This is a genomic window from Streptomyces sp. EDA2-14 (genome assembly GCF_054963755.1).
This window is the reverse complement of sequence record NZ_JBUEGE010000022.1, coordinates 1-57,448: the sequence shown is the minus strand read 5'-3', so window position 1 is coordinate 57,448 and position 57,448 is coordinate 1. Positions and strand designations below refer to the sequence as shown.

Below are 57,448 nucleotides of genomic sequence, written 5' to 3'. Positions count from 1 at the left end.
GCCGACAAGCCGACCGGTGTCGGCCAGGGCGCCGGTGCGATCGTCTCCGTGGCCATCGGCATCGTCGGCCTCAGCGGCGGCTGGCTCGGCACCATCGCCTCGGCCCGCCAGCAGCTCATCGGCCAGCTCAACACCGCGCAGAGCGCGGGCATCGCCAAGCAGATCACCGCGATGTACGGCAACGCCTGGCACTCCGCCGCCCTCGTCGGCGGCCTCTTCTCGCTCGTCGCCCTGGTGGTCGCGGCGGGCGTCCTGGCCAGGCCCGCGTTCGGCGCGCCGGGCAAGCCGCAGGCGCCGTGGATCAAGTCGACCGCGTGGGCGGGGCTCGTCATCGGCGTCATCGGGCTGCTGCTCGCCGTCGCCAAGTACACCGACCTCATCCTCGGCATGCCCAGCACCAGCAGCTGAAGGCGGCACCTACGCACGGGCGGCCCGGCCGCCTAAGGCACCCCGTGGGCCGCGCCTAAGGAGGCGCGGCCCACGAACATGCGGCACTCTCCCGATGTGCCGCACCCCCCTGGGAGACGAGAGTCGAGGCATCGCGGAAACGGCGACCGCCTCCGCGAAAGCCACAGCGATCGTCACCAGGGGGACGACATGTTCGAGTACGAACTCCACCGGATCCGCTCCGCCGAACTCATCGAGGAAGCCGAACGGTTCCGCCTCGCACGCTCCGCCCGCAAGGAGGCCAAGGCCCACCGTGCGGAGCGCCGGGGCCACCAAGAAAACAGCCAGGACGCCGAGAGGCCGGTGAGTACCGGTCCGAACCGCCGGCGCCGCGCCCCGCGCACGGCGTGAACGCGCCCGCCCCGGCCGGCCGCGCGGAAATCGCGGCGCCGCTGTCAGACCCGTGTGCGATCCTCAGCGATGTGGAGACCAGGTCCGTCAGCCCGGTGTTCGTCGGTCGCGCCGATGAACTGGGCGTACTGAACAAGGCCCTTGAGCGGGCCGAGGCCGCCGAGCCGCAGGCGCTGCTGCTCGGCGGCGAGGCCGGTGTGGGCAAGACGCGGCTCATCGAGGAGTTCGGCGCCCTGGCCCGCGCGCGGGGCGCCGTCGTCGTCACCGGAGGCTGCGTCGAGATCGGCGCCGACGGACTGCCGTTCGCGCCGTTCTCCACCGCCCTGCGCGCCCTGCGCCGCGCGCTGCCCGACGAGGTGGACGCGGCGGCAGCGGGCCGCGAGGGCGAACTGGCGCGTGTGCTCCCCGAGTTGAGCGACCACGAGGGCGGCGGTTTCGGCGGGAGGGGCGACGAGAGCGCCATGGCCCGCCTCTTCGAGCTCACCGTCCGCCTCCTGGAGCGCGTCGCCGCCGCGCACACCGTCGTCGTCATCCTCGAAGACCTGCACTGGGCGGACGCCTCCACCCGCCACCTGCTCACCTACCTCTTCCGTACGCTGCGCAGCGGCCGCCTCGCCGTCATCGCCAGCTACCGCGCGGACGACGTGCACCGCCGCCACCCGCTGCGCCCCCTGCTGGCCGAGCTCGACCGACTGCGCACCGTCACCCGCGTCGACCTCGGCCGCCTCAGCCGCGACGAGGTGGCCCGCCAGGTCGCCGGGATCCTCGCCGAGGAGCCCGACCCCGCCGTGGTGGACGACATCTTCCGCCGCTCCGAGGGCAACGCGTTCTTCGTCGAGGAACTGGCCGTGGCCGCCACCGAGGGCTGTGCCACGGGCCTGACCGACTCGCTGCGCGACGTCCTCCTCGTCCGCGTCGAATCGCTGCCCGAGTCCGCGCAGCGCGTCGCCCGGATCTGCGCGGAGGGCGGCTCCACGGTCGAGTACCCGCTGCTCGCCGCCGTCGCAGGACTCGGCGAGGACGAGCTGATCGAGGCCCTGCGCGCGGCCGTCGGGGCGAACATCCTGCTCGCCACGCCGGACGGCGACGGCTACCGCTTCCGCCACTCCCTGGTCCGCGAGGCCGTCAGCGACGACCTGCTGCCCGGCGAGCGCTCCCGCCTCAACCGCCGCTACGCCGAGGCCCTGGAGGCCGACCCGGCGCTCGTGCCCGCCGACGCGCGCGTGACGCGCCTCGCCAGCTACTGGTACTCCGCCCACGACGCGGCCAAGGCCCTGCCCGCCGTCCTCGACGCCTCCGTGCAGGCCCGCCGCCGGCACGCCTTCTCCGAGCAACTGCGCCTGCTGGAGCGGGCCATGGAGCTGTGGGACCCGGCACCCGCGGAGGTCCGCGAGCAGCTGCGCCGGCAGGACTACGCCGAGGCGTACCCGGCGGGCTGCGACGACGGCGGGGACCCCGCGAAGGACCGGCTCGGCTACATCGACCTGCTGGCCGAGGCCGCCTTCGCCGGACGGGTCAGCGGGGAGCGCGAGACCGGCCTGAAATACGGCAAGCGGGCCACCCGCATCCTTGAGGAGGCCGCCGAGCGCGGTGAAGCCGACCCCCTGCGCGCGGCCTGGTTCTGGACCGAGCGCGCCCGCATCATGCCGAACATCGGCCGCGGCGACGGCTGGGACGAGATCGCCACCGCGCAGGAGCTGGTCCGCGGCCTGCCCCCGTCCGAGGTGCACGCCGACGTCCTGGTGTTCGTGGCGTCCTGGGGGATGCTGCGCAGCCCCGGCCCCGAGACCCTGGCCGCCGCCGAGCGGGCCGCCGAGTACGCGCGCATGGTCGGCGCCGAGGACACCGAACTGCGCGGCCGCATGGTGCTCGGCACACTCCTGGTCGACGCGGGCGAGGTGGAGCAGGGGCTCTCCGAGCTGTACGAGGTGCGCGAGCGCGCCACCGAGCCGGGCCTCGTCGCCCGCATCGCCGCGGCGCACACGAACCTGCCCTCCGCCCTGGAGGGCGTCGGCCGCTCGGCCGAGTCCGTGCGCCTCAGCGAGGACGCCGTCGAGCTGTGCCGCCGCTACGGCATGCGGGACAGCAAGGGCTGGATCCGCGCCAATCTGGCCGAGTCGATGATCTCCCTCGGCCGCTGGGACGAAGCGGTCGCCGTCGCGGACCGCACCCGCCGCTTCGGCCTGAGCGGCCGGCCACGCGGTTCGTGCAGCACGCACCTGGCGACCGTCGCCCTGCACCGCGGCACCCTCCAGGAAGCGGCCGAACTCCTGGCGGCCGCCCACGAACACTTCGGCACCCACGACCCGCAGCCCCAGTACGCCCTGCCCCTCACCCATCTCGCCCTCGCGCTCGCCGCCGCGCAGGGCCGCATCGCCGACGCCCGCTCCACGCTCGCCGCGCTCGTCGCCACCGGGCTGCCGCCGGTCATGCACCGCTACCTGTGGCCCCTGCTGAGCACCGCGGCGGCCGCCGAGGCCGACGCCCGCGGACTGCCCGCCGCCGAGGCCGGGCGCGCCGAGGCGGTCGAGCGGATCCGGGACGCCGCGAAGCGCCAGTCCGCCACCGTGCCCGTCTGGCAGGCCCACGAGCGCTGGGTGCGCGCCGATCTCCTGCGCGCGGAGGGCCGCGACACCCCCGACGACTGGTCCGCCGTGGTCACCGCGTTCGAACCCCTCGACCGCCCCTTCGACCTGGCCCGCGTCCGCCTCCGCCTCGCCGAGTCCCTGGTCGCGCGGGGCGTGGCGGACGACCGGGAGCGCGCCACCGAGCTGCTGAGGCTCACCGACGCCGTCGCCGAGCACCTGGGCGCGCGCCCGCTCGCCGAGTCCGTGGCCCTGCTGGCCCGGCGCGCGCGGATCAGCCTGACCCATGACCCGGCGGCCCACGAGGTGCCGCGTCAGGGCGGCCCGGCCGACCCCGCGGAGGAGTTCGGCCTCACCGGTCGCGAGCGGGACGTGCTGCGCCTCGTCGCGGCGGGGCGCAGCAACCGGCAGATAGCCGAGGAGCTGTTCATCTCGCCGAAGACCGCCAGCGTCCACGTCTCCAACATCCTGGCGAAGCTGGGCGTCGCCGGACGCGGCGAGGCGGCGGCCCTGGCCCACCGCCTGCACCTCTTCCCGGCGGGGAGGGCTCCCGTACGCTGAGGGCGAGGGCCCGGTCGGACCCGCCACTGGGAGGCGCCGTGTTCAACATGTTCGAGGAACTGTTCGCGCCCGGCCGCAAGCACACCAACGACGAGCGCAAGCGCCTGGAGCTGACCCGCGTCGACATGAACGACGGGGATCCGGGCCGCGGCCCGATAGACCTCACGTCGGGCAAGGTCGTCGTCCGCCCGCCGCAGCCCGCGGACGCGGAAACCTCGCAGGCGGAGCCGGACGACGAGGTCAGCTGACCTTCAGCTCCAGGATCCGGTCGTCCCCCTTCTCCGGCGTCCCGCGCGTGTCCGTCTCGCTCGTCATCAGCCACAGCTTGTCGTCGTCCGCCGCCACCACGGTGCGCAGCCGCCCGTACTTCCCCTCCAGGAACGCCTGCGGCTCATGGGCCGCCTTCGTACCGTCCAGGGGAATCCGCCAGAGCCGCTCGCCGCGCAGCCCGGCCATCCAGATCGAGCCCTTCGCGTACGCGATCCCGCTGGGCGAGGCGTCCGCCGTGTGCCACTGGGCGATCGGGTCGTGGTACTTCTTGTCGCCGCTCTCGCCCTCGGCGTCGGGCCAGCCGTAGTTGTCGCCCGCCACGATCCGGTTCAGCTCGTCCCAGGTGTCCTGGCCGAACTCCGAGGCCCACAGCCGCTTGTCCCCGTCCCAGGCAAGACCCTGCACATTGCGGTGCCCGTACGAGTACACGGGGGAGTCCCCGAACGGATTGCCGGGCGCCGGCTCGCCCTCCGCGGTCAGCCGCAGGATCTTGCCGCCCGTCGACTTCTTGTCCTGCGCCAGCGGCTTGTCGTACGTCTCGCCGGTGCCCACGTACAGCAGCTTGTCCGGGCCGAACGCGATCCGCCCGCCGTTGTGGTTCGTGCCCTTGGGGATGCCCCGGAACACGGTGTCGGGAGCGCCCAGCTGCTCGCCGGACGGCTTCTTCTCGTCGTAGATCATCCGCGCGATGCGGTTGTCCGACTCCGTCGTGAAGTACGCGTAGACCATGTGGTCGGAGGCGTACGAGGGGGAGAGCGCGAGGCCCAGGAGCCCGCCCTCGCCCTCGGGCGCGACGCCGGGCACCTCGCCGAGCACGGTCTTCTTCCCCGTCTTCGTGTCGACCCGGGTGATCGTCCCCTCGTCGCGGGACGAGACGAGCAGGTCGCCCTCGGGCAGCTCGGCAAGCCCCCACGGCGACTTCAGGCCGTCCGTGACGGTCCGCTCGACGCTCACCGAACCCTTCGCCGGGGGCACGTCCCCCGCGGTGGTCGAGGAGCCCTTCGACCCGCTCGCGCTCGGCGCGGACGTCTCGTCCCTGCCCGGCGGGGAGTCGTCACCGGACGAGCATCCCGCCGTGAGCAGGAGCGCGGCACAGGCGGCGAGGGCCAACGCGGGCCGCACAGCTGGACGTTGCACGATCAGAATCCCTTCGACACGAAGCTCTGCCGTTCACACACCGCTCTCCTCTTGAAACACCGTTCACGCCGCTCAGGTTCCCGGACCGGCGCACTCGTTCGGGTCGATCCGACCGGACGGGCCCACCCGGCCGCTCAGTCCCAGGACCCCTGCGCCGCCGGAAGCGCCGCGATCTCCGCCAAGTCCTCCGCGGTGAGCCGCAGTTCGGCGGAGGCCGCGTTCTCCAGCACCCAGCGCTCCTGCTTGGTGCCCGGCACCGGCACCACACCAGTACCTTGCGCCGCCACCCAGGCGAGCGCCACCTGGGCCGGTGTCACCTGCTCGCCGTGGCGCCCGGCGATCCGGCGCAGACCCGCCACGATCGGCTGGTTCGCCGCCATCATCTCGGCGGTGAAGCGGGGGTGCCGGGCGCGCAGGTCGTCCGGTTCGAAGCCGCCGCCGGTGGTGAGCGTGCCGGTCAGGAACCCGCTGCCGAGCGGCATCGCGCCGAGGAACCCGATGCCACGCGCCGCGCACCAGGGCAGCAGCGCCCCGAGCGCCTCCGGAGACCACACCGACAGCTCGGCCATGACCGCGCTCACCGGGAACACCTGCTGCACCCGCTCCAACTGGCGGATCGTTCCGGCATGCCGCTCGGCCCGGCCGCCGCGCCGCGAGGCCCGCGCGCCCACCGCGCAGAACCCCAGCGAGCGCACCTTGCCCGCCGTCACCAGCTCCGCCATCGCGCCCCACGTCTCCTCGACGGGCACCTCGGGGTCCGCGCGGTGCAGCTGGTACAGGTCGATGACATCGGTCTGCAGGCGCCGCAGCGACGCGTCGCAGGCCCGCTTCACATAGCCGGGGCGGCCGTTGGCGACGATGTGCTGCTCGCCGACGAGCAGCCCCACCTTCGTCGACACGAACGCGTCGGCCCGCCGCTCCTTGAGCACCCGGCCCAGCAGCAGCTCATTGGTGAAGGGCCCGTACATGTCCGCGGTGTCGACCAGACTGCACCCGCGGTCCAGGGCGGTGTGCACGGCACGCAGGGACTCCTCGCCGCGCTGTTGCGAGCCGGTGTAGGCCCAGCTCATCGGCATGCATCCGATCCCGACGGCACCCACCTCTAGGCCCGCCGCGCCGATCGCCTTGCGCGCACCACCTTGCTCCACCTGCCCGTGACCCTCCCTGGCCCCTCCTGAGGTCCCCAACCTAACCTCTGTACCTTCACTCGGCTGACATAGCCTCCTGACCATGACTGGTGATGTGTGGCTGCCCTTCCGCGCCGACGAGATTCCGGGCCTTCCACAGGGCCTCGACTACCGCTTCTGGAACGGTGAACCCGACTTCCCGGCGGACCCCGCCGACTGCGCGTTCTACGTCGTCCCCTACATGAAGCCGCCGGATGTCGGCGTCCGCCCGATGCCCGGCATGACGTCCGTACGCGCCGTGCAGACGCTCTCCGCGGGCGTCGACCACGTACAGAGCGGTCTGAAGTACCTGCGCGCGGGCGTCGAGTTGTGCAATGCCCGCGGGGTGCACGACGCCAGCACCGCCGAGCTCGCGCTCACCCTGATCCTCGCCTCCCTGCGCGGCATCCCCGACTTCGTGCGCGGCCAGGACCGGGGCGAGTGGCGCGGCGGATTCCGGCCCGCGCTCGCCGACAAGCACGTACTGATCGTGGGATACGGGGCCATCGGCGCCGCGGTGGAGGACCGGCTCACGCCGTTCGAGGTCGCGCGGGTGACACGCGTCGCGCGCTCCGCCCGTACAACGGAGCGCGGGCCCGTGCACCCGCTCACCGAGCTGCCGGAACTGCTGCCGCAGGCCGATGTCGTCATCATGGTGACCCCGCTCACCGAGGACACCCGCGGCCTCGTGAACGCCGAGTTCCTCGCCCGCCTCAAGGACGGCGCACTGCTCGTGAACGTCGGCCGCGGCCCGGTCGTCGACACCAAGGCCCTCCTCGCGGAACTGGAGACTGGCCGGATCACCGCTGCCCTCGACGTCACGGATCCCGAACCCCTGCCTCGGGAGCACCCGTTGTGGCAGGCTCCTGGTGTGCTCATCTCGCCGCACGTGGGTGGCCCCACATCCGCCTTCATGCCGCGGGCCAAGCGTCTGCTCGCCGCTCAGCTCACCCGCTTCGCGGCGGGGGAACCGCTCGAGAACGTCGTGCTCACCGTCGACTGACCCCGGCCGTCCCCGCGGGCCCTGCGAAACCCTCCGCGCCGCGCGCCACGACCGGCCCCACGGGCAACTCCCGTGAGGTCGTCCGGGGTTCGTCGGGCACTCTGTGCGCCCGTCCGGATGCACCCCGTGCCCGCCCCGTGTCCGCATCGTGCCTGGTCGTCACGGAGAGTAGAGGAACTATGTCCCTGAGTGACGAGACTGGTGTATCGTCCCGACTGGGGCAGCGCCGCGCCAGCACGTGGCGCCGGGGACGAGTGACGGACTGCGAGGGGGGCGACGGGCGATGCACGGCCTATGGGCGAACGATCCGACGCGGCGGGGCCGCCGACGGCTGTCTTGTACGGTGACCCACGCGCCGATGCGCGGCCGAAGTCCGGGCTGCCGCAGGACACATACGCATCGATCAGGACCGCGCGGCGGCCGCAGAAGGCCCCCGCAGGAGGGCCGGCGGAAGGCGGACACGGGGGCGACCCGGCGGACCGGGGCGGCCCGGTGACCGCGCACCCCACGCCGACGACAGCGCTGGGCGCCTCCATGTACTCCGGTGGCCAGGCATCCGCCCGCGCGCCTCAGCGGGGCGGCTCCGGAGCCCAGTTGCTCCTCGCCCTCCTGTGCGCCGGCTTCGCGGTGGGGTCCGCGGTCGGCTGGGGATCCGACCGACTCGCCCTGATCATGGGCGACTTCGGCCTGAGTGTCGCGGCCGCGATCGCCGCAGTGTCGAACTTCGTGTACGCGCGCCGCAGTCGCAGCCGCTTTCGACCTGCCTGGCTCCTGTTCGCCTTCTCCTCCCTCATGGCCAGCTTCGGCAACGGGGTGTGGGGCTGGTACGAGGTCGTCCTGCGCGAGCCGGTGCCGACGCCGAGCCTCGCCGACCTGTTCTTCCTCTGCTTCGCGCCACCCGCCATCATCGGCCTGCTCGTGCTCGCCCGGCGACCCATGACCAAGGCCGGCTGGATCTGCCTCGCGCTCGACGCCTGGCTCATCGCCGGCTCCCTGATCACGCTCTCCTGGAGCCTCGCCCTCGCGCACACCGCCGAGTTCGAAGGCCAGAGCGTCACCCGCACCGCGCTCTCCCTCGCGTATCCACTGCTCGACATCGCCCTGGTCAGCATGGTGCTCGCGCTGCACTTCCGGCGCTCTCCCGGCAACCGCACGGCGGTGAACACCGCGATCGGCGCGCTCGCCCTCACCGTGATGTGCGACGCCCTGTTCACCTCGCCGCTGCTGCACGCCAGTTACCGCTCGGGCGAGATCCTCGACGCCGGCTGGTTCGCCGGGTCGCTGCTGCTCGCGTACGCGCCGTGGGTGGGGGCGCGGCGCGGCGTGCGGGAGAGCGACCGCTCGCCCGGACCCGGCAGTCGCTATCAGGTCAGCTACACCCGCCCGATCTCCGGCTCGCTCGCCGCGCTCGCCCCGTACCTGGCCGCAGCCGTCTGCACGCTGGGCATTCTGTACAACGTGCTGAACGGGCACCGGGTCGACCGCGTCGTGCTCTTCACGGCCTGCACGGTCGTCCTCGCGCTCGTCATGCGCCAGGGCATCATGCTGCTCGACAACATCACGCTCACCCAGGAACTGGCGCAGAAGGAGAACCACTTCCGCTCCCTGGTCCAGGGCTCCAGCGACGTCATCATGATCGCCGCGCCGAACGGGATACTGAGATACGTCAGCCCGGCCGCCGCCGGTGTCTACGGGCGCGACGCGGAGGACCTCGTCGGTTCCGAACTCGCCTCGATCATCCACCCCGAGGACCTCGGGCGCGTGATGCACGAGGTCCGCAGATTCCTCGCCGCGAGCCAGGTCGAGGAACCCACTACGCGCATCGAGTGCCGCTTCCGCTCCGGCACCGGCGCCTGGCTGAACGTGGAGTCCACGATCAACCGCCACCACGGCGGTCTGATCCTCAACAGCAGAGACGTGACCGAACGGGTGCGCCTCCAGGCCCAGTTGCAGCACAACGCGGAGCACGACCCGCTGACCGACCTGCCCAACAGGGCGCTGTTCACCAAGCGGGTCGGACAGGCCCTGGCCGGACGCCGGGCCGGCGACCTGGGCACCGCCGTGCTCTTCATCGACCTCGACGGCTTCAAGCAGGTCAACGACACGATCGGCCACCAGGCGGGCGACGAGCTGCTCGTGCAGGCGGCCAAGCGGCTGGCCGAATCCGTACGCGCCTCGGACACCGCGTCCCGGCTCGGCGGCGACGAGTTCGCGGCGCTGATCGTCGGCGACGGCGGACGCGACCACACGGCCAGGGAACAGCAGATCTACGAGCTGGCCGACCGCCTCAGAATCACCCTGTCCCAGCCCTACACGATCGACGGGCACGACGGAGTGCGCGTCGCCGCCTCCATCGGCGTGGCCTTCGCCGAGCCGGACATCACGGCGGGCGAGCTGCTGCGCAATGCCGACCTGGCGATGTACCGCGCGAAAGCGGCGGGCAAGGGCCGCGTCGAGCTGTACGCGCCGCAGATGCAGGCCGACGTCGTCCGCAAGGCGCAGCTGGCCACGCGGCTCCGGTCGGCGCTGAACGAGGGCGAGTTCGCCCTGCTCCACCAGCCCATCGTGTCGCTCGACGACGGGCGGATCACGGCGGTCGCCGCGCAGGCGAGGTGGCGCAGCGCGCAGGGCATCCTGTTCACGCCCGCCGAGTTCCTGCGCGCGGCCGACGACGGCGAGCGCACCGCCGAGCTGGGCCGCTGGATGCTGGAGGAGGCCGTCGAGCAGGCCGCCGAGCGCGGGCACAGCGGGCATGCGACGCCCGTCTCGGTGCGCATGAGCGCGCGCAGACTCCTCGACCGGTCCATGCCGCTCGGCTCGATAGAGGCGCTCCTCACCCGGCACGGGCTGCCGTCGGGCGCCCTCGTGATCGAACTGGCGGACAGCGACCCACGGGTCCCGCTCGACGAGCTGGAGCGGCGCCTGACGGCCCTGCGCCGCCTCGGCGTCCGGATCGCCCTGGACGGCTTCGGCAGCGGCTACGCGGCCATCACGGCGCTGCGCCGGCTCCCCGTCGACGTACTGAAGCTCGACCGCTCGCTGATCGAGGGTGTCGTCGAGTCCGCGCGCCTGCACAAGATCACCAGTGGGCTGCTGCGGATCGCGGGCGACCTCGGACTCGGCTCCGTGGCGGACGGCGTGGACCTGCCCGAACAGGTCGCGGCGCTGCGCGCGATGGGGTGCACGCACGGGCAGGGCATGGCGTTCTCCGGGCCGCTCGACGAGTACCGCCTGCGCCGCGCACTCGCCTCGGGGGAGTACCCGGTCCCCACGGGCCCCGCCGAGCCGGTGTTCGCGGGCGTCCCCGCACTGCGCTCACATAGTGAGACCCCCGTCCCACCCACTTGACACGCCATACGCGCCGGGGGGAGGGTCAGTGCCATGCGCACCCGAATTCTCGTACTTGGAAAGCGCGTCGGCTGAAGCTGGAACCACCGGGCTGAAGTGAAGCCCCGGAAAATCCAGCGACCGCACCCGGCGCGCTCCCCTCGCTTGCCCCACGGCACGAGGGGTTTTTTGTTGCACGGGTGCCGGTTCAGATCCGCCGCGAACCGCCCGACACACACGTAAGACCCTGCAGAACCCTCGCAAAAACCCTCAGCATCGAGAAGAGAATGCCGATGACCGAGCAGGCCACCGGGGCCAGCCATCCGCAGCCGCGGCCCCGTTCCGGAGGACAGCAGTCCGCCCCCGTCGAGCACGTCACGGGTGCGAAGTCCCTCATTCGCTCGCTTGAGGAGGTCGGGGTCGACACCGTATTCGGTATCCCCGGCGGCACGATCCTTCCCGCGTACGACCCGATGATGGACTCGAGCCGGGTGCGCCACGTGCTCGTCCGTCACGAGCAGGGCGCCGGCCACGCTGCCACCGGTTACGCGCAGGCCACCGGCAAGGTCGGTGTCTGCATGGCCACCTCGGGCCCCGGCGCGACCAACCTGGTGACGCCGATCGCCGACGCGATGATGGACTCGGTGCCGCTCGTCGCGATCACCGGCCAGGTCGTCTCCAAGGCCATCGGCACGGACGCCTTCCAGGAGGCGGACATCGTCGGCATCACCATGCCGATCACCAAGCACAGCTTCCTGGTCACCAAGGCCGAGGAGATCCCGCAGGCGATCGCCCAGGCGTTCCACATCGCCTCGACCGGCCGTCCGGGCCCGGTCCTCGTGGACATCCCGAAGGACATCCTGCAGTCGCAGACGACCTTCACCTGGCCGCCGCAGCAGGACCTGCCCGGCTACCGCCCGGTGACCAAGCCGCACGCCAAGCAGATCCGCGAGGCCGCGAAGCTGATCACGAACGCGAAGCGGCCCGTCCTCTACGTCGGTGGCGGCGTCCTCAAGGCGCAGGCCACCGCCGAGCTGAAGATGCTCGCCGAGCTCACCGGAGCGCCCGTCACCACCACCCTGATGGCGCTCGGCGCATTCCCCGACAGCCACCCGCTGCACGTGGGAATGCCGGGCATGCACGGTGCGGTCACCGCCGTCACCGCGCTGCAGAAGGCCGACCTGATCGTCGCCCTCGGAGCCCGCTTCGACGACCGCGTCACCGGCAACCTGGACAGCTTCGCGCCGTTCGCGAAGATCGTGCACGCCGACATCGACCCGGCGGAGATCGGCAAGAACCGCGCCGCCGACGTGCCGATCGTCGGCGACGCCCGCGAGGTCATCGCCGACCTGATCCAGGCGGTCCAGAAGGAGCACAGCGACGGTCACGCCGGCGACTACAGCGCCTGGTGGACCGACCTCAACCGCTGGCGCGAGACGTACCCGCTCGGCTACGACCAGCCCGAGGACGGCTCGCTCTCCCCGCAGCAGGTCATCGAGCGCATCGGCCAACTCGCCCCCGAGAACACGATCTTCGCGGCGGGCGTCGGCCAGCACCAGATGTGGGCCGCGCACTACATCCAGTACGAGAAGCCGGCGACCTGGCTGAACTCGGGCGGCGCCGGCACCATGGGCTACTCGGTGCCCGCCGCGATGGGTGCCCAGGCCGGGGCCCCGGACAAGACGGTCTGGGCGATCGACGGCGACGGCTGCTTCCAGATGACCAATCAGGAGCTGACCACCTGCGCCCTGAACAACATCCCGATCAAGGTCGCCATCATCAACAACGGCGCCCTCGGGATGGTCCGCCAGTGGCAGACGCTGTTCTACAACCAGCGCTACTCGAACACCGTGCTGCACGCGGGCCCCGACGGCGAGACCCCGCCCAACAAGGGCACGCGCGTCCCGGACTTCGTGAAGCTGAGCGAGGCCATGGGCTGCTACGCCATCCGCTGCGAGCGCCCCGAGGACCTCGACAAGTGCATCGAGGAGGCGAACTCGATCAACGACCGCCCGGTCGTGGTCGACTTCATCGTCCACGAGGACGCCATGGTGTGGCCGATGGTCGCCGCCGGCACCTCCAACGACGAGATCATGGCCGCTCGGGACGTCCGCCCCGACTTCGGCGACTCCGAAGACGACTGAGCGACGACGAGACGTAGAGAGAGACCAAGAGATATGTCCAAGCACACGCTCTCCGTCCTGGTCGAGAACAAGCCCGGTGTCCTGGCCCGGATCACCGCCCTCTTCTCGCGCCGCGGCTTCAACATCGACTCGCTCGCCGTCGGCGTCACCGAGCACCCCGACATCTCGCGCATCACCATCGTCGTGAATGTCGAGTCGCTCCCGCTCGAACAGGTCACGAAGCAGCTCAACAAGCTGGTCAACGTCCTGAAGATCGTCGAACTGGAGCCGGGCTCCGCCGTCCAGCGCGAGCTCGTGCTCGCCAAGGTCCGCGCCGACAACGAGACGCGCTCGCAGATCGTCGAGATCGTCCAGCTGTTCCGCGCCAAGACCGTGGACGTCTCCCCGGAGGCCGTCACCATCGAGGCCACCGGCTCCAGCGACAAGCTCGAGGCGATGCTCAAGATGCTGGAACCCTTCGGCATCAAGGAGCTCGTCCAGTCCGGCACCATCGCCGTCGGCCGCGGCTCGCGCTCCATCACCGACCGGAGCCTGCGGGCGCTCGACCGCACCGCGTAAACCACGCGGCGCCCCCGCGCGCCCCCCTCTCGGATACCGAGACCCCTCAACCTTCCTTCCGCACCCCGCCGTACGGTGGGACGCAACACCAGTACACCAAGGAGAACCCCAGTGGCCGAGCTGTTCTACGACGACGATGCCGACCTGTCCATCATCCAGAACCGCAAGGTCGCGGTGATCGGTTACGGCTCCCAGGGCCACGCCCACGCGCTCTCGCTGCGCGACTCGGGCGTCGACGTGCGCGTCGGTCTGCACGAGGGCTCCAAGTCCAAGGCGAAGGCCGAGGAGCAGGGCCTGCGCGTGGTCACCCCGTCCGAGGCCGCGGCCGAGGCCGACGTCATCATGATCCTGGTCCCGGACCCGATCCAGGCCCAGGTCTACGAGGAGACCATCGCCCCGAACCTGAAGGACGGCGACGCGCTGTTCTTCGGCCACGGCCTCAACATCCGCTACGGCTTCATCAAGCCGCCGGAGGGTGTCGACGTCTGCATGGTCGCCCCCAAGGGCCCGGGCCACCTCGTGCGCCGTCAGTACGAGGAGGGCCGCGGCGTTCCGTGCATCGCGGCCGTCGAGCAGGACGCCTCCGGCAAGGGCTTCGAGCTGGCCCTCTCCTACGCGAAGGGCATCGGCGGCACCCGCGCCGGCGTCATCAAGACGACCTTCACCGAGGAGACCGAGACCGACCTGTTCGGTGAGCAGGCCGTGCTCTGCGGCGGTACCGCCGCGCTGGTCAAGGCGGGCTTCGAGACGCTGACCGAGGCCGGCTACCAGCCGGAGATCGCGTACTTCGAGTGCCTGCACGAGCTGAAGCTCATCGTCGACCTCATGTACGAGGGCGGCCTGGAGAAGATGCGCTGGTCGGTCTCCGAGACCGCCGAGTGGGGCGACTACGTCACCGGCCCGCGGATCATCACGGACGCCACCAAGGCCGAGATGAAGCAGGTCCTCGCCGAGATCCAGGACGGCACGTTCGCCAAGAACTGGATGGACGAGTACCACGGCGGTCTGAAGAAGTACAACGAGTACAAGAAGCAGGACGAGGACAGCCTGCTCGCCACCACGGGCAAGGAGCTGCGCAAGCTCATGAGCTGGGTGAACGACGAGGAGGCGTAAGCCTTCCGACAACGGGTCGCGGCCGGTGCCGCGGCCCGTTGTCCATTCCGTCCAGCCTCGGACGGGTGATCCTTCCGGGGAGGCGCAAGACGCCCTCCCCGGCGCCACTACACTGCTGACTACATTCGCGTTGGGCCCACAGCGTCGTGCGTCTTCCACGCGGCAAGCCAAGCGACACCGGGACATGTGCCTGCCCACCCCCGGCGCCGCTCCCTCCACGCCTGCGGCCGTCGGGACGGCCGTCCGCATTGGACCTGTGAGGACTCACGTGAGCACTGCTGCCAACGGCAAACCCGTCGTACTCATCGCCGAGGAGCTGTCGCCCGCGACGGTCGACGCCCTGGGCCCGGACTTCGAGATCCGCCAGTGCAACGGCGCGGACCGGGGCGAGCTGCTCCCGGCCATCGCCGACGTCGACGCGATCCTGATCCGCTCGGCCACCAAGGTCGACGCCGAGGCGATCGCCGCCGCGAAGAAGCTGAAGGTCGTCGCACGAGCCGGCGTCGGCCTCGACAACGTCGACGTGTCCGCCGCCACCAAGGCCGGCGTGATGGTCGTGAACGCCCCGACCTCCAACATCGTGACCGCCGCCGAGCTGGCCTGCGGTCTGCTCATCGCCACCGCGCGCAACATCCCGCAGGGCTCGCAGGCCCTCAAGGGCGGCGAGTGGAAGCGCAGCAAGTACACGGGTGTCGAGCTCGCGGAGAAGACCCTCGGCGTCGTCGGCCTCGGCCGCATCGGCGCGCTGGTCGCGCAGCGCATGAGCGCCTTCGGCATGAAGGTCGTCGCGTACGACCCGTACGTGCAGCCCGCGCGCGCCGCGCAGATGGGCGTGAAGGTCCTCTCCCTCGACGAGCTGCTCGAGGTCTCGGACTTCATCACCGTCCACCTCCCCAAGACCCCCGAGACGCTGGGCCTGATCGGCGACGAGGCGCTGCACAAGGTCAAGCCGAACGTGCGCATCGTCAACGCCGCGCGCGGCGGGATCGTCGACGAGGAGGCGCTGTACTCGGCGATCAAGGAAGGCCGCGTCGCCGGCGCCGGCCTCGACGTGTACGCGAAGGAGCCCTGCACGGACTCCCCGCTGTTCCAGTTCGACCAGGTCGTCTGCACCCCGCACCTCGGCGCCTCCACGGACGAGGCGCAGGAGAAGGCCGGTGTCGCCGTCGCCAAGTCGGTGCGCCTCGCGCTCTCCGGTGAGCTCGTGCCGGACGCGGTCAACGTCCAGGGCGGCGTGATCGCCGAGGACGTCAAGCCGGGCCTGCCGCTCGCCGAGCGCCTCGGCCGCATCTTCACCGCCCTCGCGGGCGAGGTCGCGGTCCGCCTCGACGTCGAGGTGTACGGCGAGATCACCCAGCACGACGTGAAGGTGCTCGAACTCTCCGCGCTCAAGGGCGTGTTCGAGGACGTCGTCGACGAGACGGTGAGTTACGTCAACGCCCCGCTGTTCGCGCAGGAGCGCGGCGTCGAGGTCCGCCTCACGACGTCCTCCGAGTCGCACGAGCACCGCAACGTCGTGACGGTGCGCGGCACCCTCGGCGACGGCCAGGAGGTCTCGGTCTCCGGCACGCTCGCGGGCCCGAAGCATCTGCAGAAGATCGTCGCGGTCGGCGAGTACGACGTGGACCTCGCGCTCGCCCAGCACATGGCCGTCCTGCGCTACGAGGACCGTCCGGGTGTCGTCGGCACCGTGGGCCGCGTCCTCGGCGAGGCGGGCATCAACATCGCGGGCATGCAGGTCTCCCGTGCGGACGTCGGCGGCGAGGCCCTCGCGGTCCTGACCGTGGACGACACGGTGCCGCAGACGGTTCTGAACGAGCTGGCGGCGGAGATCGGCGCGACGTCGGCGCGTGCGGTGAACCTCTCCGAGTAATCGGGCACTGCTCAAGGCGGCCGCCCCGTACGACTTCGTACGGGGCGGCCGCCTTTTGCGTGACCTTTTGCGTGACCTTTTGGGTGACCTTTTGCGTGACCTTCTGTGCGGGCCGGATCAGGCGATCGGCTCCAAGCCGGCCGTCTTCCCGGCGGATTCGGCCACCGCCGCGTCCCGCCGCGTCCGCAGCAGTCGTACGGCGAGCAGCGCGCCCACGAGGAGTACGAAGATCGCGGTGTACGAGGCCCAGGACATGCCGTCCACGAAGGCGGTGCGGGCGGTGTCGACCAGAGCGGGGACGGTGATCGCCTCGCCGAGGGTCTCGGGTGCGCCCGCGGGCAGGCCCGCCTGGAAGACCGCGGTGCCGACCGAGCCGAGGACCGCCATCCCCAGCGCGCCGCCGAACTCCTGCCCGGTCTCCAGGAGCGAGCCCGCCGTGCTGGCCTTGTCCACGGGGGCGGCGCTCAGCGCCAGATCGCTGACGACGGAGGAGACGGTGACCACGCCGCAGCCGATCAGCGCCGCCCCGGCGAGGACGAGCACCAGGGAGTCCGTCCCCGCCAGGGACATCAGCCCGAACCCGGCCGCCGAGACGAGGAACCCGGAGGCGACCACGTACCGCTTCTGGATCCGCTGGGCCAGCGAGGCCGCGAGGGGCGCGACGCCGCCGATGAGCAGGGACGGGGCCAGCGACCACAGGGCGGCCTTCAACGGCTCGTAGCCGAGGACCGACTGCAGGTACTGCGTGGTGAAGAACGCCGAGCCCATCATCGCGAACATCACCAGGGTGTTGAGCGCGACTCCGGCCGAGTAGAGCCGCTGCGCGAAGAGTGAGCGGCTGAGCATCGCGTACGGGACCGTGCGCTGGCGGCGGACGAACAGGGCGCCGAAGGCGAGGCCCGCGGCCACGACCAGCAGATAGCGCACCTCGAAGCCCTCGGCGGCGATCTGCTTGAGGCCGTAGACGACGGGCAGCACGGTCGCCATCGACAGCGGCACCGACAACAGGTCGAAGCGGGCCGGGGGATTGGGGTCGCGGCTCTCCGGCAGCAGGAGCGGGCCGACCACCAGCAGGAGCAGCATCGCCGGGACGTTCACCAGGAAGACCGAGCCCCACCAGAAGTGCTCCAGGAGGAGCCCCGACATCACCGAGCCGAGCGCGACACCGCCGGCCATCGCGCCCGACCAGATGCCGATCGCCTTGGCGCGCTTGGCGTCGTCGGTGAACAGCGAGCGGACGATGCCGAGGGTGGACGGCATCAGCGTCGCCCCGCCGACCCCGAGCAGCGCGCGGGCCGCGATCAGCGCCTCGGCGCTCGGCGCGTACGCCGCGAGGACGGAGGCCGCGCCGAAGGCGGCGGCGCCGAACAGGAGCAGCTTGCGGCGGCCGATCCGGTCGCCGAGGGAGCCCATGGTCAGCAGCAGGCCCGCCAGCACGAATCCGTAGATGTCGAAGATCCAGAGCTGCTGGGTGGCGGTCGTGTGCAGTTCCTGGCTGATCTCCGGGACCGCGAAGTAGAGCACGGAGACGTCCATCGAGACCAGGAGCAGCGGAAGCATCAGGACGGTGAAGGCCGTCCACGGAGTCGTGCGCGTCGTCTGCGTCATGGAAGGGACTGTACGAGCGTCTTAGACGCTTGTCTAGAACGTTTGTATAAGACGGTCGTCTGAAGTCTGGGTAGGGTGGGCGCATGGGACACCGTGAGGATCTGCTCGAAGGCGCCAAGCGCTGCCTGCTGGAGAAGGGGTTCGTGCGCACGACCGCGCGCGACATCGTCAAGGAGTCCGGGGCGAACCTGGCGTCGATCGGCTACCACTACGGGTCGAAGGACGCGTTGCTGGCGCAGGCCTATCTGGAGCTGGTCGAGCAGTCGGCCGACGTCTTCGACCAGGGAGGCCTCTCGGCTCCGCCCGGCTCCCTGGAGCGCTTCCAGGAGGTGTGGGGCAACGTCATCGAGAGCATGGGCAAGCCCGGCTCCATGTGGCACCTGGGCATGGAGCTGGTCGTCATGGGGGACAAGCTGCCCGGCGTGCGGGAGATCGTGGCGAAGGCCCAGACCGAGGGCGGGCGCGGCGTCATCCCCATGTTCATGGGCGGCGAGGAACCGCCCGCCGACCACCCGAGCGTCGACACGCTCGGGAAGTTCTACATGACGCTGATGACCGGGGTCATCGCCCAGTACATGCTCGACCCCGAGAGCGCGCCGAGCGCCGAGGAGCTCACCGAGGGGGTGCGGCGGCTGATGACCGCCGCGCAGCCCCCGTCACAGCCGTGACGCCTTCAGCCCCATGTGCAGCAGCAGCCGGTCCTCGCCCTCGTCCAGGTCGAGGCCGGTGAGCTGTTCGACGCGGGAGAGGCGGTAGTACAGCGTCTGGCGGTGGATGCCGAGGGCGGCCGCGGTGCGGCCCGCCTGGCCCGCGCAGTCGAGGAACACCTCGGCGGTGCGCGCCAGTTGGCGGTGCGCGGGCGCCAGCAGCGGGGACACCGCAGGGTCGTGCGCGGCCTCCGCGGGCAGCGCCGTCAGCAGCCGGTACGGGCCGATCGAGGACCACTGTGCGTCCGGGCCGAGGCCCGGGTCGGCGAGCGCGGCGCGCGCCGCGGCCGTCGCCTCCTGCCAGGCCGCGGCCAGTTCGGCGAGGTCGTCGCGCGCGGCGCCGACCCCCGCCGCCACCGGGGAACCCGCCCGCCCCCGCAGCTTCGCCGCCGCCGTCAGCGCGGGCGTGAGCGCCTCCCGCGAACGCAGCCGCACCAGCAGGGCGAGACACTGGCCCGTCGCACCCCACGGCACCGTGCACAGCGCGTCCGCCGCCGGGATCGTCCGCACCGACGGCGCCTCGTCCGGGTCGGCCGAGGGCCACGGCGCGACACACACCACCGTGTGCAGGCCCTGCGCCCGGCTGCCGAGCGCCGTGCGCAGCGCCGCCACCGCCATGTCCCGCTGCCAGCCCCGCTCCGCCGTGAGCACGGAGTGGAACTCGCGGGTCAGGTCCGCGCCCGCCTGCGCCTCGTCGGCGAGCTGCGCGCCGATCCGGCCCGTCACCTCCATCGCGGCATCGAGCTGCTCGTCCGTGGGACCCGGTTCGTCGTCGAGCAGCCATACGTAGCCGAGGACGAAACCGTGATGGCGTACGGGCAGGCAGATACGGCCGCGGTAGACGCCGGCCTCCGGGGTCGCCGGGATCCGGACCGGGGACTTGGCGCTCGCGATGCCGAAGCCCTCGAACCAGGTCCGGACGGCAGGCGTCGAGCTGCGGGTCAGGATCGACCGCGTGCGCACCGGGTCGAGCGCCGACTCGTCGAACTCGGTGTCGCTGTCGGTGACCTGCGCCCCGAACGCGATGAGTCGGAAGTCCCGGTTCTCCAGGGTCGCCGGGGCACCGAGCAGCGCCGAGATCTCGTCGACCAGTTCCTGGTAATCACCTTTCACCCCACCATTCTCCCGCACCACACGCGCCCCTTCATACAGATGTCTGAGGCGGCGGCCACAGATGCGTGACAGGTGTCGATGGCACAGGATCGGAGGGATCCTTAGATTTCACGGTGGTTCCACGTGCTGTTCCCGCTTTGCGGTGGAACAGCCCATATCTCAACTCTTGTCTCAGTGGAGGTGCCCCGTGCTGGCTCCCTTGATCCTCGCCGCGTCGCGCAGCGGCAAGATGCGCGACTTCGTGTCGGCGGCGCCGGGCACCAAGCAGGTCGTCGACCGCTTCATCGCAGGTGAGTCGGTCGACCAGGTCGTGCCGATCATCGAGGACGCCGCCGCCAAGGGCCTGGAGGTCACGCTCGACGTCGTCGGTGAGGACATCACCACCGTCGAGCAGTCGCACCTCGCGCGGGACGCCTACCTGCAGCTGATCGAGCGCCTCAAGGCGCTGGGCCTCGGCACGAAGGCCGAGATGTCCGTGAAGCTCTCGATGTTCGGACAGGCGCTGGACGGCGGCCACGAGCTGGCCCTCGCCAATGTCCGCCCCGTCGTCGAGGCCGCCGCCGAGATCGGCACCACCGTCACCCTCGACGCCGAGGACCACACCACCCTCGACTCGATGTTCGCGATCCACGAGGAGCTGCGGAAGGACTTCCCGCAGACCGGCTGCGTCATCCAGGCCTACCTCTTCCGCACCGAGGACGACGCCCGCCGCCTGGCCGCCGCCGGCAGCCGCGTCCGCATCGTGAAGGGCGCCTACAAGGAGCCCGCCGAGGTCGCGTACCAGGACAAGGCCGAGATCGACAAGGCGTACGTGCGGATCATGCGCATCCTCATGGAGGGTGCCGGGTACCCGATGATCGGGTCCCACGACCCGCGACTCGTCGCCATCGCGCAGGAGCTCGCCCGGCAGGCCGGGCGCAAGCTGGACGAGTACGAGTTCCAGATGCTGTACGGGATCCGCAGCGACGAGCAGCTGCGGCTCGCCGCCGAGGGGCACCGGATGCGTGTCTACACCGCGTACGGCACCGACTGGTACGGATACTTCATGCGCCGCCTCGCGGAGAAGCCGGCCAACCTCCTCTTCTTCGCCCGCTCGGTCCTCACCAAGGGCTGACCCACCAAGCTTCCCGTTCCGTCCCCAACTCCCAGACCCCCCGAAGGAGATACGGACCCATGACCCTCGACGCCGTGACCCAGGTCCCCGCCCCGGTCAACGAGCCGGTGCACGGCTACGCCCCCGGTTCCCCGGAGCGCGCCCGCCTGGAGGTCAAGCTCAAGGAGCTGGCCGAGAACCCGATCGAGCTGCCCTGCACCATCGGCGGTGAGCGTCGGATGGGTGGCGGCGAGCGCTTCGACGTCGTGCAGCCGCACAACCACAAGGCCGTCATCGGTACGTACGCCAACGCCACCGAGCAGGACGCCCGGGACGCGATCGACGCCGCCCTGGCCGCCGCCCCGGCCTGGCGCGCCACGTCCTTCGACGACCGCGCCGCGATCATCCTGCGCGCCGCCGAGCTGCTGTCCACGAAGTGGCGCGAGACGATGGCCGCCTCGACGATGCTCGGCCAGTCGAAGACCGCCCAGCAGGCCGAGATCGACACGCCCTGCGAGCTCATCGACTTCTGGCGCTTCAACGTCCACTACGCCCGCAACCTGCTCGCCGAGCAGCCGCCGGCGAACTCCACCGGCGTGTGGAACCGCATGGACCACCGCCCGCTGGAGGGCTTCGTCTACGCGATCACGCCGTTCAACTTCACGGCCATCGCGGGCAACCTGCCCACCGCCCCGGCCCTCATGGGCAACGTGGTGGTCTGGAAGCCGTCCCCGACGCAGACCCACGCCGCCGTGCTCCTGCTCCAGCTCCTGGAGGAGGCCGGACTGCCGAAGGGCGTCATCAACCTGGTGACGGGTGACGGCCTGGCCGTCTCGGACGTCGCGCTCAACCACCGTGACCTCGCCGGTATCCACTTCACCGGTTCGACCAAGACCTTCCAGCACCTGTGGAAGACGGTCGGCACGAACATCGAGAAGTACCGCACCTACCCGCGGCTCGTCGGCGAGACCGGCGGCAAGGACTTCGTCGTCGCCCACCCGAGCGCCGACCGCGCCGTCCTGAAGACCGCGCTGACCCGTGGTGCCTTCGAGTTCCAGGGGCAGAAGTGCTCCGCCACCTCGCGCGCCTACATCCCGGCTTCCATCTGGAACGACGGGTTCAAGGAGGAGTTCGCGGCCGAGGTCGACGGCATCAAGATGGGTGACGTCACCGACCTGTCGAACTTCATCGGCGCCCTCATCGACGACCGCGCGTTCGCCAAGAACAAGGCCGCGATCGACCGGGCGAAGGACGACGCGTCCTGCACGATCGTCGCCGGTGGCACGTACGACGACTCCGTCGGCTACTTCGTGCGCCCGACCGTCGTCGAGTGCTCGGACCCGGCCAACGAGGTCTTCTCCACCGAGTACTTCGGCCCGTTCCTCGCCGTCCACGTCTACGAGGACGACCAGTACGACGCCATGCTGGAGCAGATGGAGTCGGCCTCCGACTACGCGCTGACCGGCTCCGTCGTCGCGAACGACCGTGCCGCCGCGGCCCACACGATGGAGAAGCTCCGCTACGCCGCGGGCAACTTCTACATCAACGACAAGTCGACCGGTGCGGTCGTCGGCCAGCAGCCGTTCGGTGGCGGGCGTGCCTCCGGTACGTGTGACAAGGCGGGTGCGCCGCAGAACCTGCAGCGGTGGACGCTGACCCGCGCCATCAAGGAGACGCTGGTTCCGCCGACGGACTACGTGTACCCGCACATGGGCTGACGCCCCTGCAGCGGTGCCGCCCCCGGTCGAGGTTTTCGCCTCGGTCGGGGGCGGTTCTGCGTCGGTCGGCCTACGTCGCGGGGCTCTGCCCCGGACCCCGCTGCTCAATCGCCGCAGGGGCTTGAATTGCCCGGGCTTGATTTGTCCGGGCTTGAATTGCCTGGGCTTGAACGGCCGTCGGGGCAGGAGTTAGGCGGTCAGGACGATCTTGCCCTGGGTGTGGCCCGAGGAGCCCAGTTCGTGGGCCTTGCCGGCTTCCTCCAAGGGGAGGACCGCTGAGACGTGGGGGCGGATGCGGCCCGCTGCCAGGAGGGCGGCGGCCTTGCGGAGGGTGGGGCCCGAGGGCTGGACCGAGATCGGGGCGAAGCGGACGCCGCGGGCCTCGGCGTCCTCCTGCGTGACGCCGGGGTCCCAGAGCACCGCCGAGGCGAGCAGCCCACCGGGGCGCAGGGTGACCAGGGTGCGGGGGCCGTAGTCGCCGCCGATCAGGTCGAAGGCCACGTCCACGTCGCGCAGGGAGTGGGCGAAGTCCGTGGTCGTGTAGTCGATGGGCTCGTCGACGCCGAGTTCGCGCAGGAAGTCGTGCTTGTCGGGGCGTGCGGTGGCGATGACGTACGCGCCCTCGGCCTTGGCGATCTGGACCGCGACATGGCCGACGCCGCCGGCCGCCGCATGGATCAGGACCCGGCGGCCGGGACCGATCTGCCCGGTGTCGACGAGCGCGAGCCAGGACGTGAGCGCCGCCGAGGGGACCGCCGCCGCGTGCACGTGGTCGACGTTGCCCGGCTTCGGCGCCAGGTGCTCGGTGCGGATCAGGACGTACTCGGCGTAGCCGCCGCCCCGGATCATCGCGAACACCTCGTCGCCCGGCCGGAATTCGGTGACCTCCTGGCCCGCCGACTCCACGACGCCCGAGACGTCCCAGCCGAGCGTGAACGGCGGATCGCCGAAGATCGGCGTGGCGCCGGTGCGGGCCATCCGGTCCACCGGGTTCACCCCCACGGCCAGGACCCGCACGAGCACCTCGCCCGCCCGCGGTTCGGGCCGTTCCACCTCCACCACTTCGAGCACCTCTGGTCCGCCGAGTCGGCGCTGGCTGATGACGCGCATGGTGGGACTCCCTCCCCGGGGCCCGCCGGGCCACCGCGGCCCGGCCGGTTCGGCACCCATCGTGGGGCGTGCGCGGCGGACGCGCCATGGGCCGTCGCATCCTCGCCACCGGAGGCGTCCATACCTGTGACCGATGTGGTTCAAGAGGCTGGTGGGGCCGGTGACGTGGTGTCCGTCTCAGATAGTAGGAAGTCCGAGTAATTGTGGAGACAGAATCAGAGACCTGTCCTAGCTTTGTAGAAGCCGAACGTCTCGCCCGATCCGGCGAATGGCGGCAGCGAGCCGGAGCACCTGGCAGGCAACCCCTGCGGCTCCTCGCTCCCCGCCCTTCCGGCGCCTCGAAATCCCCTTGCGCACATGGCGCGAGGAGTCCCACGGATCTCAAGGAGTCGATCCCTCATGGCCACTGCGACGCCCGTCCGCCGCCGAGTCCGACACCACTCCCCGTCGAGCGAAGCCGACCGCCAGACCGCCAAGATCGCGGCCGCCGCCCTGCAGCGCGCGCTGGACCGCAGGGACAACGGCGGCGAGACCGGTCACTGAGACCTCAGGCCCCCCGCTTCACTTCGAAGTGGTCGATGCGCTTGCCGCTCTCGGCCAGCGCCGACACCGTCATCCGGCCCTTCGTCACCTCCACCGCGAGGAACGAGAAGCCGGTGTACCGCACCCGCGACCACTCCACGGTGTCCGGGTCGGGCAGGCGTGACCTCGTCCAGTGGAAGGTGACGATCGACTCCCGGTCGACGACGTTGCCCTCGTAGCTGTCCTTGACGCCCGGCCCGAAGCCGTAGAGGTCCTTGCCGGCGCCGCCCGCGGTGACGTACACGATGCCGTCGCGCGTCGGATCGGTCGACGCGCCGACCGGCACCGGCTTGCCGACCTCGCCGTTCCCCGTGCCCTTGATCGCGTCCGTGCGCTCGTACACGTGGTTGTGCCCGTTGATCACCAGGTCCACCTGGTGCTTGGCGAACAGCGGCACCCAGGCCTCGCGCACCCCGCCGTCCGAGGCGTGCGTCGACGTCGAGTACGCGCAGTGGTGGAAGAAGACGACCACGAACTCGATGTCGTCCCGCGCCCGCAGCTCACCGAGCCGCTTGTCGAGCCACGCGGTCTGCTTCCCGTCCAGATAGCCCTTGTTGGCGGGAATCTCGAACGAGACGTCGTTCGCGTCGAGGGCGACCACGCCCACACTCCCGTACGTGAAGGAGTAGACGCCGGGTGCCGTCCTCGGGTCCGGGCCGTTGTCGGGCAGCGACCAGCGGGCGCTCTGTCCGCCGTAGCCGTTGGGGGAGTACCAGGCCTCCATGTCGTGGTTGCCGGTCGTCACCATCCACGGCACCGACTTGGCGACCGACTCCGTCTGCGCGAGGAACTGGTCCCACACCCGCGCGTCGTATGTGTCCGACTCCTTGCCGTGGCCGCTGCTGTCGGCGTAGCAGATGTCGCCCGCGTGCAGGTGGAAGGACGGGTTCTGGCCGAGGATCACCTGGTCGTTGGCGAGCGCGTCGTAGCTGACGCCCTGGTCGCCGAAGGCCGTGAAGACGAACGTCTCCGGGGCGGCCGGCGCCGTGCGGAAGGTGCCGAGCGTGCCCAGGCGCTCCGCGTCGGCCGGGTCGAAGCCGTCGTGGCCCACGCCGTAGTAGTACGTCGTGCCGGGCTTGAGGTTGTCGAGCGCCGCGTGCAGATAGAGCTGCTCGACCTCCGGGAGCTTCTTCGACAGCGAGGGCGTGTGCAGGGCGCGCACCTCCGCCGGGATCTTCCGGCTCAGCTCCCAGGGCTTGAGACCCACCCGCAGATACGGGTTGTCGACCGCGAACGGCACCTGCCACGAGACCCGCATCTGCGTCTTCGGATCGGCGCCGAAGGCGAGATGCCGGCCGAAGGGGGCGACGAGGGCGCCGTCCACCCGGGCGGCGGCACGCGTCGGCAGCAGCGGCGCGGCGTACGCGCCCGTCGCCGAGCCGCCGCCGAGCAGGGCGGCACCGCCCACCGTGGCCGCGGCCCCCGTCAGGGCGCGGCGCCTGCTGAACCGCGTCCGCAGGTACTCGTGTTGCTCGGGCATGCTCAGGCGTCGGGCGAGATGTTCGGGGATGCCGACGTTCGGAGTGTCCATGGCAGGGCTCATGAGGAAGAACTTCCCAGTAACTTCCAACTCCCGCCAGACATACGGGTGAACAACTGCTGGCCGACAGGAGACCAGGCCCGCCCGCCCGTTGAGGACTGTCCGGATGATGGACGGGTCGTGTCATCCCATGGGACGGAGGGGTACGGTGCTGACATGTCTCGCAGCATCAATCTCGCAGTGATCCCCGGTGACGGTATCGGCCAGGAGGTCGTGGCCCAGGGTCTCAAGGTCCTCTCCGCCGTGCTTCCGCAGGATGTGAAGCTGGAGACCGAGGAGTACGACTTCGGTGCCAAGCGCTACCACGCCTCCGGTGAGACCCTCACCGACGCCGACCTCGACTCCCTCAAGAAGCACGACGCCATCCTGCTCGGCGCCATCGGCGACCCGTCGGTGCCGTCCGGCGTCCTGGAGCGCGGCTTCCTGCTGAAGCTCCGCTTCGCGTTCGACCACCACGTCAACCTGCGTCCTTCGAAGCTCCTTCCGGGTGTCTCGACCCCGCTCGCGGGCGAGCCGGAGATCGACTTCGTCGTGGTCCGCGAGGGCACCGAGGGCCCGTACACGGGCAACGGCGGCACGATCCGCAAGGGCACCGAGCACGAGGTCGCCACCGAGGTCTCCGTCAACACCGCCTTCGGTGTGGAGCGCGTGGTCCGTGACGCCTTCGCCCGCGCGCAGGCCCGCCCCCGCAAGAAGCTCACGCTGGTCCACAAGAACAACGTGCTGACCTTCGCGGGACACCTGTGGACGAACACATTCAACAAGGTGGCCAAGGAGTTCCCCGAGGTCACCACCGACTACATCCACGTCGACGCCGCGACGATCTACCTCGTCACCGACCCGGCGCGCTTCGACGTGATCGTCACCGACAACCTCTTCGGCGACATCATCACCGACCTCGCCGCGGCCGTCTCCGGCGGCATCGGCGTCGCGGCCTCCGGGAACATCAACCCGAGCCGTGAGTTCCCGTCCATGTTCGAGCCCGTGCACGGCTCGGCCCCGGACATCGCGGGCCAGGGCAAGGCCGACCCGAGCGCCACGATCCTCTCGGTCGCCCTCCTCCTGCGTCACCTCGGCTTCGAGGCCGAGGCCGCGCGCATCGAGACCGCGGTTTCCGCGGACCTCGGCGAGCGCGGTGACGCCGTGCGTTCCACCGACGAGATCGGTGACGCCCTCGTCGCCCGAGTAGTAGCCGGCTGACCCGGCGCTCACCATTACGGCAGCAGCCGCCGGGTCGCACACCGCGCCCGGCGGCTGTTCTCGTGCGGCCCCTGGGTGCGACCATCAACCCATGGGCCGCTTCACGCACCCGTATCCCCTCAGGGTCCGTTTTCGAGCACACCCCGCCCCGCGCGATAATCGAACGTGGGGCCGCGATGTACGGCGAAGCTCGGACTTCCTAGTACCGGGAGAGCAGGCGTGAACGCGGTCCGTCACAACCAACGGTGAAGGACACGCAACCATGACGACGCCCACGATCGAGCTCAAGCCCACCTCCACCCCGCTGTCCGCCGCGGAGCGCGAGGAGATCCTGGCCAACCCGGGATTCGGCCGCCACTTCACCGACCACATGGTGACGATCAAGTGGACCGAGGGCCGGGGCTGGCACGACGGGCAGCTCGTGCCCTACGGACCGCTCTCCCTCGACCCCGCGACCAACGTCCTGCACTACGCGCAGGAGATCTTCGAGGGCCTGAAGGCCTACCGCCGCCCCGACGGCTCGGTCGCCACCTTCCGCCCGGACATGAACGGCAAGCGGTTCCAGCACTCCGCCTGGCGCCTCGGCATGCCGGAGCTGCCGGTCGAGACCTTCGTCGAGGCCTGTGACCTGCTCGTCCAGCAGGACAAGGAGTGGGTGCCCGCGCACGGCGGCGAGGACTCCCTCTACCTGCGTCCGTTCATGATCGCGACCGAGGTCGGCCTGGGTGTGAAGCCCGCCAACGAGTACCTCTTCGTCGTCATCGCCTCGCCGGCCGGCGCGTACTTCTCCGGCGGCGTGAAGCCCGTCTCCATCTGGCTCTCCGAGGACCGCGTGCGCGCCGTCCCCGGCGGCGTCGGCGACGCCAAGACCGGCGGCAACTACGCGGCGTCCCTGCTCGCGCAGGCCGAGGCCGCCGCGAAGGGCTGCGACCAGGTCGCCTACCTCGACGCCGTCGAGCACAAGTGGGTCGAGGAACTGGGCGGCATGAACCTGTACTTCGTCTACGGGAACAAGATCGTCACGCCGACCCTGTCGGGCTCGCTGCTCGCGGGCGTCACCCGTGACTCGCTCCTCCAGGTCGCCCGCGACCTCGGCTACGAGTCGGAGGAGCGCCGCGTCTCCATCGACGAGTGGCAGGCGGACACCGAGTCGGGCGAGCTGACCGAGGTCTTCGCGTGCGGCACCGCCGCCGTCATCACGCCGGTCGGCACGGTCAAGCGTGCGGGCGCCGAGTGGCAGCAGTCCGGCGGCGAGGCCGGCGAGGTCACGATGAAGCTGCGCAACGCGCTCCTGGACATCCAGCGCGGCAAGGCCGAGGACAAGCACGGCTGGATGCACGAGCTGGGCTAGTCCGGCTCACGCGTCCTCACGCGTCCTCACGCGTCCTCACGCGTCCTCACGCGTCCTCACGCGTCCGAAGACCGGCCCCCGTCCCGCGCTCGCGGGGCGGGGGCCGACGCATGTCCGGGGCCGGTCACTCCCCGTCGTCGGACCCGCTCGACCGGCTGCCCGAGCCCTTCCTGGTCGCCTGCCCCAGCGCGCCGAGAACGATGAGCAGGACCTGTCCGCAGCGCAGGAGCGCGGCGCCGGTGTACTTGGCCGCCCGGATCGCCTTCGTCCGGGCCGGGGATCTCGTGGTCTCCGTCATGCGCGCATGGTCCCACCCGGGTGGCCGCCCTGTCCTTGGAATCGCGCTCTATGCCGTCCGCCTCACTTCCACCCGGCTGCCGGGCACTCGGTCCGATACGGTTTAGAGTGGCGTTCTAAGAACGACGAGGAGGCGTGACGGCGTGAGACTGACCCCCACGGAACGCGACCGGCTGCTGCTGTTCGGCGCCGCCGAGCTCGCGCGGGCCCGCAAGGCCCGCGGACTGCGGCTCAACGTGCCGGAGGCGACCGCACTCATCGCGGACACCGTCTGCGAGGCGGCCCGCGACGGGAAGCGGCTGGCCGAGGCGATCGAGGCGGCGCGCTCCGCGCTCGGGCCCGACGACGTGCTGCCGGGCGTCGCCGACGTGGTGACCGAGGTGCACGTGGAGGCGGTCTTCGACGACGGTTCGCGGCTCGCGGTCGTGAGCGACCCGATCGGCGCGGCGGAGGGCTCCCGGGGCGCCGAAGCCCCCGGCGCCCTGCTGCCGGGGCCCGATCACGAGGACCCGCGGCCCGTGCTGACGCTCACCGTCACCAACACGGCGACCGTCCCCGTCTCCGTCACCTCCCACTTCCACTTCTTCGAGGCCAACCCGCGCCTGGACTTCGTACGGGACAAGGCGTACGGGATGCGGCTCGCGGTGCCCGCGGGGTCGTCCGTGCGGTTCGGGCCGGGGGAGACGCAGGACGTCGGCCTGCTGCCGATCGGCGGGGCCCGGATCGCCATCGGGTTCGCCGGCCTCGTCGACGGGCCCCTGGACGCGCCCGGAGCCCGCGAGGAAGCCCTGCGCCGCGCCGCCGCTTGCGGATACCTCGGCGTACCGGACACGACGGAAGAGGAGAGCGCGCGATGAGCCGCCCCGGAGGCCACCCCGCCGAAGCCCGCCGACTGACCCCGTACGAGTACGCGGGCACGCACGGCCCCCGCGCGGGCGACCGCGTCCGGCTCGGGGACTCGGGGCTCACCATCAAGGTCGAGTCCGACTCCCAGGCCTACGGGGACGAGTTCCTCGCCGGATTCGGCAAGACCGCGCGCGACGGGCTGCACCTGAAGGCCGCCGCCGTCCGCGACACCTGCGACATCGTGATCAGCAACGTCGTGGTGATCGACGCCGCGCTCGGCATCCGCAAGGTGTCCATCGGCATCCGCGAGGGCCGTATCCACTCCGTCGGGCGGGCGGGCAACCCGGACACGATGGACGGCGTCGACGTCGTGGTCGGCACCGGCACCACGATCGTCTCCGGCGAGGGCATGATCGCCACCGCCGGAGCCGTCGACACCCATGTGCACCTGCTGTCGCCGCGCATCATGGAGGCCTCGCTCGCCTCCGGCGTCACGACGATCATCGGCCAGGAGTTCGGCCCGGTCTGGGGCGTCGGGGTCAACTCTCCGTGGGCCCTCAAGCACGCCTTCTCCGCCTTCGACGCGTGGCCGGTCAACATCGGCTTCCTGGGCCGCGGTTCGTCCTCCGACGGCGCCCCGCTCGTGGAGGCGCTCGCCGAGGGCGGCGCCTGCGGGTTCAAGGTGCACGAGGACATGGGCGCGCACACCCGCGCCCTCGACACCGCACTGCGGGTCGCCGAGGAGCACGACGTGCAGGTCGCCCTGCACAGCGACGGCCTGAACGAGTGCCTGTCCGTCGAGGACACCCTGAAGGTCCTCGAAGGCCGCACGATCCACGCCTTCCACATCGAGGGCTGCGGCGGCGGCCACGTACCGAACGTCCTCAAGATGGCGGGCGTCCCGAACGTCATCGGCTCGTCCACCAACCCCACCCTCCCGTTCGGCCGGGACGCGGTCGCCGAGCACTACGGCATGATCGTCTCCGTCCACGACCTCAAGACGGATCTGCCCGGCGACGCCGCGATGGCCCGCGACCGGATCCGCGCCGGGACGATGGGCGCCGAGGACGTGCTGCACGACCTGGGCGCCATCGGCATCACGTCATCGGACGCGCAGGGCATGGGACGCGCGGGGGAGACCGTGCGCCGTACGTTCGCCATGGCCGGGAAGATGAAGGGCGAGCTCGGCGACCCCGGCGTCGGCCACGACAACGAGCGCGTCCTGCGCTACATGGCGAAGCTGACCATCAACCCGGCCGTCGCGCACGGCCTCTCGCACGAGATCGGCTCCCTGGAGCCCGGCAAGATGGCCGACATCGTGCTGTGGTCCCCCGAGTACTTCGGCGCGAAGCCGCAGCTCGTCCTGAAGTCCGGCTTCCCCGCGTACGGGGTGGTGGGCGACCCCAACGCCGCCACCGACACCTGCGAACCCCTCGTGCTCGGCCCGCAGTTCGGGGCGTACGGCGCGACGGCCGCCGAACTCTCGGTCGCCTTCGTCGCGCAGGCCGCCGTGGACGACGGCCACGACACGATGCCCACCCGCAGGCGCCGCGTCGCCGTGCGCGGTACCCGCGGCATCGGCCCGGCCGATCTGCGCCTCAACTCCCGCACGGGATCCGTCGACGTCGACCAGCGCACGGGGCTCGTCACCCTCGACGGCGATCCGCTGCGCTCCGAGCCTGCCGAGTCCGTCTCCCTCAACCGCCTCTACTTCCTCTAGGGATCAGACCATGACGTATGTGATGCCGCCCGAGTGGGCCCCGCACGAGCGCACGTGGATGGCGTGGCCGGGCCCCAACCCGACCTTCTCCGACGAGGCCGAACTGGCCGGGGCGCGGGCCGCGTGGGCGTCCGTCGCGAACACCGTGCGCCGCCACGAACCGGTGACGATGGTCGTCGGACCGGGGCAGCTGGAGTCCGCGAAGGCGCTCCTCGACCCGTCCGTGGACCTGGCCGAACGTGAGCTGGACGACGCGTGGATGCGCGACATCGGCCCCACGTTCGTGAAGTCGCGCGAAAGCGGTGAACTGGCCGCCGTGGACTGGACGTTCAACGGCTGGGGCGCCCAGGACTGGGCCCGCTGGGAGCACGACTCCAAGATCGCCCGGCATGTCGCCGACCTCACGGGCACACCGGTGCACTCCACCGCGCTCGTCAACGAGGGCGGCGGCATCCACGTCGACGGCGAGGGCACGGTGCTGCTGACGGAGACGGTCCAGCTCGACCCCGACCGCAACGGGGGCCGTGCGAAGGAGGACGTCGAGGCCGAAATCCACGCCCGGCTCGGCACGACCAAGGCGATCTGGCTGCCGCGCGGGCTCACCGCGGACTACGGCGAGTTCGGCACGCGTGGACATGTCGACATCGTGGCGGCCTTCGCGGCGCCCGGCGTCGTCCTCGTCCACTCCCAGCAGGACCCGGCGCACCCGGACTTCGAGGTCAGCCGCGAGATCATCGGCGTACTGTCCGGCCGGACGGACGCGCAGGGCAGGCCCCTGGAGATCGTCGAGGTCCCCGCGCCGACCGTCCTCAAGGACGAGGACGGGGGCTGGGTCGACTACTCGTACATCAACCACTACCTCTGCAACGACGGCGTGGTCCTGTGCGGATTCGACGACCCGAACGACGAGAAGGCCGCGGCGATCTTCCGCAGGCTCTTCCCGTCCCGGAAGGTCACCCTCGTCGACGCCCGCACGATCTTCGCGGCGGGCGGCGGCATCCACTGCATCACCCAGCAGCAGCCGCGCGCGGGGGCCTGAGCGGTGACCGGGACGCAGCGCCGGCGCACCCCGGCGCCGCCGCGCGAGGACGTGCTCGCCGCGACCATGGCGATGATCGCCGAGCACGGCCTCGAACGGCTGACCCTGGCCGCGCTCGGCCGCGAGGTCAGCATGAGCAGCGGGCACCTCGCCTACCACTTCGGCAGCAAGGACGAACTGCTGCTGCGCACGCTGGAGTGGAGCGAGGGCCGACTGGGCGCGCGCCGCAGGGAACTGCTGGTCCGCGAGGCAGGGGCGCGCGAGCGCCTCGACGCCTACGTCGACCTGTACGTGCCGGACGCGCCGGGCGACCCGCACTGGACGCTGTGGCTGGAGGTGTTCAACCGCTCGCGCGGCGCCGACGCCGACTGGCGCGCGCGCCAGGCAGCCATCGAGGGGGCCTGGCACCGCGACCTCGTGGCGCTGCTCGCCGAGGGCATCTCGCACGACGAGTTCCGCCCGCTCGACCCGGACCGCTTCGCGACCCGGCTGCGGGCGCTGCTCGACGGCTTCTCCATCGCGGTGGCGATCGGCGTGCGCGCGGACCGCGACCAGGTCATGGGCCACGTACGGGAGTTCCTGGACGAAGGCCTGGAACCTAGAGGGTGAACCGCAGCGGTGTGCCCGGCGCCGCCTGGGCCGCCGCGCAGAGCGCGTCCTCGTCCACCACGGCGATCACCGGATAGCCGCCGGTCGTCGGATGGTCGTGCAGGAACACCACGGGCCGCCCGTCCGGCGGCACCTGCACCGCGCCGAGCACCATGCCCTCGCTGGGCAGCTCGCCGTCCGACTCCCGCTCCAGGGCGGGCCCTTCGGTCCGCAGCCCGATCCGGTTGCTGTTGCCCGAGACGGTGTACGTGGCGGTGACGAACGTCCGCCGCGCCCGCTCGGTGAACCAGTCCGCGCGCGGCCCGAACCGCACCGGCAGGACCAGTTCGGCCGGGGGAGCGGGCCACGGCGCCGCCACCGGCAGAGCGGGCCGCGTGGCGGGCGCCTCTCCGACGGGCAGCACGTCCCCGGCGCTCAACGGCGCGGGCCCGAGCCCCGAGAGCAGATCGGTGGCACGGCTCCCGAGCACCGCCTCGACGGCGAACCCTCCGGCCACGGCGACGTACGACCGCACTCCCGCACCGGCCGCCCCCACGTCAAGAACGGCCCCGGCGGGTACGTGCACGGGGCCACCCCAGGCCACGGGCACACCGTCGACGGTGACCGGGCAGGGAGCCCCACCCACGACGAAACTGGTAGCGCGATCGGGCCGCAACGCACACCCGGTGAGGGTGGTTTCGAGGACGGCGGCATCCTCGGGATTCCCGAGAAGCCGATTGGCCATCCGCAGCGCAACGGCGTCAAGCGCCCCGGACCGGGGAACCCCCAGGTGCGCATACCCGAGCCGACCGAGATCCTGCACGGTGGTGAGCGCTCCGGCACGGGTGACGGTGATCTTCACGGTCATCGGCCAAGCCCCGCATCAAGCCCCTGCGGCGATTGAGCAGCGGGGTCCGGGGCAGCGCCCCGCGACGTCACCCCCGCCGCGGCGAAACGAACCCGAACACCGGGAGCCAAAAGCGCCGCGGACGACCGCGACACATCCCACAGAACCCCGGGATCGGGCATCGTTCCGATCAACTGCCACCCACCCGGCGTAGCCCGCGGATACACCGCCGAGTACGGCCCGGCGAGGGCGACCGACCCCGCGGGGACCCGCGTACGCGGCGTCGCCCGCCGCGGCACGTGCAACTCCTCCGGCAGCCCGGTCAGATACCCGAACCCCGGCGCGAACCCGCAGAACGCCACGCGATACGTGAACGAGGCGTGCCGCGCGGCCACTTCCTCCTCGGAGACGCCCCACAGCTCGGCGACCTCGGCCAGATCGGGCCCGTCGTACACGACGGGAATGGTCACCACGTCGCCGTCCGCGGCGACGCCCGACGTCACATCCCACTCGCCGAGCCCGCGCGCGAGCGCCTCCGGCTCGGCCACGCCGTCGAGCAGCACGGTCCGCGCGCCCGGCACGATCTCCCGCACCGGCGGCAGCGCTCCGGCACCCCGCCTGCGCAGCAACTCCGCGTGGAACGCGCCCGCGTGCTCGGCGTCGGCGAACTCGACGAGAAGCGCATGCCGCCCGGCGGCCCGTACGCGCATGCCGGTGTCCGTGTCCACGCTCACGTGAACGCCCCGACCTTCACCCCGGCGCCTTCGAGCGCCACCCGCACGCGAGCGGCGATCGCCGCCGCGCCAGGGGTGTCGCCGTGCACGCACAACGACCGTGCGGCGACGGCGACATGGGAGCCGTCGACCGCCTCGACGCCGCCGTCCACCGCGAAACCGACGGACCGGCGCACCACGGCGTCCGCGTCCTCGACGACGGCGTTCGGCTCGCGGCGCGGCACGAGGGTGCCCTCGGGGGTGTAGGCGCGGTCGGCGAAGGCCTCGCGCACCGGGGCGAGCCCCAAGTCGTCGGCCGCACGCAGCAGTTGCGATCCGGGGAGTCCCAGCACGGGCAGCGCGCCGCCCGCGAGCCGTACGCCCTCGACGACGGCACGGGCCTGCTCCTCGTCGCGTACGGTCCGGTTGTAGAGCGCGCCGTGCGGCTTCACGTAGGACACATGGGCCCCGGCCGCCTCGGCGAACACCCGCAACGCCCCGATCTGGTAGGCCACCTCGGCCGCCAGCTCGTCCGGCGGGACGTCCATGGCGCGGCGGCCGAATCCGGCGAGGTCCCGGTACGAGACCTGCGCCCCGATCCGTACGCCGCGCTCGGCGGCCAGGTCGCAGACCCGGCGCATCACGGAGGGGTCGCCGGCGTGGAAGCCGCAGGCGACGTTGGCACTGGTCACCACGGAGAGCAGAGCCTCGTCGTCGGTGAGGGTCCACCGGCCGAAGCCCTCGCCGAGGTCGGCATTGAGGTCGATGACGTCCTGGATCACCGGCTCAACGTAGAGGATTGTTCAACGATCCGACAAGGGTGAGAATCTTCCGGTCCTCCCGGACGTCCGAATTCCGGAACCCCTTGTTAGATCGTTGAACGATCCCCTAAAGTCCCTGCATCCCTCATCCATAAGTGCGTCCCTCATCGAAAAGGCCGCAGCATGATCGTTCTGCTCGGCGTGCTCGTGGTGATCCTCGGATTCGTCACGCGCCGCAATCCCGTTCTGGTGGTCGGTGTCGCCGGCATCGTCACCGGGCTGCTCGGCAAGATGAATCCGATGGAGATCCTCGCCGCCTTCGGCACCTCCTTCGCCGACAGCCGCTCCGTCACCGTCTTCGCCATCGTGCTGCCGGTGATCGGCCTCCTGGAGCGGTACGGCCTGCGCGAGCAGGCCCGCACCCTGATCGGGAAACTCGGCAAGCTCAGCGCGGGCCGCTTCCTCACCGCGTACCTCCTGGTCCGCCAGGTCACCGCCGCCTTCGGCCTGAACAACCTCGGCGGCCCCGCCCAGGCGGTGCGCCCGCTCGTCGCGCCGATGGCCGAGGCCGCCGCGGAGCGGAAGGCGGGGGCCGTACTGCCGGACAAGCTCCGGGAGAAGGTGCGCTCCTACTCGGCGTCCGCCGACACCGTCGGCGTCTTCTTCGGCGAGGACTGCTTCATCGCGATCGGCTCGATCCTGCTGATCACCGGCTTCGTGAACTCGACGTACCACGAGCATCTCGAACCCACCCAGCTCGCGCTCTGGGCGATCCCGCTCGCCGTGTGCGCCTTCGTCATCCACGGCGCCCGGCTGCTCCTCCTCGACCGGCAGCTGGAGCGCGAGATGGCGCTCGCCGTCGCCGAACACGACATTCCGCTGCCGAAGGAGCCCTCGAAGTGATCAAGGTCGAATGGCTCTACTGGCTGATCGGGTTCGTCTTCGTCGTCATGGCCGTGCAGATGGCGATGGACCGCAGCAACCCCAAGCGCTGGACATCGGCGGCCTTCTGGGGACTGCTCGGACTGACCTTCCCCTACGGCACCGGGGTCGCGGGCGGCTCGAAGGCGCTGCCCGCCGAACCGCTCGGCGTCGCCGTCCTCGCGCTCATCGTGCTCGCCGGGTTCAACCTCATCGGCAAGGGCGTACCGGTCACGACCACGCAGGAGCAGCGCGAGGAATCCGCGTCGCGGCTCGGCAACAAGCTCTTCATACCGGCGCTCACCATCCCGCTGGTCGCCATCGTCTGCGCCTCCTTCCTCGACGAGTCCGGCCTGTTCGAGACCGGCCAGGCCACGCTCCTCGGGCTCGGCCTCGGCTGCGTCGTGGCGCTCGTCGTCGGGATGCTGGTCACCGGCGAGCGGAAGGTGTCGACGCCGATCCACGCGGGGCGTTCGATGCTGGAGGCGATGGGTTCGGCGCTGATGCTGCCCCAGCTCCTCTCCGTCCTCGGCTCGATCTTCGCGGTCGCCGGGGTCGGCACCCAGGTGGGCAAGATCGTGAACGGGGTGCTGCCGGACAACTCCAAGTACTTCGCCGTGATCGCGTACTGCGTCGGCATGTTCCTGTTCACCGTGATCATGGGCAACGCCTTCGCCGCGTTCCCCGTCATGACCGCGGCGATCGGCTGGCCCGTGCTCATCCAGCAGATGCACGGCAACGAGGTAGCGATCCTCGCGATCGGCATGCTCGCCGGCTTCAGCGGCACCCTCGTCACGCCCATGGCCGCCAACTTCAACATCGTCCCGGCGACGCTCCTCGAACTGAAGGACCAGTACGGGCCGATCAAGGCCCAGCTGCCGACGGGGTTCGCGCTGCTCGGCTGCTGCACCGTGATCATGGCGCTCTTCGCCTTCTAGGAGGTCTGGATGTCCGGGTCGACCACCCGTGTTCTGCTCACCGGATTCGAACCGTTCGGCGGCGAGTCCGTGAACCCGTCGTGGCAGGCGGCGCAGGCCGTCGCCGCCGCGCCCCCGGACGGCCTCGCCGTCACGGCGGTCCAGCTGCCGTGCGTCTTCGGCGACGCGCTGACGGCGCTGCGGTCCGCCGTGACCGAGGCCCGGCCCGACCTCGTCGTCAGCCTCGGCCAGGCGGGCGGCCGGGCGGGCGTCACCGTGGAACGGGTGGCGATCAACGTCGACGACGCCCGGATCCCCGACAACGCCGGGGCCCAGCCCGTCGACGTACCGGTGGTGCCGGACGGGCCCGCGGCGTACTTCTCGACGCTGCCGGTGAAGGCGTGCGTGGCGGCGATGCGGGAGGCCGGGGTCCCGGCGGCGCTCTCCAACACGGCCGGAACCTTCGTGTGCAACCACGTGGCGTACGGCCTCGCCCACCTCTTGGCCACCGAACTCCCGGACGTCCGGGGCGGCTTCGTACATGTGCCCTGGACCCCGGAACAGGTGACGGACGGCTCCGCCGCGTCGCTCCCGGTGGCGACGGTCGCGCACGGCCTCCGGGCGATGCTGCTCACCGCGGCGTCGACCGGCGAGGACCTGCGCGTCACCGAGGGCGCCACCCACTAGTCACCGACCTCCGCCCCACCGAAGGAACACGACATGCTCACCCCGGAGGAAACCGCCCAGCTGGCGGCAGCCAACGTCACCCGTGAATACCCGAACTTCACGGCCCACCTCACCACCTCCCCGGACGACCGCCCCCGCCCCTCCGAGCTGCATCCCGCCTTCTACGGCGCCTACGACTGGCACAGCGCCGTCCACATGCACTGGCTGCTGCTCCGGACCCGCCCCGAGGCCCACGCCGACGTACTGGACCGCCACCTCACCCGCGAGAACCTCGCCACCGAGGCCGAGTACCTCCTCGCCCGGCCGGGCTTCGAGCGTCCCTACGGCTGGGCCTGGCTCGTCGCGCTCGCGGCGCAGTGCCGGGGCACGCGCTGGGCAGACGCCTTCCCGCCCGCCGTGGAGGCGGTCGACCGCCTCCTGACGGAGTGGCTCCCGAAGGCCACGTATCCCGTACGCCACGGCATCCACGCCAACAGCGCCTTCGCGCTCGGCCTGATCCTCGACACGGGGGAGCGGGCCGGACTGCAGGCCCGCACGCTCGACGCCGTACGCGAGCGTCTGCGCACCTGGTTCGCGGACGACCACGACGCGCCCGCCCACTGGGAGCCGTCGGGCCAGGACTTCCTGTCCCCGGCCCTGTCGGAGGCGGACGCGATGCGCCGCGTATTCGACAACGCCGACGAATTCGCCACATGGCTGGACCGCTTCCTCCCGGCCCTCGCCACCGGTGAGGCCTGCGCCCTGCTCGACGTACCGGTCGTCTCCGACCACGCCGACCCGCACATCGGCCACCTGCTCGGCCTCGCGCTCTCCCGCGCCGCGGCCCTGCGCGCGATCGCGGACGCGCTGCCCCCGGGAGCCGTGCGCGAGCGGCTCACGAAGGCCGCTCAGGAGCACCTCGACGCGGGCCTCCCGGCCGTCGAGAGCGGCGACTTCACGACCGACCACTGGCTCGCGACGTTCGCCGAACTCGCCCGTGAACAGTATGAACGCAAGTAGGCGCGATCGTTGCCCAGTACACCCTTGCTCTGGGTGAGACCGGTCCAGCAACCTGCCGCCTATGGAACGAGAACAATGGAAGAAGGTCCTGGTCGGTTCGGCCGGGAACATGGTCGAGTGGTTCGACTGGTTCGTGTACGCGAGCTTCGCGACATACTTCGCGGGATCCTTCTTCCCCAGCGGCAACCCGACCGCCCAGCTGATGAACACCGCCGGCATCTTCGCCGTCGGCTTCTTCATGCGCCCCGTGGGCGGCTGGCTGCTCGGCCGGGTCGGTGACCGCAAGGGCCGCAAGGCTGCGCTGACGCTCACGGTCACCCTGATGTCGGCGTCTGCGGTCCTCATCGCCGTCGCGCCGACCTACTCGGTGGCCGGCTACGGCGGCGCCGCGGTGCTGCTGATCGCCCGGCTGCTCCAGGGCCTCTCGGTCGGCGGCGAGTACGCGGCCAGCGCCACGTACCTCACCGAGGCCTCCTCCCCGGAGAAGCGCGGCTTCGCGTCCAGCTTCCAGTACGTGTCGATGACGGCGGGTCAGATCGTCGGCCTCGGCCTGCAGATCCTGCTCCAGCGCACGATGTCCGACGACGCCCTGCACAGCTGGGGCTGGCGCATCCCGTTCATCATCGGAGCCCTCGGCGCGGCGATCATCTTCTACCTGCGCCGCAACATGCTGGAGACCGAGGTCTACGAGGAGTCGGCCGACGCCGACGCCACCGTGGGCGGCGACGACAAGGGCACCCTCAAGGCGCTGTGGGCGCACAAGCGCGAGGCGTTCCTCGTCATCGCGCTGACCATGGGCGGCACCGTCGCCTACTACACGTACACGACGTACCTGACCAAGTACCTGTCGAACTCCGCCGGGTTGAGCAAGGAGACGGCGACGCTCGTCTCGTTCTGCGCGCTCGTCGTCTTCGCCTGCCTTCAGCCGCTGGCCGGCGCGCTCTCCGACCGGATCGGCCGCCGCCCGCTCCTGATCACCTTCGCCGTCGGCTCCACCTTCCTGACGGTGCCGATCATGACGCTGCTCCAGCACGCGGGCTCGTTCTGGCCGGCCCTCGGCCTGTCGCTGCTCGCCCTCGTCATCGTCACCGGCTACACGTCCATCAACGCGTGCGTGAAGGCGGAACTCTTCCCGACGGGCATCCGCGCCCTCGGCGTCGCCCTCCCGTACGCCATCGCCAACGCCCTGTTCGGCGGCACCGCCGAATACGTGGCGCTCTGGTTCAAGGACATCGGCGTCGAGTCCGGCTTCTACTGGTACGTCGCCGGCTGCGCGGCCGTCTCGCTGATCGTCTACCTGACGATGCGCGAGACCCGCGACATCGACCTGAACAAGGTCAAGACGGCGGACCCCACCGGCAGCGAGCAGGCGAAGCAGGTCGCCTGACCGCATCGTGAGACCACGGCCCGGCCCCCGGCCGGGCTGTGGCACACTCAGGCCGTGCTCTCGTTCGCCACGATTATTGGCAGCAGGCGCGCCGGTCCGCAGTGACCGCCTCGTACGACCCGGTACAGGTGGACACCGTCGTCCTCGACCCGCGCGCAGACCTCTCGCACCCGCGAGGGGTTTTTTCGGTTTCTGGCCCACCCACAGCCAGGCGGAGAGCGCGAGGGATCATAGATGGACGGTGGAGCCGGTCATTCCGGTAGACCGAGAATCCCCATCAGGAGCCAGATCAGCATGAGCAGCAGCCTCAGTGAACGTCCCAGTGCACAGACCGGTGAACTCGACGATTCCTTCCACGTCTTCGACACCACGCTGCGCGACGGCGCGCAGCGCGAGGGCATCAACCTCACCGTCGCGGACAAGCTGACCATTGCCCGGCACCTGGACGACTTCGGCGTGGGCTTCATCGAGGGCGGCTGGCCGGGCGCCAACCCCCGCGACACCGAGTTCTTCGCCCGCGCGCAGGACGAGATCGACTTCAAGCACGCGCAGCTCGTCGCCTTCGGCGCCACCCGCAGGGCCAACGCCAAGGCCAGCGAGGACCCGCAGGTCAAGGCCCTTCTCGACTCCGGCGCCCCGGTGGTCACGCTGGTCGCCAAATCGCACGACCGGCACGTCGAGCTGGCCCTGCGCACGACCCTCGACGAGAACCTGGAGATGGTCCGCGACACGGTCTCGTACCTCGTCGCCCAGGGCCGCCGGGTCTTCGTCGACTGCGAGCACTTCTTCGACGGCTACCGCGCCAACGCCGAGTACGCGAAGTCCGTCGTCCGCGCCGCGCACGAGGCCGGCGCCTCCGTCGTCGTCCTGTGCGACACCAACGGCGGTTTCCTGCCCGCCCAGGTCCAGGCGGTCGTCTCCACCGTCCTCGCCGACACCGGCGCCCGGCTCGGCATCCACGCCCAGGACGACACGGGCTGCGCCGTCGCCAACACCCTCGCCGCCGTGGACGCGGGCGCGACCCACGTCCAGTGCACGGCGAACGGCTACGGCGAGCGCGTCGGCAACTCCAACCTCTTCCCGGTCGTCGCCGCCCTGGAGCTCAAGTACGGGAAAAAGGTTCTTCCCGAGGGCGCTCTGCGCGAGATGACCCGCATCTCGCACGCCATCGCCGAGGTCGTGAACCTGACCCCGTCCACGCACCAGCCGTACGTGGGTGTCTCGGCGTTCGCGCACAAGGCGGGCCTGCACGCCTCCGCGATCAAGGTCGACCCGGACCTGTACCAGCACATCGACCCGGACCTCGTCGGCAACCACATCCGGATGCTGGTCTCCGACATGGCGGGCCGCGCCTCCATCGAGCTCAAGGGCAAGGAGCTGGGCGTCGACCTCGGCGGCGACCGCGAGCTGGTCGGCCGCGTCGTCGAGCGGGTCAAGGAGCGCGAGCTCCAGGGCTACACGTACGAGGCCGCGGACGCCTCGTTCGAGCTGCTGATGCGCGCCGAGGTCGAGGGCAGGGAGCGCGAGTACTTCCGCGTCGAGTCCTGGCGCGCGATCGTCGAGGACCGCCCCGACGGCAGCCACGCCAACGAGGCCACCGTGAAGCTGTGGGCCAAGGGCGAGCGCATCGTCGCCACCGCGGAGGGCAACGGCCCGGTCAACGCCCTCGACCGCGCGCTGCGCGTCGGCCTGGAGCGGATCTACCCGCAGCTCGCGAAGCTGGAGCTTGTGGACTACAAGGTCCGCATCCTGGAGGGCAAGCACGGCACGTCCTCCACGACCCGCGTCCTGATCTCCACGAGCGACGGCACCGGCGAGTGGTCCACGGTGGGCGTCGCGGAGAACGTCATCGCGGCGTCGTGGGGCGCCCTTGAGGACGCGTACACGTACGGGCTGCTGCGGGCGGGCGTGGAGCCGGTCGAGTAGGTCCATTCACGCTCCGCTGGGTTAGCGTCGGTGTATGAGGCCCTTGCTCGCTGCCGTCGCCGCCCCGCTCCTCGTCCTGGGCGCCACCCTCGCGGTGGCGCCACCCGCGTCGGCCGCGACGGACGTGTCCACCGTGGCCGACGCGCTGGAGAAGAGTCCCGTCTACGTGGCGCCCGGCGCGTCCGACGGGCTGACCTCCGACGACGTCGACGCGCTCGAGAACAAGATCGAGGACGCGGACAAGCCGGTGATGGTGGCGGTGCTGCCCGCCGACTTCCCGACGCAGAAGCTGTTCAACAATCTCCGCGCGAAGACCGGGATCGTCGGCGTCTACGGGATCCGCCTCGGCGCGCAGTTCGACGCGAGGGCGGACCACCAGGTGATGTCGGCGCAGGCCGTCAAGAACGCGGTGGACAGCGTGCAGGGCCAGTCCGCCAAGAGCCAGCTCGACGATTTCGTCAGCACGTCCGTCCGTACGGCGAAGGGCTCGGCGCCCTCGTCCTGGGGCGGCGGCGATGACGGGGGCTCCTCGGCCGGGACCCTGATCGGTGTCGGCGCGGTCGTCGTGGCCGGCGGCGCGGGCGTGTACGCCCTGAACAGGCGAAACCGGCGCAAGCGCGAGGAAGAGCAGCGCGAGGCCCTCGAAAAGCTGCGGGTCGTGGTGGACGAGGACATCACGGCGTTCGGCGAGGAGCTGGACCGGCTCGACTTCCACCCGGCCGAGGCCGGGGCCGACGACGCGATGCGCGCGGACTTCGAGCGGGCGCTGGACGCGTACGAGAAGGCCAAGCAGTACATGAACGACGCGCAGCGCCCGGACGACGTGCGCGGCGTGACGCAGGCCCTGGAGGACGGCCGGTTCTCCCTCGCGCAGCTCGCCGCGCGCCGCGAGGGCCGCCCGCTGCCCGAGCGCAGGGCGCCCTGCTTCTTCGACCCGCGCCACGGCCCGTCCGTCGAGGACGCCCGGTGGACGCCGCCCGGCGGCACCTCCCGCGAGGTCCCCGTCTGCGCGGCGGACGCGACGCGGCTGCGGGACGGCGAGGACCCGCAGGTGCGCACGGTCGACGCGGGGGCGGGGGAGCGCCGCCCGTACTACGACGCGGGACCCGCGTACGGCCCGTGGGCCGGCGGTTACTTCGGCGGCGGCATGCTGCCGGGGCTGCTGGTCGGCACGGTGCTCGGCTCCATGCTGTCGAGCCCCGCCTACGCGGCCGACTACGGCGGCGGCGACTTCGGCGGCGGCTTCGACGGCGGTGACATGTCGGGCTCCGACTTCGACCCCGGGGACTTCGGCGGAGGCTTCGGCGACGGTGGCGGCGGCGGGGACTTCAACAGCGGCGGCGGCGACTTCGGCGGCGGGTTCTAGCGAACGGCGCGCCGCTCGCTCTCGCGCTCTCCGTACATCCACCGCGACAGGCCCACCCGCAGCCGCCGCGTGGCCCGCACCCGGCGGCGTACGCCGTGCTCGTCCTCGGTCGGCAGGGGTTCCAGGGCGGCGGGCCGTTCGTGCTGGGTGAGGCGGTACGCCTCGGCCCGCCCCAGGGGTTCGTGGACCTCGACGTACTCGCCGTGCGGCAGGCGCAGGACGCGTCCCGTCTCCCGTCCGTGCAGGACCTTCTCCTGGTCGCGCCGCTGGAGCCCCAGGCACACCCGCTTGGTGACGACGAACGCGAGGACGGGCCCGGCGAACAGTGCCACCCGCGCGAACCAGGTGATGGCGTTCACGGAGAGGTGGAAGTGGGTGGCCCACAGGTCGTTGCCGCCGGCCGCCAGCGCGACGAGGAAGCCGGTCAGCCAGGCCACCCCGAGGGCCGTGCGCACCGGCCGGTTCCTGGGCCGGTCGAGCACATGGTGCTCCCGCTTGTCCCCGGTGACCCAGGCCTCCACGAACGGGTACACCCCGATCAGCACCAGCCACAGCGGGAACGCGAGGAACGGGACGAGGATGCCGAGTGCGAGGGTGTGCCCGCCCACCACGATCTCCCAGCCGGGCATCACGCGCACGAGCCCCTCCGCGAACCCCAGGTACCAGTCCGGCTGGGCCCCGGTGGAGACGTGGTCCGGGCGGTAGGGGCCGTACACCCAGACCGGGTTGACGGACGCGACCGCCGAGACGAGCGCCACCACGCCGAACACCAGGAAGAAGAAGCCGCCCGCCTTGGCGACGTAGTTCGGGAAGAACGGTTCGCCCACGACGGTGCGTTCGGTCTTTCCGGCCCCCGGATACTGGGTGTGCTTGTGGTGGAAGACCAGGATCAGGTGGAGGACGACGAGCGCCGCCATGATGCCGGGCAGCAGCAGGACGTGGATCGAGTAGAAGCGGGCCACGATGTCGTCGCCGGGGAACTCGCCGCCGAAGAGGAAGAACGACAGGTACGTGCCGACGACCGGGACGGCGAGCGTCATGCCCTCGATCAGCCGCATGCCCGCGCCGGAGAGCAGATCGTCGGGGAGCGAGTAGCCGAGCAGCCCCTCGAAGAGCGCGAGGAACAGCAGCAGCCAGCCGAACAGCCAGTTCAGCTCGCGCGGTTTGCGGAACGAGCCGGTGAAGAAGTGCCGCATCATGTGCACGAACATCGCCGCGACGAAGATCAGCGCCGACCAGTGGTGGATCTGCCGGATGAGCAGCCCGCCGCGCACGTCGAAGCTGATGTCGAGCGTGGAGGAGTACGCCTCCGACATCCGGATGCCCTTCAGGGGCACGTAACTGCCGTTGTACGTCACCTCGTTCATCGACGGATGGAAGAAGAGGGTGAGGTAGACGCCGGTGAGGATCAGGATGAGGAAGGTGTAGAGGCAGATCTCGCCCAGCATGAACGACCAGTGGTCGGGAAACACCTTGCGCAGATAGGTGCGGCCGAGACCGTAGATGCCGAGCCGCCCGTCGGTCCAGTCGGCGAGGCGTTCTCCTTTGGCGGGGGCGGGCGCGTGGCGTTCGGTGGGTGCGGACATCCGGTTCCTCCCGTGAGCTGCTCACGGAGGAGACGGATCGGGGTGGACGGGATGTGACACGGCGCCACCGCGATGTGGTGCGCGTCACGCGGGCTCAGTTCCGGCTGAGGGTCCGTGTCACCCCGGCCAGCAGCGTCGTCGTCAGCACCCAGCCGACCGCGATCAGCGTGTACGACAGCCCCTGGACGCCCGATTCGGTCCAGTGCCAGCCCTCCCGCTGACCGAGCCCACCGACCGGGATCAGCAGATCGAGCGTGTACGCGACCGGGTTGAAGGGCGCGCCCTCGCCCGGCTTGTTCGGCACCGGCGTGTGCGCGTGGAAGACGAGCGAGCCGAGCAGGGTGAGCGCCGCCAGCCAGATCCCGGCGATCCACGGCCGGTAGCCGTACCCGACGGTCGCGTCGAGCAGCCGGCCCCACGCCTTCCCGGCCGGGCCGAGCGTCCCGCGCCGAATGCGCTCCCGTACGAGGAGGACCCGGCGCGCCTCGTCCTCGTGGCCCGAACGCCGGTAGTGCGCGGCGAGTTGCTCGTAGGGCTGCGGCGCGTAGACGGGCTGGCGGCGCAGCCAGGCGAGGCGGTGCGTGACGTCCTCGCGGCGGGTCGGCGCGACCTCGCCCAGCCAGTCGTACGTCAGTCCGTCGAGGCCCAGCGTCGTGGGCCAGGTCCGGGGATCGTCCTGGAGCCTGGCCACGTACGCGTTGCGCAGGTTCACGCCGCCCGCGGGTCTGCGGGCGAAGGCGAGGTCGATGGCCTCGGCGCGCAGGCCCACGCACATCAACGACGAGCCGGAGCCGCCGAGTTCGGCGTCCTGGAAGGAGACCAGGTCCGTCACCCTCGCCCCGCGCAGCCGGGCCCGGCCGTCGGTCCGCAGGCCCTGGCACCGGATGTTCGAGGCGCTGAGGCCGTCGCACTGGAACGCGTACGCGTCCGCCGCCCCGACCCGTATCCGCGCCCCGCGCATCCACAGGCCGCCCGGCAGTTCGGCGCCGGGGAAGGCGACCTCGCCCTCCGCGACGAACCCGTTCTCGCAGAACACGCCGCCGCGCACGAGGGCGCCGCCGCCCTCCAGAGCCACCCGGCCCGGCGCCACCAGATGTGCCCCGTCGAGCCGGATGCCGCCCGTGACGTCGGCGTGCACGAGGTCGACGGCGCTCTCCGCGCCGTCGCGTTCGCCGATCGTCGATCCGCGCAGGTCGACCCGGCCGCCGATGCGGGCCGTCGACGCCCGCAGCCCCGGCAGTACGCACTCGGTGAGCGTGACGCCGAGCGTGTTCGCCCCTTCGAGGCTCACGGCCTCGTCGAACCGGCACGCCTCGAAGCGCACGGCCCGCCGGACCTCCGCGCCGTCCAGCCGCAGCATCCCCGTGACGCGGGTCGCGCGCAGCACGTACGGCGTCGACCCGGCGCCCTCGTCGAGGATCTCCGCTCTGACGCCCTCGGCGTCGGCACTTCGCTCGGTTGCGGGCGCCATGCTCATCGCTCTCCTGAAGGCAGTGCCGGTGGCGGCAGCATTCCACATTCCGGCCAACTGCCTTCGGTTCTGGGGCAATTGATTGGCGAGAATTAGCGCGCGTGTCCACATGCGAACGCGTCATGATGACCCCGGTGTTCACTCTGTGCACACCAATCACATCCGTCCCGCACAGATGAGGTGGAGAGGTCATGACGCAGCAGTCGCAGTCGCAACCGCAGGAAGGCGCCAGACGCAAGGCCTACGCAAAGCCGGCGATGTTCCAGCAGGGCGACTTCACCAAGACGACGGCCGGCTACTTCTACGGCGCCTACAAGGAGTGGATCGTCCGCCGCTTCACCTGATCGGACGTGCGACGCCGACCAAGGAGCCCCCGGAACAGCCAGGAGCACAGATGCCCCACACCCGTGACTTCTTCGTCGTCCTGCCGGACACCCCGGCGGGAGAGCGCTCGGCGCGGCGCCTCGACGGGGCCCGGGTGTTCCGGTACCCCTCCGGTCGGCCGTGGCTGGTCGTCCGCGCCCCGCTGCGCCGCGTGAGCGGTGCCGTGTGCGGCGCGGACGCCGTCGTCGTCATTGGCCCGGGCGCGGTCGACGGCCTCGACGCCGACCTGCGCGCGGCCCGCGACAACGCCGCACTCCACGCCCGCCTCGCCCGCCGCCTGCCCGGCGTCCACCACGTCGTCTCCCGCAAGGGGGACGAGCTGTGGGTGCGCGGCACCGCCTCCGGCCTGCGCCGCGTGTACGCCACCACCGGCCAGGGCCCCTGCCTCGCCTCCGACCGGCCCGCCGTCCTCGCCGCGCTCACCGGCGCCGACCTCGACGAGGCCGCGCTCGCCCTCCGCCTGCTCGACTTCGTGCCGCACCCGCTCGGCGCCCGGCCCGTCTGGCGCGGCGTCACCGAGGTCGACCCGGCGTCCGCGCTCGTCCTGGGCACCGACGGCACACACCGCGGCACCCGCTCCTGGTGGCACGCCCCGGAGGCCGAACTCCCGCTCGCCGACGCGGCGTCGCGCCTGCACGACGCGCTCGACCGCTCCGTGCGCGCCCACCTCGCCGGCCGCACCCGCGTCAGCTGCGAACTCTCCGGCGGCCTCGACTCCACCTCCCTCGCCTTCCTCGCCCGGCGCGCGGAGCCCGAACGGCTCGCGCTGCTCACCGTGGCCTCCCGTGAATCGCACGCGGAGGACGAGACCTGGGCCCGCCGCGCCGCCGCCCTCGCCCCCGAAGCGACCCACGAGATCGTCCCCGCCTCCCAAGTGCCCCTGTTCTACGCGGGAGTCGGCGACCCGCCCGCCCCCGGCGACGCCCCCACCGACGAGCCGCTGCCCGTCGCGCCCGCCCGGGCCCGCGCCCGCCTGCTCCTCGCCCGCGCCGCGGCCACCGGCGCCGAATGCCACCTCACCGGGTACGGCGGCGACGAGTTGTTCATGGCGCTCCCGGCCGTCGCGGCCGACCTGTTCCCCCGGCGGCCGCGCGCCGCCCTGAACCGGATCGGCGCCGTGCGGCACCAGCTCGGCTGGCCCCTGGCGGCGACCGCCCGCGCCCTGCTCACCCGCCCGCCCTTCGGCGCCTGGCTCGCGGACGCCGTGACCGAGGACGCGCCGCCCACCGCCCGCACGCCCCAGCTCTCCTGGGGAGTCCGGCAGACCCTGCCGCCCTGGCTGACGCCCGACGCGCGCGCCCTGCTCCGCGACGCCTGCCGCGCGGCCGCCGCGCACGCCGCACCCCTCGCGCCGCGCCCCGGCCGCCACCTCGACCTCGACACCATCCGCATCGGCGCCCGCCACTTCCAGGCCATGGAGGAGTACGGGCTCGCCCTCGGCCTGCCGGTCGCCGCGCCGATGTACGCCGACCACGTCGTCGAGGCGACCCTCGCCGCGCGGCTCGCCGACCGCCTCGACCCGGCGCGCTACAAACCGCTGCTCGCCGAGGCCGTGCGCGGCGTCGTGCCCGCACCGCTGCTCGCCCGCACCACCAAGGACCACATGAACGGCGACAGCGCGTGGGGCCTGGCCCGCCACGCCGACGACATCCGGGAGCTGTGGCGCGGCTCCCGGCTCGCCGAGCTCGGCCTGGTCGACGCGCGCGCCCTCGACGCCCTGGCCGCCGACCCGTACTCGCCCCTGCACACCCGCCACTCCATCGACTCGGCGGTCGCCTGCGAAATGTGGCTGCGCGCCACGCATCCCTCGATCAGAGAGGTACTCACCCGGTGAAGCTCAACGACGGCACAGCGGTCACGACGACGGACTACGGCGGCGTACTCCTCGACCAGCGGACCGGGACGTACTGGCAGTTGAACGAGTCCGCGACCGTCGTCGCCATCGCCGTCGCGCAGGGCCACGGCCCGCGGACCGCCGTCGACCGGCTCGTCGCCTCCTTCGAGGTGGACCGCGCACAGGCCGAGGCCGACGTCGCCGAACTCACCCGCCAACTCGTCGCCGCGAAGCTGGCCACGCCGTGAGCACGGAGATGACGATGCCGGGCCGCGGGGGCCGGGGGCTGCGCGTGCGCGTCGCGGTCGCGCTCGCGCTTCCCCTGGCGCGCCTGCGCCCGGACCGTCTGCGCCGCCTGCTCACCGTCCTGTCGCGCGGCGCCCGCCCGGCCCCGTACGAGGACGCGCTCACGGCGCACGAGTCGGTCGTCGCCACGAGCCGCCGCTGCGCCGGCTGGTACGGCTGCCTCCCGCGCTCGCTCGCCGTCGCGCTCCTGTGCCGCCTGTCCGGCACCTGGCCCACCTGGCACGCGGGCGTCCGCGCGGCGCCCCCGTTCGCCCCGCACGCGTGGGTGACGGCGCAGGGGCGGATGGTGGGGGAGCGGGCGAGCCGGGAGGAGTACCGGCCGCTGCTGACGGTGGCGCCGGGCAGGACGGTGGCGCCGGGCGAGCGGCACCGGGTCGGCACCGATGCCCCCTGACCGCGCCGCCCCGGGTTCGGGCCTCGCCCGCCTCCTCGGCCACGCCCGCCCGCACGCCCGGCCCCTCGTCCTCGGCGGGGTGCTCACGGTCGCCGGGGCCTGCGCCGCCCTGGCCCTGCCGGTCATGGCGAAGTACGCGGTGCAGGCCTTCGCCGAGCACCGCTCGCCCGCCCCGGCGCTGCTCCTGCTCACCCTCGCCGTCCTCGCGGGCGCCGCCCTCACCGCGACCGGCAGCTACCTCATGTCCCGCACCGGCGAGGCCGTCGTCCTCGGCGCCCGCGAACGGCTCGTCGCCCGCATGCTCCGCCTCGACGTCGCGTCCGTCGACCTGCTGAGCCCCGGCGACCTGCTGACGCGGGCGACCAGCGACACGACTCTCCTGCGTACGGTGCTCTCCCGCAGCCTCGTGGAATCCGTGAGCGGCGCCCTCACCCTGGTCGGGACCGTCGCCCTGATGGGGTGGTTGGACGCGGTGCTGCTGGCCGTGACGGTCCTCGCCCTCGCCGTGGTCGCCGCCGCGCTCGCCCTGCTCATGCCGCGCATCCGCCGCGCCCAGACGGAGGCGCAGGCGGCCGTCGGTGACATGGGCTCGCGGCTCGACCGGGCCCTGCAGTCCTTCCGAACGGTCAAGGCGAACGGGGCGGAGGACCGCGAGCGGGCCGCCGTCACCACGGCCGCCCGCCGTGCCCGCGACAAGGGCCTCGCCGTCGCCCGCTGGACGTCCGTCTCCGACGTCGCGACGAGCGCGTCCGTGCAGCTCGCGTTCCTGTGCGTGCTCGGCGTGGGCGGCGCGCGGGTCGCGTCGGGCGCCCTCGACGTCGCGTCGCTGATCGCGTTCCTGCTGTACCTGTTCTGCCTGGTCGGCCCGCTGGGGCAGCTGACGGAGGGCTGGATCGGCCTGAACAGCGGGATGGCGGCGGTCGGCCGCCTCGCGGAGATCGAGGACCTGCCGGGGGAGGACACCCGACCGACGCATGCCTCAACCGGGCCGGAGTGCGGCGGGCTCGGCGTCACCTTCACCGATGTCGTCTTCCGCTACGCCACCGACGACGCCCGGCCACCGGCCCACGACGGCGTCACCTTCGCCGCCCCGCCGAACGGCCTCACCGCCCTCGTCGGCCCCTCGGGCGCGGGCAAGTCCACGGTGTTCGCGCTCCTGGAGCGCTTCTACGACCACGACCGCGGGCTCGTCGCGGTCGACGGCCGCGATCTGCGCGACTGGCCGCTCACCGCACTGCGCGCCGCCCTCGGCTACGTGGAACAGGACGCACCCGTCCTGGCCGGGACCCTGGGCGAGAACCTGCGGTACGCGGCGCCCGACGCGAGCGACGACGAGGTGCGCGAGGCCCTCGCCCGTACCCGGCTCGACGAACTCGTGCGGCGGCTGCCCGACGGGCTCGACACCCCGGTCGGACACCGCGGCGTACTGCTCTCGGGCGGCGAGCGGCAGCGGGTGGCCATCGCGCGGGCCCTGCTCCGAAAGCCCCGGCTCCTGCTGCTCGACGAGGTGACGTCCCACCTCGACGCGGTCAACGAACAGCAGCTGCGCGAGGTCGTCCGCGAGCTGACCGCGCACACCACGGTCCTGGTGATCGCGCACCGGCTGTCGACCGTCGTCGACGCGGACACGATCGTGGTCCTGGAGCGCGGTCGCGTACGCGCGCAGGGCACCCACGTCGAGCTGCTCGAACGGGATGCCCTCTATGCCGAATTGGCGGCCACGCAACTCGTGACCGCCAATTCCCGTGGCTGAACCTCAGGCCTCCTTGATGGCCGAGATGTCGAAGTTCAGCTTGATCTTGTCGGAGATGAGGACGCCACCGGTCTCCAGCGCGGCGTTCCACGTCAGGCCCCACTCGGAGCGGAGGATCTCGGTCTTGCCCTCGAAGCCGACGCGCTCGTTGCCGAACGGGTCCTTCGCGACGCCGTTGAACTCCAGGTCGATGCTGAGCGGCTTGGTGGTGCCGAGGATCGTCAGGTCGCCCGTGATGCGGTAGTCGTCGCCGCCCAGGGACTCGGCGGAGGTCGACCGGAAGGTCATCGTCGGGAACTCGTCGATCTTGAAGAAGTCGGCGCTCTTCAGGTGGCCGTCGCGGTCGGCGTTGCCGGTGTCGATGCTGTCCATCTTCACGTCGAAGGAGGCGGTGGACTTCGCGGGGTCCGAGCCGTCCAGGTGCAGCGAGCCGGTGAACTCGCTGAAGCTGCCCTTCACGTTGGTCACCATGGCGTGCCGGGCGACGAAGCCGAGCGTGGTGTGAGCGGGGTCGACGGTGTACTCGCCGGTGACGGAGGCGAGGTCCGGGTTGGCCGGCGCGGCGGCAGCGGCGGGGGTGGCGGTGGACTCGTTCTTGCGGCCGAAGATGCCCATGACGTGCTCCTTGGGGACGGGCGGCACGGGGGGTGCCAGGTGGAGTACTGCGGTGAAGTTGAAGCTTGAACAATCAACTGGCTCCGACTGTAGCGCGATGATGTTCAATGTTCAACATCAATCGCAGCGTGTCTCTTCGATTACAGCCCGATATGGTCGGGGTCGCCCTTTCGGGCGTGCGTGGGCGGGGTGTCGCGGTGCGGTGTGAGGCGGGTCTCAGACCGCGGCTTTGTACGACGTCTACAAGGCGGACCCGCCTTGAGCAGTCACTTCGGGCCTGCGTGGGCGGGGTTCTGTTCAGGGCTACCAGGAAAACGGGCCGGAGACTGTACGGAGTCGACGGACCGTTTTCCCGTGTGCACTTCGTAAGGTCACTACATGACCGTTTTGGACGACAGCGCCTCGAACCCGGGGGATGAGCCCACCGACGCCCGTGGACGCGTGGCCGAGCTGCACGCGATTCGTGAGCAGGCCGTGCGGGGACCGAGCGAGAAGGCGACCGAGGCCCAGCACGCGAAGGGCAAGCTGACGGCGCGCGAGCGCATCGCGCTGCTCCTCGACGAGGGTTCGTTCAACGAGGTCGAGCAGCTCCGCCGGCACCGGGCGACCGGCTTCGGCCTGGAGGCCAAGAAGCCGCACACCGACGGTGTCATCACCGGCTGGGGCACGGTCGAGGGCCGCACGGTCTTCGTCTACGCGCACGACTTCCGGATCTTCGGCGGCGCCCTGGGCGAGGCCCACGCCACGAAGATCCACAAGATCATGGACATGGCCATCGCGGCCGGTGCCCCGCTGGTCTCGCTGAACGACGGCGCCGGTGCCCGTATCCAGGAGGGTGTCTCCGCGCTCGCCGGCTACGGCGGCATCTTCCAGCGCAACACGAAGGCGTCCGGCGTCATCCCGCAGATCAGCGTGATGCTCGGCCCGTGCGCGGGCGGCGCGGCCTACAGCCCCGCCCTCACCGACTTCGTGTTCATGGTCCGCGACACCTCGCAGATGTTCATCACCGGCCCGGACGTGGTCAAGGCCGTGACGGGCGAGGAGATCACGCAGAACGGCCTGGGCGGCGCCGACGTGCACGCCGAGACCTCCGGCGTCTCGCACTTCGCGTACGACGACGAGGAGACCTGCCTCGCCGAGGTCCGCTACCTGCTCTCGCTGCTCCCGCAGAACAACCGGGAGAACCCGCCGACCGTCGAGTCCGACGACCCGGCGGAGCGTCGCGGCGACGTCCTGCTCGACCTGGTCCCGGCGGACGGCAACCGTCCGTACGACATGACCAAGGTCATCGAGGAGCTCGTCGACGACGGCGACTACCTCGAGGTCCACGAGCGCTGGGCGCGCAACATCATCTGCGCCCTGGCCCGCCTGGACGGCCAGGTCGTCGGCATCGTCGCCAACCAGCCGCAGGCCCTCGCGGGCGTCCTGGACATCGAGGCCTCGGAGAAGGCCGCCCGGTTCGTCCAGATGTGCGATGCTTTTAATATCCCCATCGTGACCCTGCTCGACGTCCCCGGCTTCCTGCCCGGCGTCGACCAGGAGCACGGCGGCATCATCCGGCACGGCGCCAAGCTGCTGTACGCGTACTGCAACGCCACCGTGCCGCGGATCTCGCTGATCCTGCGCAAGGCATACGGAGGCGCGTACATCGTCATGGACTCCCAGTCCATCGGTGCCGACCTCACGTATGCCTGGCCGACCAACGAGATCGCGGTGATGGGCGCCGAGGGCGCGGCCAACGTGATCTTCCGCCGGCAGATCGCCGAGGCCGAGGACCCCGAGGCCATGCGCCAGAAGATGGTCAAGGAGTACAAGGCCGAGCTGATGCACCCGTACTACGCGGCGGAGCGCGGCCTGGTCGACGACGTGATCGACCCCGCCGAGACGCGCGAGGTGCTGATCAAGTCCCTGGCGATGCTGCGCACCAAGCACGCCGACCTGCCGTCCCGCAAGCACGGCAACCCGCCGCAGTAACCGGCACTAGTCGTAGGAGACCTGCCCCATGTCCATGCCTGACATCCGCGTCGAGAAGGGCCACGCCGAGCCGGAGGAGGTCGCGGCCATCACCGCGATCCTGCTGGCCCGCGCCGCCGCCACTCCCGAGGCCCCGGCGCACGCCGTCCGGCACAACCGGGCGGGGTGGCGCCGCCTGGAGCGCGAGCCCGGCTTCCGCGCCCCGCACAGCTGGCGCTGAAGCGCTCCGCGCGCAGCGAAGTTTTTGGTACGGCCCCGTTCTCCCCTAGGGGAGAACGGGGCCGTAGTGCTGGTCAGGCGACGGTGACGTCGACGCCGTCGAGGTGGAGGGCCATGACGGGTTCGCCGTCCGGGGTGTGGCAGGAGTGAACCGACAACGTTGCGAGTGGGAGTCGCAGCAAGAGGTCCGTGTCCGAGGGCAGGATGCAGTCCAGCAGGTCCAGACGCCGCAGGGCGGGTGGCGGTGCTGTCAGGGACAAGAGCCAGTCCCGTACGTCGTACCCGAACAGGCTCAGCTTCTGCAGTCCGGTCATGTGACTTAGATCGTGGAAGCCGGAGCACGGCGCGTTCGGTCCGTCGCCCGACAGGGTCAGCGACTCCATGTTGGAGAGCCCAGTCAGTGGGGACAGGTCAGTGTCTGATGTGAGCGTCCCGAGTGACAGAGACCTCAGAGTCCGGAGCTCGCCGATGGCGTCGAGATCGGGACTCCATGACTCGGTACTTACGCTCCAGAGAAGGCAGACTCTCAGTATCCGGCACCGCCTCAGCACCGTCAGGTCGGCGTCTACGCGTACAGACGCCAGCATCAGCGACTGTAGAGAGACGTATTCGACGAAGGGGCTCAAGTCCTGGACGGCGTAGCTCGCAGTCACGTGGCTCAGACCGGAGAGGCGACCGAGCTGTGGAGCCTGTGCCGCGTGGGTCAGTTCCACTGCTTGGGCCCGTAGGCTGAGGCGCTCCAGCACCTCGGTGACGTACGCCTCGGCATCGAAGTACCCCCACGCCTGGACGAGCTCGTCCACGACTTCGGGACGCGTCTCGTCGGTGTACTGCGACAATAGGTCCAGCGCCCCGCTTCCTCCGATCAACGCCACAGTTCGTACTGTCTGTTCCGCGGCCTTGGTCGTTAGCTCGTTCAACGACCGGGGCAGCCAGCGCAACAGGCTCGGGCCCACGGCCGCCAATGCCGGAGGGTCCGTCTGCCGCCGGGCCGGAAGCAGAGCCCAAACTGCTTCGTCCAGTCGCCGTGCCAGCCCGTCGGAGACCGTCGGCATCGTCTCCTGGCAGGACGCCGCCAACAGCCGCAGCGTGCGCGCGTGGCGGGGCTCGGCCGACGCGCGGTCGAGGATCCCGGCGAGCAACTCCTCCCGCTGCGGCGAGTTTGCGTGGCCCGCGGCCATCACGATCGTCTCCCGCCACAGGTCGAGGTGGGCGCGCTCGACCAGGTTCCCGATCCGGTCCTCCTGCGTCGCCTCCTCAGCGGCCAGATACTCCTGGAACGTACGGTGGACGAAGTCCAGGCGGCCCTCCGCCGGTGACCGCAGCATCCCGGATCGCCCGCGCAACAGCTCCAGGACCGCTCCACCGTCCGTTTCGTCCAGATGTCGCATCGCCGCAAGGCGTGCCGACACATGCCGGGCCGCTTGCTCGACCCCGATCTCCGTACGGTTGTTGTCGGACAGCCGCCACGCCAGATCCCGCAGGAGCACCAGCTTGTCGCCGAGGCTCAGCGGGCTTTCTGCCGCGCTCGGTACGTTCCGGTCGGCGTCCCGGTCGTGCACCAGGGTGTGCAGTGCGTTGCGGTACAGCTCCATGCGGTCGCGGGGGAGTTGGCTGCCCCGATTGAGGTGCATCGCGCACAGCATCGACGCGAGGAGCGGGGTGCCCGCGAGGGACTGGAGGTGCGCCCGGTCCTTGAGGCTCGCCAGCAGCGACCGCTCGTAGTGGGGCAGCTCGTCAACCGCACAGGGGAGTTCGTCGGCCAGCTCCCGTACCGCCAGATGCCACTGCCGGACGAACGCGGTGAGGTCGGGCGGTGTCATCCGGTCGATCAATAGCGCCGTGAACTCGTCGTGCCGCAGCCAGTCCGCCCCCGCTGCCGCGGGCCGCGACGTCACGACCACCCGCACCTCCCCGTAAGCTCGGAGCAGCTTGCGCAGCCACTCCCGTACCCCGCGCCGCTCCTTGTCGAGTAGCTCGTCCACGCCGTCGATCAGCAGTAGCACGTTGCCGTCGGCCAGTTGCCTCTGGACCCATCCCTTCGGCATCACCCCGGTCACGGTGCGCGCCACGCCGTCCAGCATCGCCTCCGGCGCCGGCAGGTCCCGGCCGCTGTACTCGCGCAGCTTCACGAAGACCGGTATCAGACCGTTCCACCCAGCCAGTTCGCCCTCAAAAGCGCCCCGCGACGCCGTCACCGCCAGCCAGCGCAGCAGCGTCGTCTTGCCGGAGCCCGCCTCCCCGCGCATCAGGACCCGGGAGGCGCCGCCCAGCGCCGCCTCCGCCCGCATCCCCGACGCCTGGCTCTCGTGCTCTTCCCAGTCGCTCATCCCAGGCCGCAGCAGCGGCAGGCGCCGCGCCGACCGGGCCCTTCCGTCTCCGCCCGTCGCTCGCAAGCTCACATACGCCACCGAAAGGCGCGCCGGTGTCGAGGCGCCACGGTCCGACGTCCGCCGGAACAGCTCCACCTCGTCGAGCGTCTCGCTCACCAGCTCCATGTAGAGCCGCCGGAACCCCGCGTCCTGATCTGTCCCGTCCGGGGCGAACAGCGAGCGGTCCGGGAGGCGTTCCAGGACCCGTGCGACCTCCGCGCCCAGCGACGTGGTCCGCGCGAGGAGTTCGCCCGCCACTCGTTCCTCGAACACCGGCAGGCTCCGCACCACGCTCACGTAGTACTCGCAGCACTCGGCGAACAGCAGCTCGTAGAACCGCCTCTCCGCCTCGCTCAGCCCGAGCGGCGGCGGTACCGAGCGGGTGATGCGCCGCACCAGCTCCGCGGCGTTCACGTCCGCAGCGAGCACGGCCTCGTCGGAGAGATCCGCCTTCGCGAACGTGTCGCCCACGCCGTCGACAGCGGCCTGTCGGCCCGACTCGTCCAGGCCGGCGAACTCCCGTGCCAGAAACGGCTCCATGCGCGCGGCCACCGCGTCCGCGATCGTCTCGAACTGCCGCTCCACGCTCCGCTGCAAGCGCAGGCCCGGCACCTTGAGCCGGACCAGCTCCGACATCGAGAGCGAACGCTCCTGCTCGCGCCGCTTCCCGCTCAGCCACAACTGCACCGCCGACTTCGCGACCGTCTGTCCCAGCCGTAACGCCGTCAACTCCGCACTCACGCAGATCTCCCCCTTTGAGATGCAGAAGACCGCCGGGGCCCGGAGGCCACCGACGGTCACAGAGCTGACAGCAGTATCTACCGCAGCCGCGCCATCAGGGCGTGCTCCACCAAAGTGATCAGCGTCGACTTGGCGTCCGCGCGGTGGCGGGCGTCGGTGGTGATGATCGGGGTGTCCGGGCCGATCTGCAGCGCTTCGCGCACCTCGTCCGGGTTGTACGGCTGCTGG

The 57,448-nt window shown here is 71.3% G+C and carries 48 protein-coding genes and 1 pseudogene (1 of these 49 cut by a window edge); 34 read left to right on the top strand and 15 right to left on the bottom strand.

What is annotated here, in order from left to right; genetic code table 11:
• The 4 genes from ACY34M_RS35460 to ACY34M_RS35445 form a co-directional block, all read left to right on the top strand.
• Positions 1–408 carry the 3' portion of a hypothetical protein gene (locus ACY34M_RS35460; protein WP_462722570.1) on the top strand. 216 nt of this gene lie to the left of the window's left edge, so 408 of the gene's 624 nt are visible here — the last part of the coding sequence; its start codon lies beyond the left edge, outside the window; it ends in the stop codon at positions 406–408.
• Between the two features lie 189 nt (positions 409–597).
• Positions 598–798 carry a hypothetical protein gene (locus ACY34M_RS35455; RefSeq protein ID WP_462722571.1) on the top strand — a complete coding sequence of 67 codons (201 nt, stop codon included), beginning with the start codon at positions 598–600 and terminating at the stop codon, positions 796–798.
• A gap of 71 nt (positions 799–869) precedes the next feature.
• Positions 870–3,944, top strand: a complete 3,075-nt coding sequence (locus ACY34M_RS35450; protein WP_462722572.1) for a helix-turn-helix transcriptional regulator — start codon at positions 870–872, stop codon at positions 3,942–3,944.
• Between the two features lie 38 nt (positions 3,945–3,982).
• Positions 3,983–4,192, top strand: a complete 210-nt coding sequence (locus tag ACY34M_RS35445) for a DUF6191 domain-containing protein (protein WP_462722573.1) — start codon at positions 3,983–3,985, stop codon at positions 4,190–4,192.
• Here the strand turns inward: ACY34M_RS35445 and ACY34M_RS35440 are convergent.
• A complete protein-coding gene (locus ACY34M_RS35440) occupies positions 4,185–5,357 on the bottom strand; it encodes a PQQ-dependent sugar dehydrogenase (RefSeq protein ID WP_462722618.1) in 1,173 nt (390 codons plus the stop codon). The genes ACY34M_RS35445 and ACY34M_RS35440 overlap by 8 nt on opposite strands.
• 128 nt (positions 5,358–5,485) lie before the next feature.
• Complete coding sequence (locus tag ACY34M_RS35435) at positions 5,486–6,499, bottom strand: aldo/keto reductase (RefSeq protein WP_462724132.1); 1,014 nt, start codon at positions 6,497–6,499, stop codon at positions 5,486–5,488.
• Positions 6,500–6,581: 82 nt separating this feature from the next.
• Here ACY34M_RS35435 and ACY34M_RS35430 point away from each other — a divergent pair, with 82 nt between their 5' ends.
• From ACY34M_RS35430 to serA, 6 genes are all read left to right on the top strand, one after another.
• Positions 6,582–7,520, top strand: a complete 939-nt coding sequence (locus ACY34M_RS35430; protein WP_462722574.1) for a 2-hydroxyacid dehydrogenase — start codon at positions 6,582–6,584, stop codon at positions 7,518–7,520.
• A 534-nt stretch (positions 7,521–8,054) separates the two neighbouring features.
• Positions 8,055–10,868 (top strand): putative bifunctional diguanylate cyclase/phosphodiesterase, encoded by a 2,814-nt coding sequence (locus tag ACY34M_RS35425; protein ID WP_462722620.1) that lies wholly within the window; start codon positions 8,055–8,057, stop codon positions 10,866–10,868.
• A gap of 272 nt (positions 10,869–11,140) precedes the next feature.
• Complete coding sequence (locus ACY34M_RS35420; RefSeq protein ID WP_462722575.1) at positions 11,141–12,991, top strand: acetolactate synthase large subunit; 1,851 nt, start codon at positions 11,141–11,143, stop codon at positions 12,989–12,991.
• Positions 12,992–13,024: 33 nt separating this feature from the next.
• The gene (gene ilvN / locus ACY34M_RS35415; protein ID WP_164300538.1) at positions 13,025–13,549 is read left to right on the top strand and encodes an acetolactate synthase small subunit; all 525 of its coding nucleotides are present in this window, start codon (positions 13,025–13,027) and stop codon (positions 13,547–13,549) included.
• A 111-nt stretch (positions 13,550–13,660) separates the two neighbouring features.
• Positions 13,661–14,662 (top strand): ketol-acid reductoisomerase, encoded by a 1,002-nt coding sequence (ilvC, locus tag ACY34M_RS35410; protein WP_462722576.1) that lies wholly within the window; start codon positions 13,661–13,663, stop codon positions 14,660–14,662.
• Between the two features lie 268 nt (positions 14,663–14,930).
• Positions 14,931–16,535: a phosphoglycerate dehydrogenase gene (gene serA / locus ACY34M_RS35405; RefSeq protein ID WP_462722577.1), complete on the top strand. Its 1,605-nt coding sequence runs from the start codon at positions 14,931–14,933 to the stop codon at positions 16,533–16,535.
• Between the two features lie 117 nt (positions 16,536–16,652).
• Here serA and ACY34M_RS35400 read toward each other — a convergent pair whose 3' ends face one another.
• Entirely contained in the window at positions 16,653–18,143 is a 1,491-nt protein-coding gene (locus ACY34M_RS35400) for an MFS transporter (protein ID WP_462722578.1), read from the bottom strand.
• An 83-nt stretch (positions 18,144–18,226) separates the two neighbouring features.
• Here ACY34M_RS35400 and ACY34M_RS35395 point away from each other — a divergent pair, with 83 nt between their 5' ends.
• Positions 18,227–18,811 (top strand): TetR/AcrR family transcriptional regulator, encoded by a 585-nt coding sequence (locus ACY34M_RS35395; protein ID WP_462722579.1) that lies wholly within the window; start codon positions 18,227–18,229, stop codon positions 18,809–18,811.
• On the opposite strand, the gene ACY34M_RS35390 is transcribed toward ACY34M_RS35395, so the two are convergent.
• Positions 18,800–19,963, bottom strand: a complete 1,164-nt coding sequence (locus tag ACY34M_RS35390; RefSeq protein ID WP_462722580.1) for a PucR family transcriptional regulator — start codon at positions 19,961–19,963, stop codon at positions 18,800–18,802. The two genes, ACY34M_RS35395 and ACY34M_RS35390, sit on opposite strands and share 12 nt — an antisense overlap.
• A gap of 187 nt (positions 19,964–20,150) precedes the next feature.
• On the opposite strand from ACY34M_RS35390, the gene ACY34M_RS35385 reads away from it, so the two are divergent.
• Entirely contained in the window at positions 20,151–21,077 is a 927-nt protein-coding gene (locus ACY34M_RS35385; protein ID WP_462722581.1) for a proline dehydrogenase family protein, read from the top strand.
• A gap of 59 nt (positions 21,078–21,136) precedes the next feature.
• Positions 21,137–22,774, top strand: a complete 1,638-nt coding sequence (gene pruA, locus ACY34M_RS35380) for an L-glutamate gamma-semialdehyde dehydrogenase (RefSeq protein ID WP_462722582.1) — start codon at positions 21,137–21,139, stop codon at positions 22,772–22,774.
• 189 nt (positions 22,775–22,963) lie between these two features.
• Here pruA and ACY34M_RS35375 read toward each other — a convergent pair whose 3' ends face one another.
• The gene (locus tag ACY34M_RS35375) at positions 22,964–23,884 is read right to left on the bottom strand and encodes an NADP-dependent oxidoreductase (protein ID WP_462722583.1); all 921 of its coding nucleotides are present in this window, start codon (positions 23,882–23,884) and stop codon (positions 22,964–22,966) included.
• 399 nt (positions 23,885–24,283) lie between these two features.
• Here ACY34M_RS35375 and ACY34M_RS35370 point away from each other — a divergent pair, with 399 nt between their 5' ends.
• Positions 24,284–24,427 carry a hypothetical protein gene (locus ACY34M_RS35370; RefSeq protein ID WP_462722584.1) on the top strand — a complete coding sequence of 48 codons (144 nt, stop codon included), beginning with the start codon at positions 24,284–24,286 and terminating at the stop codon, positions 24,425–24,427.
• Positions 24,428–24,431: 4 nt separating this feature from the next.
• Here the strand turns inward: ACY34M_RS35370 and ACY34M_RS35365 are convergent, their stop codons facing one another.
• Positions 24,432–25,997 carry a purple acid phosphatase family protein gene (locus ACY34M_RS35365; RefSeq protein ID WP_462722585.1) on the bottom strand — a complete coding sequence of 522 codons (1,566 nt, stop codon included), beginning with the start codon at positions 25,995–25,997 and terminating at the stop codon, positions 24,432–24,434.
• A gap of 165 nt (positions 25,998–26,162) precedes the next feature.
• On the opposite strand from ACY34M_RS35365, the gene ACY34M_RS35360 reads away from it, so the two are divergent.
• Together ACY34M_RS35360 and ACY34M_RS35355 are read left to right on the top strand one after the other, a co-directional pair.
• Positions 26,163–27,206, top strand: a complete 1,044-nt coding sequence (locus ACY34M_RS35360; RefSeq protein ID WP_462722586.1) for a 3-isopropylmalate dehydrogenase — start codon at positions 26,163–26,165, stop codon at positions 27,204–27,206.
• 262 nt (positions 27,207–27,468) lie between these two features.
• Positions 27,469–28,557 (top strand): branched-chain amino acid aminotransferase, encoded by a 1,089-nt coding sequence (locus ACY34M_RS35355; protein ID WP_462722587.1) that lies wholly within the window; start codon positions 27,469–27,471, stop codon positions 28,555–28,557.
• Between the two features lie 124 nt (positions 28,558–28,681).
• On the opposite strand, the gene ACY34M_RS35350 is transcribed toward ACY34M_RS35355, so the two are convergent.
• Complete coding sequence (locus ACY34M_RS35350; protein WP_462722588.1) at positions 28,682–28,855, bottom strand: hypothetical protein; 174 nt, start codon at positions 28,853–28,855, stop codon at positions 28,682–28,684.
• Positions 28,856–28,997: 142 nt separating this feature from the next.
• Here ACY34M_RS35350 and ureA point away from each other — a divergent pair, with 142 nt between their 5' ends.
• Genes ureA through ACY34M_RS35330 form a run of 4 tightly spaced genes read left to right on the top strand, consistent with a single transcriptional unit; the run spans position 28,998 to position 33,068 of the window.
• Positions 28,998–29,711, top strand: coding sequence for an urease subunit gamma (gene ureA / locus ACY34M_RS35345; RefSeq protein ID WP_462722589.1), 714 nt, complete (start codon positions 28,998–29,000; stop codon positions 29,709–29,711).
• Positions 29,708–31,420, top strand: coding sequence for an urease subunit alpha (locus ACY34M_RS35340; RefSeq protein WP_462722590.1), 1,713 nt, complete (start codon positions 29,708–29,710; stop codon positions 31,418–31,420). Before ureA ends, ACY34M_RS35340 begins: the two co-directional genes overlap by 4 nt.
• A 10-nt stretch (positions 31,421–31,430) precedes the next feature.
• A complete protein-coding gene (locus ACY34M_RS35335; RefSeq protein WP_462722591.1) occupies positions 31,431–32,459 on the top strand; it encodes an agmatine deiminase family protein in 1,029 nt (342 codons plus the stop codon).
• A 3-nt stretch (positions 32,460–32,462) separates the two neighbouring features.
• The gene (locus ACY34M_RS35330) at positions 32,463–33,068 is read left to right on the top strand and encodes a TetR/AcrR family transcriptional regulator (RefSeq protein WP_462722592.1); all 606 of its coding nucleotides are present in this window, start codon (positions 32,463–32,465) and stop codon (positions 33,066–33,068) included.
• On the opposite strand, the gene ACY34M_RS35325 is transcribed toward ACY34M_RS35330, so the two are convergent.
• The 3 genes from ACY34M_RS35325 to ACY34M_RS35315 are packed head-to-tail and all read right to left on the bottom strand — an operon-like array spanning position 33,058 to position 35,389.
• A complete protein-coding gene (locus ACY34M_RS35325; RefSeq protein ID WP_462722593.1) occupies positions 33,058–33,915 on the bottom strand; it encodes a 5-oxoprolinase subunit C family protein in 858 nt (285 codons plus the stop codon). The genes ACY34M_RS35330 and ACY34M_RS35325 overlap by 11 nt on opposite strands.
• The gene (locus tag ACY34M_RS35320; protein ID WP_462722621.1) at positions 33,912–34,604 is read right to left on the bottom strand and encodes a 5-oxoprolinase subunit B family protein; all 693 of its coding nucleotides are present in this window, start codon (positions 34,602–34,604) and stop codon (positions 33,912–33,914) included. The genes ACY34M_RS35325 and ACY34M_RS35320 overlap by 4 nt, the downstream gene beginning before the upstream one ends.
• 20 nt (positions 34,605–34,624) lie before the next feature.
• Positions 34,625–35,389, bottom strand: a complete 765-nt coding sequence (locus ACY34M_RS35315; RefSeq protein WP_462722594.1) for a LamB/YcsF family protein — start codon at positions 35,387–35,389, stop codon at positions 34,625–34,627.
• Between the two features lie 162 nt (positions 35,390–35,551).
• On the opposite strand from ACY34M_RS35315, the gene ACY34M_RS35310 reads away from it, so the two are divergent.
• The 7 genes from ACY34M_RS35310 (at position 35,552) to ACY34M_RS35280 (ending at position 43,571) form a co-directional block, all read left to right on the top strand.
• Positions 35,552–36,271 carry a DUF969 domain-containing protein gene (locus ACY34M_RS35310; protein WP_462722595.1) on the top strand — a complete coding sequence of 240 codons (720 nt, stop codon included), beginning with the start codon at positions 35,552–35,554 and terminating at the stop codon, positions 36,269–36,271.
• The gene (locus tag ACY34M_RS35305; RefSeq protein WP_462722596.1) at positions 36,268–37,227 is read left to right on the top strand and encodes a DUF979 domain-containing protein; all 960 of its coding nucleotides are present in this window, start codon (positions 36,268–36,270) and stop codon (positions 37,225–37,227) included. The genes ACY34M_RS35310 and ACY34M_RS35305 overlap by 4 nt, the downstream gene beginning before the upstream one ends.
• 9 nt (positions 37,228–37,236) lie before the next feature.
• Positions 37,237–37,893 (top strand): pyroglutamyl-peptidase I, encoded by a 657-nt coding sequence (pcp, locus tag ACY34M_RS35300; RefSeq protein WP_462722597.1) that lies wholly within the window; start codon positions 37,237–37,239, stop codon positions 37,891–37,893.
• 33 nt (positions 37,894–37,926) lie between these two features.
• Positions 37,927–38,892 carry a DUF2891 domain-containing protein gene (locus ACY34M_RS35295; RefSeq protein WP_462722598.1) on the top strand — a complete coding sequence of 322 codons (966 nt, stop codon included), beginning with the start codon at positions 37,927–37,929 and terminating at the stop codon, positions 38,890–38,892.
• 61 nt (positions 38,893–38,953) lie between these two features.
• On the top strand, positions 38,954–40,279 hold the full coding sequence (locus tag ACY34M_RS35290; RefSeq protein ID WP_462722599.1) for an MFS transporter: 1,326 nt from the start codon (positions 38,954–38,956) through the stop codon (positions 40,277–40,279).
• A 294-nt stretch (positions 40,280–40,573) separates the two neighbouring features.
• Positions 40,574–42,205 carry a citramalate synthase gene (gene cimA, locus ACY34M_RS35285; RefSeq protein ID WP_462722600.1) on the top strand — a complete coding sequence of 544 codons (1,632 nt, stop codon included), beginning with the start codon at positions 40,574–40,576 and terminating at the stop codon, positions 42,203–42,205.
• A 34-nt stretch (positions 42,206–42,239) separates the two neighbouring features.
• Entirely contained in the window at positions 42,240–43,571 is a 1,332-nt protein-coding gene (locus ACY34M_RS35280; RefSeq protein ID WP_462722601.1) for a hypothetical protein, read from the top strand.
• Here the strand turns inward: ACY34M_RS35280 and qcrB are convergent.
• Positions 43,568–45,157 (bottom strand): cytochrome bc1 complex cytochrome b subunit, encoded by a 1,590-nt coding sequence (gene qcrB, locus ACY34M_RS35275; RefSeq protein WP_462722602.1) that lies wholly within the window; start codon positions 45,155–45,157, stop codon positions 43,568–43,570. The genes ACY34M_RS35280 and qcrB overlap by 4 nt on opposite strands.
• A gap of 94 nt (positions 45,158–45,251) precedes the next feature.
• The gene (locus ACY34M_RS35270; RefSeq protein ID WP_462722603.1) at positions 45,252–46,628 is read right to left on the bottom strand and encodes an oxidoreductase; all 1,377 of its coding nucleotides are present in this window, start codon (positions 46,626–46,628) and stop codon (positions 45,252–45,254) included.
• Between the two features lie 191 nt (positions 46,629–46,819).
• Here ACY34M_RS35270 and ACY34M_RS35265 point away from each other — a divergent pair, with 191 nt between their 5' ends.
• Genes ACY34M_RS35265 through ACY34M_RS35245 form a run of 5 tightly spaced genes read left to right on the top strand, consistent with a single transcriptional unit; the run spans position 46,820 to position 51,299 of the window.
• Positions 46,820–46,972, top strand: a complete 153-nt coding sequence (locus ACY34M_RS35265; RefSeq protein WP_462722604.1) for a keywimysin-related RiPP — start codon at positions 46,820–46,822, stop codon at positions 46,970–46,972.
• 50 nt (positions 46,973–47,022) lie between these two features.
• A complete protein-coding gene (locus ACY34M_RS35260) occupies positions 47,023–48,846 on the top strand; it encodes an asparagine synthase-related protein (RefSeq protein ID WP_462722605.1) in 1,824 nt (607 codons plus the stop codon).
• Positions 48,843–49,094, top strand: a complete 252-nt coding sequence (locus ACY34M_RS35255) for a lasso peptide biosynthesis PqqD family chaperone (protein ID WP_462722606.1) — start codon at positions 48,843–48,845, stop codon at positions 49,092–49,094. The genes ACY34M_RS35260 and ACY34M_RS35255 overlap by 4 nt, the downstream gene beginning before the upstream one ends.
• Positions 49,091–49,546 carry a lasso peptide biosynthesis B2 protein gene (locus ACY34M_RS35250; RefSeq protein WP_462722607.1) on the top strand — a complete coding sequence of 152 codons (456 nt, stop codon included), beginning with the start codon at positions 49,091–49,093 and terminating at the stop codon, positions 49,544–49,546. Before ACY34M_RS35255 ends, ACY34M_RS35250 begins: the two co-directional genes overlap by 4 nt.
• A complete protein-coding gene (locus ACY34M_RS35245; RefSeq protein WP_462722608.1) occupies positions 49,536–51,299 on the top strand; it encodes an ABC transporter ATP-binding protein in 1,764 nt (587 codons plus the stop codon). Before ACY34M_RS35250 ends, ACY34M_RS35245 begins: the two co-directional genes overlap by 11 nt.
• Before the next feature lie 3 nt (positions 51,300–51,302).
• On the opposite strand, the gene ACY34M_RS35240 is transcribed toward ACY34M_RS35245, so the two are convergent.
• A complete protein-coding gene (locus tag ACY34M_RS35240) occupies positions 51,303–51,914 on the bottom strand; it encodes a YceI family protein (RefSeq protein WP_462722609.1) in 612 nt (203 codons plus the stop codon).
• 378 nt (positions 51,915–52,292) lie between these two features.
• Between ACY34M_RS35240 and ACY34M_RS35235 the strand changes: the two genes are divergently transcribed.
• Both ACY34M_RS35235 and ACY34M_RS35230 read left to right on the top strand, forming a co-directional pair.
• Entirely contained in the window at positions 52,293–53,888 is a 1,596-nt protein-coding gene (locus ACY34M_RS35235) for an acyl-CoA carboxylase subunit beta (protein WP_462722610.1), read from the top strand.
• Positions 53,889–53,916: 28 nt separating this feature from the next.
• Positions 53,917–54,108, top strand: coding sequence for an acyl-CoA carboxylase subunit epsilon (locus tag ACY34M_RS35230; protein WP_462722611.1), 192 nt, complete (start codon positions 53,917–53,919; stop codon positions 54,106–54,108).
• 73 nt (positions 54,109–54,181) lie between these two features.
• On the opposite strand, the gene ACY34M_RS35225 is transcribed toward ACY34M_RS35230, so the two are convergent.
• A complete protein-coding gene (locus ACY34M_RS35225) occupies positions 54,182–57,220 on the bottom strand; it encodes an NACHT domain-containing protein (RefSeq protein WP_462722612.1) in 3,039 nt (1,012 codons plus the stop codon).
• A 77-nt stretch (positions 57,221–57,297) separates the two neighbouring features.
• Positions 57,298–57,448 (bottom strand): annotated as a pseudogene (locus ACY34M_RS35220) (ATP-binding protein); the annotation flags it as partial.

What these genes read in the sequence shown, in the direction of transcription:
- cimA (WP_462722600.1), top strand. Translation starts at nt 40,574, where the DNA reads ATGAGCAGCAGCCTCAGTGAACGTCCCAGTGCACAGACCGGTGAACTC.
- ACY34M_RS35400 (WP_462722578.1), bottom strand. Translation starts at nt 18,143, where the DNA reads ATGACGCAGACGACGCGCACGACTCCGTGGACGGCCTTCACCGTCCTG.
- ACY34M_RS35430 (WP_462722574.1), top strand. Translation starts at nt 6,582, where the DNA reads ATGACTGGTGATGTGTGGCTGCCCTTCCGCGCCGACGAGATTCCGGGC.
- ACY34M_RS35340 (WP_462722590.1), top strand. Translation starts at nt 29,708, where the DNA reads ATGAGCCGCCCCGGAGGCCACCCCGCCGAAGCCCGCCGACTGACCCCG.
- ACY34M_RS35365 (WP_462722585.1), bottom strand. Translation starts at nt 25,997, where the DNA reads ATGGACACTCCGAACGTCGGCATCCCCGAACATCTCGCCCGACGCCTG.
- ACY34M_RS35290 (WP_462722599.1), top strand. Translation starts at nt 38,954, where the DNA reads ATGGAACGAGAACAATGGAAGAAGGTCCTGGTCGGTTCGGCCGGGAAC.
- ACY34M_RS35370 (WP_462722584.1), top strand. Translation starts at nt 24,284, where the DNA reads ATGGCCACTGCGACGCCCGTCCGCCGCCGAGTCCGACACCACTCCCCG.
- ACY34M_RS35335 (WP_462722591.1), top strand. Translation starts at nt 31,431, where the DNA reads ATGACGTATGTGATGCCGCCCGAGTGGGCCCCGCACGAGCGCACGTGG.
- ACY34M_RS35310 (WP_462722595.1), top strand. Translation starts at nt 35,552, where the DNA reads ATGATCGTTCTGCTCGGCGTGCTCGTGGTGATCCTCGGATTCGTCACG.
- qcrB (WP_462722602.1), bottom strand. Translation starts at nt 45,157, where the DNA reads ATGTCCGCACCCACCGAACGCCACGCGCCCGCCCCCGCCAAAGGAGAA.
- ACY34M_RS35355 (WP_462722587.1), top strand. Translation starts at nt 27,469, where the DNA reads ATGACGACGCCCACGATCGAGCTCAAGCCCACCTCCACCCCGCTGTCC.
- ACY34M_RS35270 (WP_462722603.1), bottom strand. Translation starts at nt 46,628, where the DNA reads ATGGCGCCCGCAACCGAGCGAAGTGCCGACGCCGAGGGCGTCAGAGCG.
- ACY34M_RS35455 (WP_462722571.1), top strand. Translation starts at nt 598, where the DNA reads ATGTTCGAGTACGAACTCCACCGGATCCGCTCCGCCGAACTCATCGAG.
- ACY34M_RS35425 (WP_462722620.1), top strand. Translation starts at nt 8,055, where the DNA reads ATGTACTCCGGTGGCCAGGCATCCGCCCGCGCGCCTCAGCGGGGCGGC.
- ACY34M_RS35235 (WP_462722610.1), top strand. Translation starts at nt 52,293, where the DNA reads ATGACCGTTTTGGACGACAGCGCCTCGAACCCGGGGGATGAGCCCACC.
- ACY34M_RS35265 (WP_462722604.1), top strand. Translation starts at nt 46,820, where the DNA reads ATGACGCAGCAGTCGCAGTCGCAACCGCAGGAAGGCGCCAGACGCAAG.
- ACY34M_RS35350 (WP_462722588.1), bottom strand. Translation starts at nt 28,855, where the DNA reads ATGACGGAGACCACGAGATCCCCGGCCCGGACGAAGGCGATCCGGGCG.
- ACY34M_RS35395 (WP_462722579.1), top strand. Translation starts at nt 18,227, where the DNA reads ATGGGACACCGTGAGGATCTGCTCGAAGGCGCCAAGCGCTGCCTGCTG.
- ACY34M_RS35420 (WP_462722575.1), top strand. Translation starts at nt 11,141, where the DNA reads ATGACCGAGCAGGCCACCGGGGCCAGCCATCCGCAGCCGCGGCCCCGT.
- ACY34M_RS35245 (WP_462722608.1), top strand. Translation starts at nt 49,536, where the DNA reads ATGCCCCCTGACCGCGCCGCCCCGGGTTCGGGCCTCGCCCGCCTCCTC.
- ACY34M_RS35375 (WP_462722583.1), bottom strand. Translation starts at nt 23,884, where the DNA reads ATGCGCGTCATCAGCCAGCGCCGACTCGGCGGACCAGAGGTGCTCGAA.
- ACY34M_RS35295 (WP_462722598.1), top strand. Translation starts at nt 37,927, where the DNA reads ATGCTCACCCCGGAGGAAACCGCCCAGCTGGCGGCAGCCAACGTCACC.
- ACY34M_RS35260 (WP_462722605.1), top strand. Translation starts at nt 47,023, where the DNA reads ATGCCCCACACCCGTGACTTCTTCGTCGTCCTGCCGGACACCCCGGCG.
- pruA (WP_462722582.1), top strand. Translation starts at nt 21,137, where the DNA reads ATGACCCTCGACGCCGTGACCCAGGTCCCCGCCCCGGTCAACGAGCCG.
- pcp (WP_462722597.1), top strand. Translation starts at nt 37,237, where the DNA reads ATGTCCGGGTCGACCACCCGTGTTCTGCTCACCGGATTCGAACCGTTC.
- ACY34M_RS35360 (WP_462722586.1), top strand. Translation starts at nt 26,163, where the DNA reads ATGTCTCGCAGCATCAATCTCGCAGTGATCCCCGGTGACGGTATCGGC.
- ACY34M_RS35240 (WP_462722609.1), bottom strand. Translation starts at nt 51,914, where the DNA reads ATGGGCATCTTCGGCCGCAAGAACGAGTCCACCGCCACCCCCGCCGCT.
- ACY34M_RS35230 (WP_462722611.1), top strand. Translation starts at nt 53,917, where the DNA reads ATGTCCATGCCTGACATCCGCGTCGAGAAGGGCCACGCCGAGCCGGAG.
- ilvN (WP_164300538.1), top strand. Translation starts at nt 13,025, where the DNA reads ATGTCCAAGCACACGCTCTCCGTCCTGGTCGAGAACAAGCCCGGTGTC.
- ACY34M_RS35325 (WP_462722593.1), bottom strand. Translation starts at nt 33,915, where the DNA reads ATGACCGTGAAGATCACCGTCACCCGTGCCGGAGCGCTCACCACCGTG.
- ACY34M_RS35320 (WP_462722621.1), bottom strand. Translation starts at nt 34,604, where the DNA reads ATGCGCGTACGGGCCGCCGGGCGGCATGCGCTTCTCGTCGAGTTCGCC.
- ACY34M_RS35280 (WP_462722601.1), top strand. Translation starts at nt 42,240, where the DNA reads ATGAGGCCCTTGCTCGCTGCCGTCGCCGCCCCGCTCCTCGTCCTGGGC.